Below are 48,656 nucleotides of genomic sequence, written 5' to 3'. Positions count from 1 at the left end.
GCAAGCCGTCAGGCGCAGCTCGGGGTGGGTTGTCGCAGAGACACGAGCTCCGTAGGGGCTCAACAGTTGACCTCCTACGGAGCTCATTATATAGACATTACTTCTACCCCGAGCTGCGCCTGACGGCTTGCACGGGGTTATCTAGGTTGAAGCCCTTCCGGGCTTTCTGCAAATCTTCCCCTTTTCTCCCATTTGAATCCCAGCAGCCTGTGCCAACCTCTCCTATTTGCTCTGCGCATTGCTTTTCCGCCACCCCGCCCTGCGGGTACTCCTTCTCAGGCAGGAGGGAAAACTTTGATTCCTTCCAAGCAATTCTCCTTATCCCAAGAAAAGAGATTTTGTGGCGCCATGTTGCCACTTTAATGTGTATATTTGTTGTCCGATAAGCGATAGGTGCATCGTCGTTTTGTTGAGAAAGACATAAGATTATGAGGAATACCATTACTGTTTTTATACTCTTTCTACTTCTTCCTATGGGGGGATTGGCACAGTCCGGAAAGCTCTTTTCCGCCGATAGCGAATTATCCAATAGCCTGATATATAACATGGCGCAAGACAAACATGGTATTGTTTGGATTGCAACGGAGGATGGGTTGAACAGCTACGACGGATCCAAATTTACGATCCACAAGCAAGACAAGAATGATCCTGCCTCACTGGGAAATAACTTCACCCGGGTGTTGTTCGAAGATAGCCGGGGAAACAATTACATTGGCCTTTTTCATGGGTTACAACTCTATGACTACGCGACAGATACCTTTACGGATATTCCTATGTACCTGAGCAACGGAGAAGAGGTTAAGCCACACATCACCTCCATCATAGAAAGAAAAAACGGAGATCTCCTGATTGGTACCACCGGGCAAGGCATCTACACCCTGGCAGCCAACGAGAAACCATTATGTGCCAAGCAGGTAAATGGGATCGCCCCCAGCATCTACATCACCACCCTGTATGAAGATAAACACCAGAACATCTGGGTATCGACAGAGGACAAAGGGCTCTATCAACTGAAAGAGGAGAATAAGCTGATAAGCTATTTCAGAAACAATGACTTGGTATTAAACAACATCTCCAGCATATGCGAAGACAAAGAAGGAAACCTATTGATCGGCAGTCTGTCGAATGGATTGTTTCGCTATGACGAGGAGCAAGATATCTTCCAGCCGATCCCCTACAAAGGAGAACAAAACCTATCGATTAAGATCTTCTATGTAGACAACGAGGATATACTCATCGGAACAGACGGACAGGGCCTAAAGGTGTACAAATCCCAAGAGGGGAAAATAGTCGAGAGCGACCTGGACGTCACAATTGTAGACTTTGACAACTCCAAGATCCACTCGATCTTGAAGGATAGCTATGGCAATATCTGGCTCGGCATTTACCGGAAAGGGGTGTTATTGATTCCGGCTCAAACGAATAAGTTCAACTACATCGGGCATAAATCGATTAAGAACAACATCATCGGTAATAGCAATATCACGGCCATCAGCCGTGACCACGACGGCACCTTCTGGGTGGGCACCGACAATGACGGGCTCTATCATATCACACTCGATGGCCGGCAACTGAACCATTTTCCCTATACCGGCCGCGAAAATTCGGTACCTGCCTCGATCATGTATCTGTTGGAGGACTCCAACGGAGAACTCTGGATTGGCTCCTACCTGCACGGCGTTGGGAAGGTGAATAAGAAAACAGGAACATGTCAGTATCTTCGCGACTTTGTCGATGAGAACGGCAGCCCGATACAGCGTATCTACTGCCTGGAAGAGGATGAAAACAAGCGCTTGTGGATTGGAACGATCGGCGCGGGACTGTATAGCCTTGATCTGCGCACAAACCAAATCACCAACCACAATCGACCCGTCGCGACCGATCAGGCAGGAGATGAAAACTACCTGATCAACTATTGGGTTTCAACCCTCCTGTTCTCCGAAGACAAGCTCTATATCGGCACATTCAACGGATTGGCCTGCCTCGATCTGAAAACCAACAATTACACCTCGACCTTTGGAAGTCACCGCCTGCTTTCGGAAATCGCCATATACGATCTGCACGATGATCAACAGGGGACGATATGGATAGGCACCTCCGAAGGACTCTTCTCCTACGACAAAGTGATGGGAACAATTCGAGAGTATGGCACCCACGAAGGATTGCCCAACAATGTGATCTGCGCCATCCAGGAAGACCGGGACAAGAACCTTTGGCTCAGCACCCACTATGGTCTCTCGCAGTTCAGCCTGAACCACAAGACCTTTATCAACTACTACGCCAACGACGGGCTGCAAGGCAATGAATTCTCGAAGCGGGCTGCCATTAACGACTATCAGGGGCAACTCTTTTTCTGTGGCATAAACGGCATTACCTACTTCAATCCGCGGGATATCGTCTACGAAAGAAAGAAGATGCAAATACGCATCACCGACTTCTATATCAACGACAAAGCGGTTAAGAAAGGCACCCAATCGGGAAAACATACCGTGATCGACACCTCTGTGATCGATGCCCATCAATTCAATCTCTCCTACCGGGACAACTCTTTCAGCCTGGAGTTCTCTGTGATGGAGTTCCACAATCCGGAACGCATCTCGTATATGTACAGCGTAAACGGGGAGAAATGGGTGAGTCTTCATCCCCGAAACAACCGCGTCACATTCAGTAATATGTCGCCGGGCAGATACCATTTCAAGATCCTTGCGAAAGACCATCAATCCTATTCGGACGAAAAAGAGATCACGGTTGTTATCTCTCCGCCTTGGTACCAGACGCTCTGGGCGCGCGTCGTTTATCTGTTTATTGGATTATTTATCATATTCTTGTTCATTCTGTATATCCGGCAGCGCTACCGCTCGCGTCAAAATATCCTGGAACACCAGCACGCCGAAGAGCTCAACGAAGCCAAGCTCCAGTTCTTTATCAATATCGCACATGAGATACGCACCCCGATGTCGTTGGTAATCAGTCCGCTCAAAAAACTAATTCTGACCGATCACGACAGCGAACGACAGAAGAGTTACCACACGATTCAGCGAAATGCCGTGCGCATCCTCAACCTGATCAACCAACTCATGGATATCCGTAAGATCGACAAAGGGCTTATGTCGATGAAGTTCCAGGAGGTGGAGATCATCGCATTCATCCATGATCTCTATACCTACTTTGAATATCCGGCTAAGGCAAAGAATGTCCGGTTCCATATCGAAACGGAGTTAAACGAGTTGCCCGTTTGGGTCGACCCGAAAAACTTCGATAAGATCATTATGAATGTACTCTCTAACGCCTTCAAATATACCCCGGATGGCGGAGAAATCATCATCAACATCCAAACGATCGAGGCCGACCGGGAACTAGATGGATGCGACAACTACCTCGAAATTGCTATTTCCGATACAGGTGTCGGCATCAAAGATGAGAATAAAGAGCGGGTGTTCGATCGCTTCTATCAGATAAGCGAGAATCAGAACAACGCCAATATGAGCGCAGGAGTCGGCCTACACCTAACCCGTTCGTTGGTAGAATTACACTATGGATACATATGGGTAGAAGACCATGCCCCGATGGGCTCCCGTTTTATCATCCGTATCCCACTGGGCAACAAGCACCTGCGGCCGGAGGAGATGGCAACCCATGCCGACATACGACCCGACAAGCCCTATTTCTTCGAGACCGCCACAGCCGCCTCATTCGTTGAGGAAGGCGTCAAAGCGAAGCCCAAAACCCGCCGCCGTGTGATGGTGGTCGACGACGACGATGAGATTCGCCATTACATCTGCCAGGAGCTGGGCGACGATTACCAGATGGAGGAATACCCCAATGGCAAGGAGGCGTTGAACGCGATCCTGAAAAAGGCTCCCGACTTGATTATCAGCGATGTGATGATGCCGGAAATGGATGGTATCACCCTCTGCCGGAAGGTGAAGCAAAACATCAACATCAATCATGTGCCGGTCATACTGCTAACAGCCAGATCCAATGAAGAGGACAACTTAGAGGGATTAACCATCGGAGCGGACGCGTTTATTCCCAAGCCCTTTAATATCGATATCCTGCGAAGCACGGTAGAGAATATCATCCGAAACCGCGATATCCTGCGCAACACCTTCAAAGGTAACCAGCAGCAGGAGGACAAGGTGCGTAAGATTACAATCAAATCGGCCGACGAGAAGCTGATGGAGAAGGTGATGAAGGTGGTGAACGACAATATGTCGAATCCGGACTTAAGTGTAGAGATGATTGCCGACCGCGTCGGCATCAGCCGGGTTCACCTCCACCGCAAACTGAAGGAGATCACCAACCAGACCACGCGCGACCTGATCCGCAACATACGGCTGAAGCAGGCGGCTGATCTGTTGGTCAACAATAACCTCTCCGTGTCGGAGGTGTCGGAAGCCACCGGGTTTACCAATCTGAGCTATTTCTCCAACGCCTTTAAGGAATTGTACGGCATGTCACCCAGCGCCTATGTGGAACAGCATGGTTTAAGTAGTCAGAGTAGTTAACTACTCCTTCTCCACAAACTCCTTGGGTGAGACGCCATAGAACTTCTTGAACGCGGCGGAAAAGAGCGAAGGGCTGGTGTATCCGACGGAATAGGCCACCTGCGAGATATTCACTTTCTTCGATTTCAATAGCGTAGCTGCCTGTTTCAGGCGTATATTGCGGATAAACTCCCCGGCGGGGATGCCGGTTATCTCTTTCAGTTTGCGATGCAGTTGCACGCGGCTGATTCCCGCGTTTTCCGCCAACTGCTCGACAGTGAACCCCGAATTATCGATATTCTCATTGATAACTGCCATCAGACGTTCCATCAGTTGCTCGTCGTTCGACTTCAGCTCGATCGGTTTCATCTTCTCCTCCTGATCCTGGAAACCGGCAAATTTACCTCGCAGGCGTGCCCGGCCGGCAATCAGGTTATTACAGATAAAGAATAACTCCTCCATGTTAAACGGTTTGGTCAGGATAGCATCCGCCCCTTTATCCCAACCCTTTATACGATTGTCGTATTCCGTACGTGAAGTCAATAGGATAACCGGTATATGACTGATATTCGCATTCGTTTTGATCCGCTTCAACAGTTCGAATCCGTCCATCTCAGGCATCACCACATCCGAGATGATCAGATCCGGAATGATCTCCAGCGCCGTTTGCAACGCCTTGGCACCCCGGTCGCAGGTGACGACCTTATAGAAAGGACTCAGCTCCTGCTGTAGGTAAAGGCAGATCTCTTCATTGTCGTCGACCACCAATACCTTCTGTCGGGTTTTATAATTCTTCTGCCTATTATTGGCCTCTTCCTGTAGTTCATACGAGATATCGCGCTCCAGAGCGAAGCGGGGCGTATCGTCTTGCTCCACCATCTCCTCCTTTTTCAGGTGGGCATTGCCCAACGGAATACGAATTCGAAAGCAGCTTCCCTGGCGATCGTCGCGGTTGAGCGCCGTGATCGTGCCATGGTGCAACTCGACCAGTGTCTTACACAGATTAAGTCCGATGCCACTTCCCGAAGCGGTGATAGACGATCCCTGGTAGAAACGCTCGAAGATCCGTTCCACCTTCTTCTCATCCAGCCCTATGCCCGTGTCCTGAATGCATATTTCCGCATATTTGATATTATCCTCTTTTTTCGCTTGCAGGGAGATCACAACATCACCCCCTGCCGGTGTAAATTTAAAGGCGTTATGCAACAGGTTTATCAATACCTTGTCGAAGTTATTCCGGTCGATCCATACGGGGAGCGAATCCGGTTCATGTTTGAATGTCAGGCTGATATTGCGCTTCTCAGCCTGGTATTCAAAATTACCAAGCAATTCGTTGATGAAACCAACCAGGTCGACCTCGCTGAAAGCCATTGTCATCTGCCCTTTGTCGATCCGGCGGATATCGAGTAGCTGGTTGAGCAAAGCCACGATCCGGTTGGCATTGCGATACATCGAGTTCAGGGCTTTGGTTGTCACCTCATCGTTCTCACGCTTCATCAGCATGGCCAGCGGGCTCACGATCAGTGTCATGGGCGAACGGATCTCGTGTGAGATGTTGATAAAGAACTTCAGTTTCTCTTCATTGATCTCCTCCTGCCGTTGTTTGCGGATGCGTTGTCGCAGATAATAGATAAAGACAGCTGCCAGTGCCAATAATAATAATCCGTAGAACACTTTCGCTACCTTCGTGGCATACCAGGGAGGGACGATGACAACCGACAGGCTTTTTACGGGCGAATAGATACCGTTTTCGCTCGACCGGACATGCAGGGTGTATTCTCCCGGCGGCAGGCGGTTGTAGGTGATGCGGTTGCTGCCCGGAGCCGTTTGCTGCCAGGCGTCATTGACGCTGCTCAGGCGGTATTCATAAAAGATATTGTCGGGTTCGCGGTAGTCCATCATTGAGAATTCGATGGAAAAGCTGTTATCCGTATGCCCCAGGCGGAAACCGGAGGCCTCGGTAAGCAACTGCTCTGCTATCGGTTTACCGGCTGAAACGGTATGCGCGCTTGCCGGCTGATTATTCAGGAACAGGCGGGTCAATACCGGCTGTCTGACGATCTCTTTGTATTGTATCGAACCCGGCAGGAAACAGGTGATCCCATAGATCCCGCCGAAATAGGCCTCTTCCCCTTTGTTCTGAAAATATACGCTGCGGGAATACTCCTTATCGAACAAGCCATAGCCCGAGAGATAGGCATGTACCACCCTGTCCTGATTCTGGATACGGCAAATCCCGCGGAAGGTGCTACACCAGATATTCCCCATCTCATCTTCCGCCAAGCCGCAGATCACATTATCGGGCAAGCCGTCTTCGATGGTGTAATGCACCAACTCCCCGCTCTCCTCCTCATAGCCGAACAGTCCGTTGTTGGTGCCGATCCAGATCATCCCCTGTCGGTCTTCCATCAGGGAATAACAAATCGTTGTCGACAGCGCCGAATCACACGATAGCGGAATAGGCGAATCCACCTCCGGATCAAAACAGTCAACGCCTCGGTAATGCCCCATCCATATCCGGCCTTTCGAGTCGCTCATCATCGTATTGATCCAGTTGTTGAAAACACCTCCTGCCGCTCTGCGCCTGAAAGGCATCCATGTTTTTTCTTTCAGGTTATAGCGCGTAAAGCCTTCCCCGAACAGGGCAACATAGACCTGTCCCTTTTGATCTTCCACGATTGCTTTGATATGTTTTCCCCTGAATGAGGGTATATCCCAATGTTTCCCGCTCTTCTTATCGAACTGCAACAGCCCACCCCAATTGGCACCGATCCAGAAGGTGTTTTCCGAATCTTCGTATAAAGCAGTCGCACTCCTCCACAGATTATAGGAGGCTTCGACCTGTCCGTTCGCGTTCAGTCGGAATAACTCCCCGTTTTCGGCGCCGGCCCATACCTGTCCCTCCCGGTCTTTGTATATGCTTGAGATGCAATCGCCCGACTCGAACTCCATCGTGCTGAAATCCCAGAAGTCGAAATGGGAGGACTCATCCGGAATCATCAATACCCCTTTCCGGAAACAACCGATCCACAGGTTCCCGTCTTTATCCTCTATCATCGATTCGACTTTGATCTTCTGCAGATTGAGATCCCGGTTGGTGATCTCTTCCAGCCGCCTGACCTGTTGGGATTCTACATCAATGTAGCTGATTCCCTGTCCGTTCGTGCCGATATAGATCCGTCCGTCTCTGCTGTGTAACAATTGGGGTTTTAAGAAATGACCTGCCTTGTTTTCCAACGGAATAAAAACACGATGCTCCGGATCCCAGCGGCTTACTCCGCTGGTGTAGGCCAGGTATAGCACGCCATTATCATCTTCCGCGAAAGCAGCTCCCGGAGCTTGGATCTTTTCAAAGCGGAGTTCTTCTTCCGGCAAAACGCGCAGTGCCTCCCCCGTACTACCTATCGGAATCCAGATCGCCTCGGATCGATCCTTGTAGGCACGATCCAATAAGAGGGTTCCGCAGGCTTCGTTTACCGGCTTGACCGATTCGGCCACCATCCGTTCCCGGTCGATCGCGTAAACGCCTCCTCCCGAGCTGATCGCCCAGAGCTCGCCGTTGTGGCGTTCGATCAGACATTCCACCGACGGCTGGTAGTTATCGGGGAAGAGTACCGAACGGAAAGTCTCTTCAGAAGGTAGAAAGCGCTGAAGTCCTTTGTTGGTCCCGACCCACATGGTTTCCTGCTGATCGACATAGAGAGAGAATACATAATTGCTTAACAGGGAGGTGGTATCTTTCTCGCTGTGGTAATAACGGGTAAAGTTCCACCCGTCGAACCGGTTCAGTCCGCTCGCGGTTCCTATCCAGATAAAACCATCTTTGTCCTGGCAGATATCCGTCACTAAGTTGCAGGAGAGCTCACCGTTGCCATAGAGACGCGTCTCCCGGGCAGCCAAAGGCCAGGACATCATCCAGCAAACAAATAGAAGTGGAATAAGGTGATTTTTCATATCGTATTAACGTAACAACCATACAAATATACTAACTCTGCCGGATCCATCATGCGCAAAAGGGTAAAGATTTGGCATTTGCTTACATAGAGCGTTTTCGTCCGATGAAATCGCTGTTTTCTGACAGTGGCAAAAGCCCTCGCATAAGGGGGTGAAACGCTAAACGATGAAAATGAAACAAATCCGATACCTGCCGTTACATATTCCCATCTTTACGAAACAGCGCATTCCATCTTTCGGAATACGAAACCCTACCTTTGCCTCAGCCAGTAATGAAAATCACTATCATAAAAATCACAACACATGAAAAAGAAAACATTTTTACTCTTCGCCATGCTATTCTGTGTAGCATGCGTTTTTGCGCAAAAGAATATTCGTGCGAAAGAAAATTTTGACTTCGACTGGAAGTTTATTCTGAACGAAGACAATCCGAAGTATGCCGAACCTCAACAGGCCGATGCCAACTGGCAAAGTGTGCAACTACCGCACGACTGGAGCATCGAACTCAATTTCGAACGGTCGGTTGGCGGATCTGCCGCTTTCCTCCCGGGAGGGATTGGCTGGTATCGCAAGACATTTCAGGTACCCAATATACAGAAAGGGAAGAATATCTCCATTCTGTTCGATGGGATTTTCCACCAAAGCGATGTGTACATCAACGGACACCACCTGGGACATCGCCCTTATGGGTTTTGCAGTATTGAATATGATCTGACTCCCTATCTGAAATACAATGAGGAGAATGTCATTGCCGTACGTGTCGACAGAACCGGTGGCAGCGCCCGTTGGTATGCCGGATCGGGCATCTATCGCCATGCCTGGCTGCAGGTGGTCAGTCCGGTACATATTCCCACCTACGGCACCTACGTAACCACTCCGACGGTCGAACCCGGTCAGGCAGAGGTCAAGGTAGTAACTACGGTAAATAACAATAGTCAGCGGGAGGAGACCATCACCGTGTCGCAACGTATCCTCAACGCCGCCGGTAAAGAGATGGCCAAGAGCAACCGCGAAAAGACAACGCTCAATGCCCAGGCATCGGTCGACGTCGAACAGTCTTTTTCGATAACAAATCCCCAGTTGTGGTCGGTCGAAGAGCCGGTGATGTACACGATGGAAACCACTGTGCGCGCAGGCAATAAAGTGGTGGATGTCTACACCACGCCATTTGGTATCCGCACCATCTGGTTCGATAAAGACAAAGGATTCTTCCTCAATGGCAAACACATGAAACTAAAAGGCTTGTGCCTGCATCAGGATGCTGGAAGCATGGGAGCCGCCGTGCCCGATCGCGCCGACGAACGCCGCCTGGAGATCCTGAAGGAGTATGGCTGTAACGCCATTCGCACGGCACACAACCAGTTCTCGCCCGAGTTTCTCGATATGTGCGACCGGATGGGATTTGTGGTGATTGCCGAAGCATTCGACAAATGGAAATCGGGCTATTACGAGAAACTTTTCGACGCGTGGTGGGAGCGTGACCTGGAAAATATGATCGTCCGCGACCGCAACCACCCTTCTATTATCCTGTGGAGCATCGGCAACGAGGTGCAGGAGGCGTGGGATGAGGATCAGACAGCAGCCGTTGCCCGCGCGAAGATGTTACAGGATTTTGTACACCGGATGGAACCGACACGTCCCGTCACCATGGCCGCGCAAAACAACCACCGCGTGGAAATCGCTGGCGTGACCGACGTGATAGGTTACAACTACCTCGAAGCGCGCATGGTGAGCGAAAAGCAGAAATACCCCGAACGCATTGTCCTGGTATCGGAAGAGCTGCCCTATTTCAGCGGGGAAGAGGGCAATATCCGCAGTTATACGCCGATCAACCCCTGGAATACGGTGGCAGAACACGACTTTATCGCCGGAGGTTTTATCTGGTCGGGAGTTGATTATATCGGTGAAGCGACCTGGCCAAGCAAAGGATGGCCCAATGGCTTGTTCGATATCTGTATGACCGAAAAACCACGCGCCGCCTACCACCGCGCCATGTGGAACGAGACCCCGCTGGTGAGTATTGCCGTAGTCGATGCCTCCCTCGATATTGACCATGGACGCGACCTTTGGCAATGGCCTAAGATGGCGTCGCATTGGAACTTCCCCAACAGCTATATCGGGCAGATGATGGAGGTGCGCACCATCACCAATTGCGAACGGGTGGAAATGTTTTTCAACGACCATTCCATGGGTGTATTGAAAACGGCTGACTTCACCAACAATACCATCGTATGGCATATGCCTTACCGCCCCGGCAAGCTCGAAGCGAAAGGATTCAATGGCGACCAGCATGTAGCTACCTATACGCTCGTTACCACCAAAGGCACCCATAAAGCTGTGTTGACCCCCGACGTGACCACAATCAAGGCCGACGGACAAGACCTCTCGCATATCATGATCCGTCTGGAGGATGAAAACGGAAACCTGGTGCAAACCGACAACCGCAAACTGACCGTTACGGTCGAAGGTGAAGGCCGCTTCCGGGCGCTCGACAGTGGCGAACTGCGCCGCGAAGGCAAATTCGGCGGAAACACACGGGATACCTATTTCGGCAAAGCCCTTGTCGTAGTGCAATCGACCCGCAAACCAGGTAAAATCAAGGTAAACGTGGCGGTGGAAGGGATCGCGACCCCCTACACGGTGGAGATAGAGAGCAAGTGAGGAATTAACCTCTTTTGAAATATAAAACCCCGGGAATCCATGAGACTCCCGGGGTTTTTATGGTTTTATACCGTTAGGTTGGCTGTTTATTGGGCAACAAGCGTAACGTGGTATGTTTTCAATACGCCGTTGTAGTTGAACTGAACAACAGCTGTTCCGTAAGGTGAGTCAGCTTGGGTAACGACCACTTTAACTGATGGATCGCTTGCGGTGGCGGTCACCATAACGCGTCTTCTGGGTGAAGGAGCACCGGTAGTTGCCGGAACCTTATGGAACGCTTCATACAATTCGTAACCCGTAATACCGTTCACATTGGTTGAGCGAACCGGCACAGCAGGCAATTCGATAGCCTGTCCGTTCACCGAAATAGTTACCGTAGGAGGAACTGGACGAACGATTGGTTTATCTACCGAGCTAAATCCAAGACCCATCAGGTCGAACAGTTCGTCAGAGCCACCTTCAGCCACCAGATAGATTGCATGTTTGCCATCCAATTTGTCTACAAAATTAGCCACATCGATCGTGAATTGGGTTGGTTCCTGTGCTGCATTGGCCGGAACTACGATCTCACCAATCTTTTTACCTTTCCAGGGCGCGTTCTTCCAAGGACCGTCCATCCAAACGTTTACCTTGAAGGTCTCGTTTGTTTTCGGGGTAAGGAAAAGGTTGAACGCGGTATGATTGCCCGGCTTGGTGCCTTCAAAAGGTTTCAATCCCTTCTGGGCTTTGTCTAATCCGCCGAAACCGAAATACTTATACCCGATGATCGTACCATTCTTTACCTTCGTAATAGGCATGTGGTTATCCCATACATCCCAGGAATCCTGCTGGATACCGATGTCCGACAGGTAACAGGCGTATCCGGCGGAGTAATATTGATAAGGATCCAATCCATAGAGGTGGAAACCTTCCGAGGTCACTTCGGCTCCGGTGTATTCGTTGCCTTTTTTGTCTTTCGCAGTCCATTTGCCATCTTTTGCATACGGGTCGTAAGCACGGATCGTTACCTTACCACCTTCTGCTACCGGTTTCTCGTCCCATTCGATGGTGACGGGCGCAACCATCGGCTGACGGGCGTTACCGAATCCTCTCGGCGGACGGTGATAGAAAGCATACCATTGGTCGTTGATCAACTCGATACTACCATGTGTGTTATGACCGGCATTGGTGGTCTCCAACGCAGAGCCATCCTTATTCACCACCGGTGCGCGGGAGTCAACCAATACACCACCACTTTTCCAGGGACCCAGCGGGGTATCACCATAGGCATAACGCAACGCTGAGTTGGTGCTGCTCAAGCCATAATCAGGACCTGAGTATCCGCTGTAGATCGTTACATATTTATTGCCAACCTTACGGATGGAAGAGGCTTCGAAGAAGTTGAAACGTCCAAGATCTTCTCCCGGATAGATATGCGGATAGGTGGTTCCTTCCGGATCACGAATTTCGCCATAACGAGTACTGGAGGGCATGAAATAGGGGATAATCTGGGTGCCGGGACGAACGGAATACATCGTATTCTGATCGAGCTGAGCCGCCAATGAACGTTGGAAGCCCCAGAAACCGTACGCTCTGAAGCCGATCTTATAATCGGGATCGTTCGGGTCGGTCACATATTCAATGTAGATAGAGGGGTCGAAGCCTAAGATACTTCCTTCAACCACGCCCGATCCGTCTTCTGTCATATTGATCGGTGTGAAAGGCCCATCCGGGCGGCTGCCTTTAGCCACCATCGGTTCACGGCCACGGCCGCGGCTGTGCGGGTAGAGATAATACTCTTTGGTACCGTCTTTACGTCTTACTTCAACCAGGTCGGGAGCGTACATCACATCCCATTGTCCTTCGATCGGATAGGTAAAGATAGGACCATCGTCGCGCCAGCTCGACAAGTCCTCAACAGGTGCCGACCAGGCCCGGATGTCCGGTCCGCAATAGCTACCGAAACGCACATCGTGTGATCCGATAATATAAGCGCGGTATTTGCCCGGATTGTCGGGATCTTCAAAAACGCGAGGTTCGCCATCAGGCACATGTTCCCACAAAGGCAGGTAGGGGTTCCCCGCTCCGTGGTGCACAAATTTCTTACTCTTTGGCCGATTGTCCTGGCCTTCTCCTTTCGATTCTGCTATGGAAAACAGAAAAAAGGCAGCAAATAATAGTAGTATTTGCCGTTTCTTGCATGCAAAATGGGTATTCATACTGGTTTTTACTATAAAAAAATTAATATCGCCGCCTAAATTACTAATCTATTTTGATTTGGCAATACGCAAGGCTTCTGTTGTTACATAATATTTGGCAATCATATTGGGTACTTCCCAATCCGGTAGTTTCCCATCGATCAGATATTGCAGATAACGCTCGGTTACTTCGCCGAAATGAGCTTCATGCCCAACGGCGTAGGAGTCAGGGATATTCACCTTCCATCCGCCTTCTGATTCTTCCACGGAAATACCGGGATAGGTAGCCAACAGGCTATTGATTGCCTTGTCCAGGTCGGCTTTCAGATTATTGTTATTATCATTTGCCGCTTCCACATAGAGCGTCGGTTTATAGTCCTGCTCGGCTCCCTGGCGGATGATCAGGTTGGCTTTCGTGCCACGCATGATAGAAAAATGAGTATCTCCGGTGCCGGGAGGCGCCTCGAAGTTCCAGATCACGGAGATCTTGGCATACAATCCTTTCAGTTTGTAGAGGATATCGCCATTGGAGTAGACATGCAACACGCCGTCTTTTACATCTTTCTGCAGGTAAGCGGGGTAGCTGTCCATCTGTGTCACCTGTTTGAACTGCGCCGGATCGACCGTTGTCGCCCATCGGTTCGCGTCGAGCATCTCCACATCTTTCGTATAGTCGATGATCTCTTCCGGGAAACAACCCCATTGGATGAGGTCGACCAGATGAGTGGTCACGTCCACAATGCCGTCGCCCTCCTGCTCCACATCGAAGAACCAGGCCGGACGAAGCAGATGCGCTCCGGATACGAGTTTCGAGAAATGGTGTACACTCTCTTTCACCACAGCCGGATTTTCCGGAGTCCCCGGCACAAACTCCCCGAACAGGGCGGGAATATGCGCCAATTCACGCTGCAATATGGAGGTGATCTCGTAGCGCTCCGTCATGATATCATAGAGCAACAGGTCGTTTTTCTCCGCCGTTTCGAAGCACGACTTCAACAGTTGGAAGTTTTCCGGATTGATAGCCATCGGTTTATCGGCCAATACATGAATGCCATGATCCAGCGCCTGCCTGATATATTCGGTCTTTTTCCGGTTGTTTCCGGCCACCACCATCACATTGCCTTTCTTCTCCGCGATCATCCGTTGCAGATAATCATCGCCTATATAGACAATCTCGTTCCAGGCGGTCGGCTCGTCCGCACGGGTATTGTACCCCCTGATCTTCTCCAGGTGCTGAACCACCTCGTCGCCCTTAGGCGCATACACATAGACCTCTTTGTTTACCTGCGGATAGGATGTCTTCTGAACCAGGGCGGCATGAAAATGGCCGGGAGCCAGGGTAAGGAGCTTCACCTCACCCGGAGCCCCGGTAAATGCGCCTGATTCCTCTTTTTTCTGGTTACATGACAACATAAGCGCCATGGTCATTAGAAACATAAGCGTCTTCTTCATTGATCTCTTTTTTCGTATTGATCTTGTTTATTTGATGGTTACCTTCACCGGTTTAGCAAAATCCTGCCAGATGGCTTCGGCCTTTTCCGGTGTGATGCTGCCGTCGAACATAAACATCCGGTAGCGCAAGCGGTAGCTCTCGCCTGCCTTCAGTTCCCAATCGACATTCTTGGTCGGGGCGAAGTTGATGAACGCATCCCCGCGTCCGCCATTGGCATTCTGATCCCATATGCGCAACGGCTCAGGGAAGTTCTGGTTCTCCGGATAGCCCATAAAGAGAATGCCCGAAGGGCCTTTGGGGCTCATGCCGGTGACATAGATCCAGCGGGCATTCGTGCCGTCGATCTCCGGGCGGCTTTTGCCTTCGGAGGTCATCATCACCACGTTCTCGTTGGTCCAGTCGGCCGTAGCGCGCCAGCCAAAACCGGCATAACGGTAGGCTTTCAATAAGACCGGCAGCTCGGTAGCCGGAATCAGATCGGACACAAAGTCCCAGAGATAACCCGGCTGTCCGCTGTTCCACACGCGCATATCGATGAATTCATCCATGATGTTGATCCTCTTTTTCGGGGTGATCTTCACGATCGACTCGATGGTATTGACCACCTGTTCCTTTTGTGGCTGGAAGATCAGGTGTTGATGTCCTACGACGATATCGGCAAACAGGTCACCGGTGCGGGTGGTATACAATGAATCAAAAAGTACAGTCCCTTTTTTGTCGCCAATATTCCATAAATCATAAATCGTCCCGTCGTACTCTACCATGGTCCACGGATTCCATATCCCGTAATGGTGCATATGGTCTGCCGCGTTGATATTTGTCAGAACATTTCCTGCCGGCGACCAGGCCGGATGGATATAGCCGTTGCGGCTGAAGACCGGATCGGCTCCGTGGGGCAATCGCGCCATCGCCACATTGTATTGCAACACCTTCTGCCCGTTCTGGGTCAGGATAAGGTTGCGCATGCGGTCACGCGTGATATTCATCACCAGATTCTTTTCGGCTTGTGCATTCTGTGTTTCAATGATGTATTCGCGGGTTTCGTTTGCCGCCAGAGCACCGTCGATACGCCAATAGAGCGTCGTGCCATCTATATCGCATTGTTCCAACTGGCTCAGGCAAACCGATTTGTCGGCTGCATTTACGACAACGATCTCTTTGCCCGCCGGCACTTCATACCCCGACAGATCCAGCGATGCAATGGTATTGTTGCGTTCAACACCTGCGGCATTTACCGTTACCCGCATCTTTTTCAGCGGTTTGGCCCAGCTACCTGGCAGGCATGTGCCTACACAGAGGGCAATCAATAACACTTTTGTTATATGTTTCATACTGTTAACCTATTACATTAAATTTGATAAGGAGCACGTTGTGGACGGGAGATCATCGCATTGGCTTCGTCGTCGTTCCGGAAGCGTTCGTTGCGCGGATCCCAATAGAGTTTACGTTTTAGGTGCATGGCCACCTGTTGCAACAGACAAGCCGAGCAGGAGCGGTGTGCCACCTCCGCCGGAGCGATGGTCGGTTTGCGCGTACGCATACAATCGATCCAGTTGCGTGTGTGATTTTCCGATTCATACAGATGCACATCGTCGTCGGTCAGTTCGCGCAGGATCTTCGGATCGGAAGCGCTTAACGGCCCTTTTTCCAATCCGCCTGAATCCACCTTGATCGGATCGCTGTCGGTCACCCTTTCGCCACCGCGCGAGGTGAATATCCAACCCTCTTCCCCGATAAACAGGATGCCGTTCGGTTTGGTCGGACCCTCTTCCATGCCTTTCACCACCACGCCATTGGCATAGAGCATCTGCGACTGATACGGCCCGTGTACATTCCAAAGCCCCGATCCTTCGGCCGGGAATACTGTACTCGCTTCGATCTCTATCGGACCGGAATATTCCATATCCATCGCCCAATGAGCAATATCAAAGTGGTGTGATCCCCATCCGGTGATCATACCGGCACCGAACTGCTCACAACGAAGCCATCCCGGACGCGAGAATACCGGTTTGCCATTGACGGCCTGCGGATGCACGCGGTCGATCGTATAAGGCACATAAGGTGTAGAGCCCAACCAGGCATCGTAATTGAAATAATCAGGGATAGGCATCGGTGTCGGATCGCCGCCCGGAGGATCGCCCGGTAGACGCACCTCAACGGTTTTCAGTTTCCCGATCCGCCCGCTACGCACCAGTTCGCAGGCACGGCGGAAGTGTTGGTTGGAACGCTGCTGACTGCCAATCTGGAAGATCCGTCCGGTCGCATTCATCGCGTTGCTCATCTGGCGTCCTTCCCATATCGTGAGCGAAGCGGGTTTTTCCAGATACATATCTTTTCCGGCATAAGCCGCGTCGATGGCCAGGCGAGCATGCTGGTGGTCGGGCGTAGCAATCAGTACCCCATCGATCTCTTTATCCAGAAGAAGTTCCTGGTAGTCTTCAAACATTTTCACCCCCTTATGCGGGGTCTGCAAGAATCGTTCAGTGGTCGTTTCCGTAAACTCTTTGGCATCTGCCATGCGGATCCTGTCCAGGTCGCAAACAGCTGTGATACGCACATCTGCCATCCGCATAAGCCCCATCATATCACCACGTCCCTGACGTCCTACACCGATCACACCGATATTGATGCGATTGGAAGGCGCATTGGGGCCAAAGACCGACGCTTTCACAATCGTGGGAGCCGTAAACGCCCCTGCGGTCAATAAAACACTTCGTTTTAAGAATTCTCGTTTGTTCATGATATTTTACTTAAAGTTTGAATTTGAAGGTCTTTTCATATATCTTACAAATATATAGAAACCATTTACTATTTCCATAGGGATCGCCTGTATTCTTGTGGGATAATCACAATAAAAAAACCCTGCTTTAGGGTAGAAGCAGGGTTTTCCGTAGTATATAAAAATGAGGGGGTTGTGTTCTTGAAAAAACAGTCCGGTATTTCACAAGAAAATCATTCCCGGTACTGATGCAAAGATAGGTCTCTCGAAGGTCGGGGTATATCCAAATCGTAAAAAGATTAACTCCAAATCGTGATAAATGATCTTTCAAAGCGTAAAAAGATATGAATTTGTTATATTTACCACAAATTTGAACAGCTTGGACCTTTCGACATTCATAGTAGTTACCAGTATATGGCTGGTTGTGATATGCTCTCTTGCCTGCGCAATCTATATGTTGCTGTTGCTTACGGAACGCTACAGCCCGTATGAACGCAGGATGCAAAAGGGAGCGTTGGTCTATTTCCTATTTTTTACCGGTATTTGCCTTTCCCGGCTATTTTACAAATGGTATCCGGAGCTGTTTGTTTATTTCGCACCCTTGCTCTATCTCTGTCATACCGGTTCGGGCGTTGCGTTCTATTATATTTGTTTCGCTTTTACCTCCCCCCGAAACGAAAAGCGCTTTCCGCTTATCCATTATCTATTGCCACCACTCATACCAGTTATTTTGGGCGTATGGATGCTATTCGTACCGTTCGATGTGCCGTTAGGTATCGTGAAAGGTTTTCGCGCGCTTAACCCGGAATGGCCCATTTTCTCGCGGGTGTTTGCCTCTTTTATTCCGGCACAGGTCCTGTTCATCGGTGTCTATCTCTTCTTATCCATGAAAAAGCTTCGTCACTACCGGAAATCATTGCCGGAAAAGAAATGGAAAGAGATCCATTACAGGCTTCGATCGATATACGCGATTATCGCCATTCTCTTTGTCGGATGGTTACATCCGCTATTGGTACTGTTTACCTCCATCGAGAATGCCTTTTTCGCTTATGGGGCGATCGTGCCGATAGCCCTCTCCATTCCTTTCGTTGAAATTGTCCTGGTAAACAATCTCCAACGCCACAATTACCCGCGGATTGAGATTATACCGGCTCCCAAGCCCAAGAGCCCTCCTTCAGAGAAGGTCTCCGAACCGGCTCCGATGGAGCCGGTTGCTACATCTCTTTTGACCAATAATACCAGCCTCAACCTATTGTCACGCAAGGACTTCGACAACTACTTCCGGCAGGAGAAGCCTTACCTGAATACCGAACTGCGACTCACCACCCTGGCAGATCAGCTGGGGGTTGGCCGCGAAGAGCTCTCGAAATTCATTAACCGTACATACGGGATGAATTTCAATAGTTTTGTGGGGCGCTGGCGGTTTCGTGAGATGGAGAGACTCCGCAAATTAGCCAAAAATAAAGAGGCAACAATCAAATCCCTGCTGCCACAAGCCGGATTTGCCAATTACAACAGCTATATGCGGGCACGACAGGAGGCGGAACGAAAAAAGAACGAGAAAGAGAAACCACCCCATCAAGACTAAACGATATGCAAACAGTAATAGTAGAAGATCTTATCACCATGCTGACGCCGATGTTCTCAGGCATCGTGTGTATCGTGTTGATCTTATTGGATTCACCCGTCTGGATCCGCCTGAAAGGCTCCGGGATAAGATGCACGCTTCTGACCTATTATCTATTGATTGTGTTCAACTGGGGGGTGATGATTACGTATGCCTTCTATCCGAACCGGTTCACCGATCTCTCCGCCTGGGTGGCTTTTACCATGTTGCTGGTACCGGTTACTCTCTATCGCTTTATTTTCATACTTACGCGTGCCAATAGCGCGGAACGCTTTTCCTGGCTTCATTACGTTCTTCCGACGGTCGTATTGGGCATCAATCTGGCTTGGCTGTTCCTGGCACCGGAGGGCGCTGCCGGACGAGTGTCGATCGAGAATATGCATACCACGCCCGGTTATGAAGGATTCTATCTGTTGGCATCCCTTCTGTTGGTGTTTCGATTATGCTTCGGCATCGGTTATACCCTCTTGGGCATACGGCGTTATCGATCCTACCGCCGGTTGATCATCAACTATTCTTCCGACCTCTACCTGAGTTCGCTTTATTGGTTGCGCCTGTTTCTCATATTGTCGGTCTGTTTTGTGATCATTCCTTTGCTTATCATGGCTGCACCGCTAAAAGACCTGTTGGGAACCTATCAGTTAGTTTTAGTGGCCCTTATCTTGTTTGTACAACACATTATACTATGTTTCAATGTGATACGAGGAAACTACATATTCATCACCGACCAACAAAACCTGCACGACGAGGCAATTCGGGCAGCCGAGAAAGAACAACAGTTGAAACAAGAGACCTTCTCCCGGTATATTGAGCAACAGAAACCCTACCTCGATCCCCATCTCACCATCGTAGATATGGCAGACGCGCTCTGTACCAACCGTACTTATCTGTCGGCATTTATCAACAACACCTACAAAATGAACTTCTCACAATTTGTCAATGAGTGCCGTCTGTATGAGCTCGACCGGATCATCGCCAACCCGCGCTGCCTTGAAAAGACCAATATCGAGAAGATCACCGCCGCCGGTTTCGGTAGCTACCAGTCCTACCACCGTGCCCACCGCATGCACGAAGAACGCAAGCGATTGAAAGTATCCGATTGAAACGGCGTGAGGGATCAGATCACCTCAACGCCCTTCTCTTTCAGGATCTGTAAACCGATATCTTTTAATTTGAATTTCTGAATCTTACCGCTGCCAGTCAGGGGGAATCCTTCGATGAAGAAGATGTATTTCGGTATCTTATGACGAGCGATCTTGCCACGGCAGAAGTCTTTGACCTCCTCTTCCGTCAGCGCCGCCCCCTCTTTCAGGATGATAAAGGCACCCACCTCTTCACCATATTTCTCGGAAGGAATACCGGCTACCTGAATATCCTGTACACCGTCCAGGTGATACAAGAACTCTTCGATCTCGCGGGGATAGATGTTTTCTCCCCCACGGATAATCATATCCTTGATACGTCCGGTGATGCGGAAATAGCCCTCTTCGTCTTTGACACCCAGGTCGCCGGAATGCAACCAGCCCTCTTTGTCGATGGCCTCAGCCGTAGCGCCCGGATTTTTGTAGTAGCCCTTCATCACCAGGTAGCCCCGGCAACACACTTCGCCCTGCACACCTGTCGGACATTCTTCGCCTGTCTCGGGATCGAATATCTTCACCTCCGTAAACGGATACTCTTTACCGACCGTCGTACAGCGGGTTTCAAACGAATCTTCCACCACCGAATGGGTCATGCCCGGCGAGGTCTCCGTCAGTCCATAGACACTGGTGATATGGGTAATATGCATTTTCTCCGTCACCGCGCGCATCAGCTCGATCGGACAAAGCGAGCCTGCCATAATGCCGGTGCGCAACGAGGTCAGATCGAACATATCGAACATCGGATGATTTAATTCGGCAATAAACATAGTCGGTACCCCATACAGCGCCGTACACCGCTCTTTGTGCACAGAGGCCAATACGGTAAGCGGATCGAACTTCTCGACCATCACCTGCGTAGCGCCGTGGGTCAACACATTCATGGAGGCGAGCGTAATGCCGAAACAGTGGAAAAGCGGCACACAACAGCAGAGCTTATCCTCAGCCGTGAAGTGCATGCCTTCGCCGGTAAAGAAGCCATTGTTGGCAATATTATGATGTGTCAACATCACCCCTTTCGGAAAACCGGTCGTCCCCGAGGTGTATTGCATATTCACGACATCGTAACAGGATACTTTCGCTTTGGCCTCTTCCAGGGTTTCGTCACTGATATTTTGTCCGAGCAACAGGATCTCAGGCGTATTATACATCCCACGATATTTCTCCTGCCCGATATAAACCACATTTTTCATCCGAGGGAAACGCTCGCTTTTCAGGTATCCGCGTTGCGATTCCTTCAATTCCGGAAGCATTTCATAGGTCATATCGACATAATTACCATCGAAAACTCCTTCCGTAATACATAAGGTATGGATATCGGCATTCTCAACCAGATATTCCACTTCGCTCTGTTTGTAATTGGTATTCACCGTCACCAACACAGCGCCTATCTTGGCACCGGCATAGACAAAGGTAAGCCAGTCGGGCACATTGGTAGCCCAGATGCCGACATGCGTGCCATGGGTCACCCCGATAGCCATCAGCCCTTTCGCCATATCGTCCACACGCTGATTGAACTGACGCCAGGTAAAGCGCAGATTCCTGTCGGAATAGACCAGATATTCCTTATCCGGCGTAACGGTTGCCCAATATTCCAGCCAATCGCCTAATGTTCTTTCTTGTAATTGATACTCCATGATGCCGACCGATTAATAAGGTGTATAGACTACACCCAGGATACGGGCGGTTTCGTTTGTCGCGGCATGCACGTGGTGGGCAATGATCGAATCGTAATAGATGCTATCGCCTGCCTCCAGGATATAGGTGTTTTTTCCGTAATTGATCTCGATAATGCCGTCGAGCACATAGATAAACTCCTCCCCTTCATGCGTGGAAAGGATGAAATCGACCCCCTCTTCCCGCGGTTCGACCTCGATCAGGAACGGTTCCATGTGGCGTCCCGACTTATCTTGCGACAGAGAATGATAGACCATATGCTTGCGTCCATCGGACTCATCGTTGGTGAAATTGATGCTGTTATGCTCGGTTGTTTCCTTTTTGCGGCTGACCACCGGACCCAGTTCGGCCTGATCGTCCAGAAAGGTACCCAGGCGAACCCCCAGTACGCGGGCAATCTTGATGAGTGGAGCGAGTGAGGGGAAATCCACATTCCCTTCAATCCGTTCGATTTGCTCTTTGTTTAAGCCGGAGCGCTCGGCTACTTCCTCTATACTCAGTTGTTTCGATTCACGGAGGCTCTTGATCTTCTCACCAATAATCTTATTATTCCCCATACTGATAAATTCCTCTTTTTTTTCTTATTTGACTTACAATTTGTTACAAAACCGTGCAAAATTACATTAATAATTCATATTTCAAGGGCTTTGTCGAGGAAAATCCGGGAAATAAACAAAAAAAGAGGCCATCCGCGCGGGATAGCCTCTCGTTCTCCTTATATCGTAAGGTGATTTTACTTTCTCAGTCCAAGTTCTTTTACGATAGCACGGTAACGTGTGATGTCTACCTTGATTAGATAATCCAACAGACGACGACGTTTACCTACCAACATTTTCAGGGAGCGAGCCGTGTTGTAATCTTTGCGATTTTTCTTCAGATGCTCAGTCAAATGAGCGATACGGAAAGAGAACAACGCGATTTGGCTTTCAGGAGAACCTGTGTCTACAGCTCCTTTGCCATACTTTTCAAATAATTCTTGTTTTTTTGCTGAATCTAAATACATGATTCTTCGATACTTTAATAAATTAATACTATGTTATTTAAGCGGCTGCAAATATAGGGATTAATTTTATACTGGCAATGTTTTTTTGTTTTTTTCTGCTCTCCCGGTTGGTAAGAGAATATATAAGGAAGCGAAATCGGAACGAAAAAGGAGTCTCTCTGCCAAAATGCCAAAATACAAAGTGTAAGCAAAATGGCCATTTTGCTTTACAATATGATACGTTAAAAAGTGTTACTCGCGGGACTAATTTTAAATACCCCTACGTTTTCGGAAAAAAAGTCGGTCGATTTTGACAATTTGTAAATCGCTTAGCGAAGCGTAAAGCAAAATGATAATTCGTCTTGAACCAGGAAACAACGTTCGCTTCCGAAGGGAGCAATACGCTGATTTTGGGATTTTCCGGATGTGATTGGCTTGATTAAAAAGATTGCACTGATGGATGCGGATATTCAAGTGGGAGAAAGGAGAAGGGAGAAGGGAGAAAGGAATTGGAGAGAGGGTGCGCAAACGCCGCTTGGCGGCTTTTGCCCCCAATCCAGCAAAAATATTTTTTTCGCTCCCCCCAATAGGGGTTTTTCCTCTTTCCCTTGTCTTAGGGGTAAATGTGAAATTCATAAAGATGAAAAAGATGAAAAAAGTATTGTTGTTTGTGTGGTTGATGGCCGGTTTTATGTCGGTGGAAGCCCAGAAGTTGTATGTGATGCCCGAGGTGGGAATGAGTGCGGTAAAGCACGAGTATAATCCGTATAAGGGATATAGTGGTGACTGGCGAAACCGTACCGCTTACGGCGATGATAGTTGGCGGGCGGCGCCTCGCGTGGGTGTGGGCGTGATGTTTCATCCGAAATCCGAGACGTTCGCCATTCAGTCGGGGGTCTATTATACCTCTCAGAGTCGCTCCTCACGTATGTTCTTCTGCAATTATGCCTATCGTGAAGACTATGAAACGGGCGAAAAGACCATAGTAGGTGAAAAAAGCTTTATTGTCGACGATAGCAACTCCACCCGGCATCTGTTGCAGGTGCCTTTGATGGCACGCTTTGCATGGCGCGTGACCGACGAGGTGAATATGTTTGCCGCTGTGGGAGGTTCTGTCGGGTTCGAGATAGGCAGCAGCGGCTCTCTCAAAGGAACACGTCTGGGATTCAGCGACGATGAGGTGCCGTATAATATGAGTTATGGGAGCTATGGAGACGGCTCTACCACAGACCCCTGGCTCTATCCCTACGATGTGTATGGCAATTATTACGGCATGGGCAATACGGTGAATCCTTACTCCAAAAGTCATATCCGGAAAATAACCTGGGGATTGTCCGCGCAAGTAGGGATTGAATACCATAAGATGGTGGTTACCGCTGGCTATGATCTGGACTTTGGGAAAGAATCTACCTATGACAGTTTCGGACTCCACTATCAGACACTGGCTATTTCTGTTGGGTATAAGTTTCGGTTGAAATAGAAAAAGAGAAGGATGAAAGGTATTACTATCAAAATTTCTCCTCCTTTGCTAAGGAGGAGAAATTTTGATACTATTTTTATGATAGTGAAACCTTCACTTCTTACATTTAAAAACAACTAATAAAAAAATGAACGATCAAGATAAAAAAATACGCTTTGTTACCCGGCGTTACCGGGAGAAGTCGCTTGATGCGGAGGCGGCCTGGGGGCGGTTCAGCCGTGAACAGGGCATACGCCGTGTGGCGCTGATGCGCAAGTATTGGGTGGGCGCTGCGGCGGTGTTACTGTTGTTGATAGGCATTGGCGGGCGTTACTGGATGGAACGGACCGGAGAGGAATGGGTGGCGATTGCCGCAGGTGTGGATGAGGTGAAGCAGGTGTGGCTGCCCGACAGTTCGATGGTGACTTTGGCGGCCAACAGTGAGATCCGTTACGACCGCAAACAATATGGAAAGGAGAGGCGCCAGGTGATGATGACCGGCAAGGCCTTCTATGAAGTGCAGCCCGATGGGGAGCGCCCTTTCTCCGTCCATACCAGCCGGACGACAACTACCGTACTCGGTACCTCCTTCCAGTTGGAAGAGAAGGAGGCTGCCACCGATCTCTATGTCAACACCGGGCGGGTTGCTTTCGAAGCCGACCGGGAGAAAGAGATCCTGACGGCAGGCATGAAGGCGACCTATCATGACGGTGAAGGCATCCGGCGGGAGGAAGAACCGGCCTCGCCTAACCAATTGGCCTGGAAGACACGCGAACTGCGCTTCCGTCAAACGCCGATGGAGGAGGTAGTACGGGATATCAACGAGGCCTATCAGGCTTCTATTGTCTTGCCGGACGAGGCGGCGCAGCTGAAGCTGACTGCCTATTTCGATCATCAGCCTTTGCCTGAAGTGATAGCCATTATAAATGAAACATTGGAAATCAATCTGACTATAAACCCTCTACCATAACAAAACGTAACGATGAAGTCTATTTATCTACTGATATTCGGGATATTCTTATGTCCCGCCTTCTCTCTTTTTGCGCAGGAGTCGGCCGACTCGCTGCAAACCGTCACGCTCGACCTGCACCAGAAACCGCTGGAGGAGATCCTCGCGGAGTTGGAAAAGCAAACAGGGCTTTATTTCTCGTACGAGGCAAGCCTTTTGAATGGCCTGCCGCGAGTGAATATAAAGGCAGAAAACGAATCGATCGATGTCTGCCTGAATCGCCTGTTGAGCCCGCTTTCGCTGATGTGGCAACAGCGTGGGAAGAGCATTATCCTGAAGAAGCGTCCCCGCCAGGTGGTGGTCAGCGGCTTTGTGCGCGACAAGGGTTCTTCCGAATCACTGATCGGCGCCTCCGTCTACCAGACAACGAGCCGGAAAGGAGCGGCTACCAATAGTTACGGTTTTTTCAGTCTCTCGCTCGAGCCGGGGGATATCCGTTTGCAGGTGTCCTACATTGGCTACAAGCCCCGGGTGATTGAATTCCCCTTTATGGAACGTGATACCCTGTTGACCATCGAACTGGAGGGCAGCGCGATGTTGGAAGAGGTGGTGGTAGTCGCCTCCGACCTCGACCGGCAACCGGTGATGACTACTCAGATGGGGAAGTTGGAGATCAACCAGCAAACTATACAGGCCACGCCGACGATGTTCGGCGAATCGGACATTATCAAGACCATCCAGCTCACCCCCGGCGTAGCAGCCGGAACAGAAGGCTTTGCCGGTATGTATGTGCGCGGCGGGAACCTGGACGAAAACCTTTTCCTGATCGACGGCAATCCGGTCTATCAGGTCAGCCACGTAGGGGGGATCTTCTCTGCTTTTAATACAGAGGCCATCCGGGGGATGGATTTTTTTAAAGCGGGCTTCCCGGCGCGTTATGGTGGGAGGCTCTCCTCGGTGGTCGATGTGCATACAAAAGAGGGGAATATGCGGGAGTATAAAGGAAGCGCTTCGCTGGGATTAATCTCGGCGAATCTCTCGCTGGAAGGCCCGATTATCAAAGACAAAACCTCGTTTATGGTGGCTATGCGGCATACCTGGCTGGATGCGATCACCGTTCCTGCCGTGGCAATTGTGAATAAGATGGAGAAAAAGAACGGCACCAAGATGAGTGGACGTTATGCGTTCTATGATATCAACATGAAACTGAACCATATATTCAACGACCGTAGCCGTATGTTTTTCAGCTTGTATCACGGGAAAGACGTGATGAAGGCCAGCCCGAAGGAGTTCAATAGCGAGCGAGAACAGGATGATCCTCCCTACCTGTTGGAGAACAAGGCATCGCTGACCTGGGGTAACCTGATGGCGACACTGGGTTGGACCTATGTGTTCAACAACAAACTGTTCGGACGTGTCTCCGGGGTGTTTACCCAATATAAGTCGACTCTGCGAAGTAGCAATGAATATACCTACAATACGCCCGATGCCGACGATTATGAATACACCTACAACGAGACCTCGAGCCGGAACGGGATTACCGATTTCGGATTTCGTTCCTCCTTCGACTACCTACCGGCGGCGGAGCATCATATTCGTTTCGGGGTAGATTATCTGGCACATCGCTTTCGTCCCGAATACAATCGCTACCGAGCGGAGAACAACCTTGGGCAGGAATCGGAGCAGATCAATACCACCTTTACCGACGATCTATTAGTGTCGCATGAGGCTTCAGCCTTTGTGGAAGACGACTGGACATTGTCCTCCCGCATCAAACTGAACGGTGGCTTGCGTGCCAGCGCTTTTGCTGTGCAAAATAAAACCTATTTCTCGCTCGAACCCCGCTTCTCAGCACGCTGGCTGATGCGTCAGGATCTGAGTATGAAAGCCTCATACGCCCGCATGAATCAGTTTGTGCATCTGTTGAGTGGTAGCTATATCAACCTGCCGACCGACTCGTGGATGCCGGTCACCAGCCATTTCAAGCCGCTGGTAAGCGATCAGGTTTCGCTGGGGCTCTACTATAATCTGAAGAACAATTATGACTTTTCGATCGAAGGGTATTATAAAAACCTGAACAATCTGTTGGACTACCGCGACGGCTATTCCTTCCTGCCTACCTTCTCGACCTGGGAAGAGAAGGTGACCGCGGGCAAAGGACGCGCCTATGGCGTCGAGTTTATGGCACGCAAGCAAACGGGAAAAACAACCGGATGGGTTGGATATACCCTTTCCTGGGCCGACCGGAAGTTTGAGGAGATAGACGGAGGCAAACGCTTCCCCAGCAAATACGACAACCGACATAAGATCAATATCGTCGTGATGCATAAATTGTCTAAGAAGGTGGATCTGTCGGCTGCCTGGACCTATTCTTCGGGCAACCGGCAGACGTTGTCATTGAATTCTTACGAAGTGGCGGAAGGATGGATGCCCGGTGAGTCGGATTCCGACACGAAGGTGCTCGACGCCTACACCGGAAGAAACAATTTCCAGTTACCTGCCTATCATCGGCTCGACCTGGGTATCAACGTCTATCGTCCCAAGAAGAGCGGAAACCTGGGTATTTGGAACATCAGCATCTATAATGTGTATAACCGCATGAACCCCTTTATGGTCTATAAGGCGCATAAGACTGTCAGGGAATGGCTTCCGCCCGGCCAGGATCCCAATGGACTGGGGGCTCATTATAAATCGGTGCCTGTATTCAAAAAGGTAGGTATTATTCCTATTATTCCAAGTATTTCTTACACTTATAAATTCTGACAAATGAAACAATATAGTATACTTCCATTGATTATTTGCCTGTATCTGTGTTTATCGGGTTGTTATTCGGATATCGACCTGGAAGACCTGCGTACACCACCTCAACTGGTATTGAACAGTATCGTCGTGGCGGGTGAACCTGTCAAGGCATTTGTGTCGCAGAGTTGGTTTCATACCGATGAGGATCAGCCCCGCGATTCCCTCTGGCAGGCGGAGGTCGAGCTCCATGTGAACGGACAACTGAAAGAGAAGATGCAGTGGCAACCAAGCGACGGAGAGAGCATCCGGCGGGGTTACTTTGGTGCCGGTTACAAACCCGCGTCAGGCGACTGGATAAAGATCACTGCCCGGGCAGAAGGATTTGAAGGGATCTCGGCCGAGTCGGTTGTGCCACGGGCTATTCCGGTCGATGCCTTCCGCATGACGCCCCTGGCTGTCGACGAAGAAGATACCTGGCGGGTAGGAGTGCCCTACCGTTTGTCGGTTACCTTTACCGATCCCGGCGGAGAAGATGATTTTTATTACATCCGGTTTATGGCCTACCATCCGGTGTGGGATCCCCATAGAAAGGAATACACCGATGAATACCGCTGGAAGGCGTTGTCGATCAACTATGACGACGAGCCTCTTTTTGCAAACGACCTGAGCGTGCTCGATAAACTGTTCGACTACGGCTACCTTAGTTCAAGGCAGGGTCGGGTGTTCAGCGACGAACTTTTCAACGGGAAAAGTTATACGATGCATGTGAAAACCGATCGCGTTTATAGTGCGTACAGTGATTATGGCGGGGATGGTCCCTGGTTTAACGACATCTTCCCCGAGACACCTCCGAAGGTCTATTTCTACGCTTTCCTGTACACCTTCTCTCGCGAGTATTATCATTATATGAAAGGATTGGTGGCCCTATCGGACGGCTCGTTTCAAAACGAATTGATCAACGCAGGCATATCCGAACCTATCCCCCTGTTCTGCAATGTCGAGAACGGGCTGGGCATCCTCGGCGCCTGTAGCCCGGATAGTGCCAGGGTGTTGCTGGAGGAGTAGTTTTGCCTAAACCTCTTTACGGAGCTGGCCTAAACATGATTTAAACACAGAGGCACGAAGAACTATTTGAAAGAAGGAGGTCACGGAGGGAGAAAGCGCAATAGCGCTTCTCTGTGTTCTCTGTATTCTGCCTTTTCCGTGTCTTTGTGTTATGTATTCATTATGTATGTTCCAGCCTTGGGTATTAAAACGCCGCCAGGTAGATATCGATATTGTTAGAAGGCAGGCCGAAGAAAGAGGATATGTAGTCGTTGACCGGCTTGCCTGTGTACATATAGACGCCCTGTTTGAACCCCTGATTGGCTTTGATCATGTTTTGCACGCTACCCATATCGCCCATATCGCGCAAGAGCGGTACGAAGATATTGCTTAATGCCATCGAGGTGGTGCGGGCGACATTGTTGCTGATGTTGGGCTTGCAATAATGGAGTACGCCGTATTGTTCGTATATCTGCGGCATCTGCGACGAAAGGTTGCAGGTGGTTTCGAAGCATCCGCCCTGGTTGATACGCAGGTCGATCACGAGGGCGCCCCGCTTCATGGTCTGGATCAGCTCTTCGGCTATAACGTACCGGTGAGAGGCATTGATATAGCGCATGGCACCGATCACCACATCCGCCGTACTGAAAGCATTCTGTAACACATTCGGATGGAAGGTGGAGGTGAAGAGTCCCTGTCCCAACGTCTTCTGGATTGCCCGCAATTTGTTGATATCATCGTCGAACACCTTCACGCTGGCACCCAGCGCCAGGGCTGCCCGTGCGGCAACGGTTCCGGCATTACCGGCACCAACGATCACGATTTCGGTGGGCGATACCCCCGGGATGCCTCCCAACAGAATGCCTTTTCCGCCTTGTGTGTTGCTCAATAGTTCGGCTGCAATGGTGATTGAGGCGGTGCCTTCGATCTCTGAAATGACATTTAATACCGGTAGGTGCCCCATATAGTCGCTGATCAGTTCCAGCCCGATAGCGGTAATGCGTTTAGTCATCATCAACAGAAAAGCCTCCGGGGCGAACATATGTTTGGGAGTCATGGAAAAAAGAGTGGTGCGCGGTCGCATCAGCGTGACCTCTTCGAGCGTAGGCGGCAGTATTTTCAACAGGATATCGGCCTGATAGACCTCCTGAGGCGTCGCCACAATCTCTGCTCCGGCTTCCGCGTAATGGTTGTCGCCGTAGTTGATGCCCAGGCCGGCTCCGGTCTCCACCATCACTCGATGGCCACAATCGGTCAACATATCGACAGCTTCGGGCGTAAGAACGACCCGGCGTTCTTCCTTCTCCCGCTCGCGGGGAATACCTATCAGGAGTTTATTTGCGCTTCTGGTCAGCTCTTTCAATAGTTCCTGTGGGCTGTACGCTCCTTGTGTTTTGTCATGTGTTGCTCCCATATCAATCGTTATATCAGTAGTTTCTTCAATTGACCGGCAATGGACTTCACGTCCTGCTCGGTCAGCATCACCTCAGCATCGAACAGCATCGTTGCCTGCGTGTAATAGGGTTCCCGCGTCGCCAGGCTTTCCCGGATAAATTGGATCAACTCTTCGCCAGTGCGTCCTTGCAAAACGGGGCGTGTCTGTTTGGCTACCGTCAGGCGGCTGGCCAGTTCTTCGACCGATACTTTCAGGTAGACCGTCGTCCCCATCTCGTTCATAAAGGTTATATTATCCGAAAAACAAGGCGCCCCTCCTCCGGTGGAGATAATCACATCTTCGAACATAGCCACTTCGTGCAACATCCTCCGCTCAATGTCCCGGAAACAGGCTTCTCCTTTCTCCTGAAAGATCTGCTTGACCGTGCGATGATAGCGTGCCTCGATATGACTGTCCAGGTCAATAAAGGAGAGACCGCTCGTCCTCGCCAGCTCTTTTCCGACAGTCGTCTTCCCCGCTCCCATATATCCGATCAAAAAGATACGTTTCATTTAGTCTCTTCAGTAGTTTATACAAATGTAAGAATTGTTTTTTGAAAGGCGGAGAGATGGATACAAAACATCGAAAAAGAAGCAAGGATCACCCCCGCAAGGTCATGAAGCGCCGTATAAATAGCAAGCCATAGATTACACGGATTACACGGATTTAGAAGTTTGGATTGGCAAGAATTATAACAATAGGAATGCTGAAAGGGTAAAATGGCCGAAGGCCACAGTGGGCCAGAAAGGCCGAGTTCCGGAGGAACGATGATTTAGCCCACGGGTAAGCAGCCTGAGCTGCGCCACCCTGGGTATCGTAACCGTATAATAACCGAGTTCTGAAGGAACGATAGAGATAAGGCGTTGAATATGTGAGGGAAGTGATCTTGGCCTTTAAGCCCCTCTCTCATAGATCAGGATTTTATTCCGTTCGACAGAGTCTTTGGCAAAGTCTTTGATCTGCCCCTCTTCTACCAAATCAATCTTTCTTTGAAGAAGTTTTTCCAGTTCATCCACCATCCCCGCATACTTGAATAGTGTTATGTTAGCATGGCTATCGAATCGCACCAGTATGTCAATATCGCTATCACCTGTTTCTTCATCACGTGAATACGAACCAAACACCCATGCCTTTTCAACAGGCTGATGCGTGAAGAAGGAATTCAGTTTATTAACGATACTTTGATTCATAATGCTCTCTTCTTAAAAGTAATAACAAAAATAATATTTTTTCTTCGCAAATCCAAGTTGGTACAAAACATGCACACACACAAGGAATCGTGCTCTACCCAAGATAAAAACGAACAAAAAAGGCAGCCACTTTGAAAGTAACTGCCTGATATTATGTGAGCCGAAAGCCGGACTCGAACCGGCGACCTATTCATTACGAATGAATTGCTCTACCAACTGAGCTATTTCGGCCATTGTTTTATTTTACGGGTGCAAAAGTAATTGTTCTAATCGAGATCAGAAAGCAGATCATCTAAAAATTTGTCTAAATCTGCATCCAAATCTTTTAATAGGGGGTCGTCCAGGCGGAAAAGATCGTCGTCCAGGAAGAGAAGCTCTTCTACGACGGTGAAATATTCATTGGTTAAGCTAACGGAGACCGGTTTGATAAACGGTGACTCTTCGAAGACCCCTTTGGTCGACAATACGGTGAGGACCGCCTTAAGCGTCGCGATCACGCGCTTGTGGAAAGCGTCGATATCGTTGCCTTTGTTGATCCAGTCGAAGATAACCACCTTATCCAACAAGGCTTCATTCTCATCATAGATCTGCAACTCTCCATTTTCAGGGTCTGCCTGAACATATAGATCGCTCACAAAACTTCCGTTTCCATCCCTTTTCAGGTTCTCGATAGCGGAAATAAACGTTGTCTCAATAATTGCCTGGACTTTGGTGGTGTTTGTATTCATTTTTTTGTCTTCCGAATAATTGGATTCAAAGTTACGAATTTATTGTCGAATCAAATCTTATTTTTCACCAAATTGGACATTCAGCTTCGCATTGGCCGTGATTCGTTCCGATAAAGCCTGCTTATAGGCCTTCAACAGCTCCGTTTCATGCGCCTCTTCTCCTTTATGGGCTACAAACAGATCATACGCAAGAACCGACCACTCGTGTGCTTTTTGGAACTCTCCTTTCATTTCTTCATAAAAGGCCATGTTGGAGGCTGCTTTCGCTTTTGCTTTGCCACTGCTTTTCTGGTAGATAATCGTCCAAAGAGCAGCTGCCTGTTCCCAGTTTTGTGTATTGGCGTAAGCCGTTGCCTCCTTCCAGCGCGAGCCGTTTCCCTTAAAATACCAACGGGGTTCTTCCTGCCAGTAGGGCACGAAAAGAGGGGAGGAGTTCTGTCCAATCACACTTCCGGCAAGCGACAGCATATCATCGGGCGAAGGCATGATCTCATTTAGCTGTTTTAAGTCATCGGCCATCTCAAAAACAGTCAGGCTATCGCTCACCATCGCCGTCGTCAGCGAAGCGCTTCGGCTGGGGATGTAAACGCGTAGGACACCGGAGGCATTTACTTTCGCCTCGCCGGCCACAAAACCCTCCACATAGCCGATCACATTCTTTTTCATCTGAAACAATAAGCGATCAAACGAGATCACCGCGTCGGTGCCTGTCTCGGCGCATAATCGGCGGACTTGGCTTTGGCTGAGTTTCTCGTCGGCGAGATAGAGATCATCGGTGCGGGTAGGGGAGTTGTATAACAAGACATCTTCGAAATAATTCGCTTCCACGATGGCATTGCCCAACGATTTGCAGGCATAATATAAAGCACTATCGGCCAAGGCCCGGCAGGTGTCTTGCTCCACGCCATAGATCTTCAATTCATAACCCACGTCCGGTGTTTGCGCCACGGCGTTGTTGACAACAAGAATCTTCTTCACCTGTTCCGGGAAGGTGATTGTTGCCGGGTTATAGGTCTCTATATGGAGGTAAGTAATGCTGCTGCATGCCGACAACAACAGACTAACAACAGCCAGAAGGGCTGTCAGCTTTATTATACTATATCGCATACTGCTTTAAAATAACCGATCGATTCAGCGATTCCCAGGAATGGATCTTTCATGTCTTTCTCATATTCCAGGCTACACATGCCTTGGTAGTTCACCTCCCGCAATGCCTTCACGAAGGCCGGGAAATCGATCTTGCCGCGTCCTAACTCAATGCCTCTACCGGCTTTTGTCGAATCGGTCACATCCTTGATATGCACGTCGAACACACGGGTGTGGTATTTTTTCAGATCGGCCACCGGGTCTTTGCCATTGCGCAGATCGTGCCCTATATCCAGGCACATTCCGATTCTGGGGTCGAGATCTTTGGTGTTTTCCCACACATCATCGGCGTCCGGATACAAAGGCATATCAGGGCCATGCAGATGAATGGCATAGGAGAAGTCATATTCTTTTACCTTTTTATCAACATAGGGCAATAGATCGTAATTGGGGACACCCACAATCAGCTTTACACCTACCCGTTTGGCGTATTCAAACGCCCGGTCGATCTCCGCTTCGCTGCGCATATAGATCGGTCCCACGGCATAGCCTACCACGTTTTGGGCAGCGCAGGTCTCATGAAAAGCCTTGATCTGCTCCTCGTTGCTATCCAAGGGCAAATGGAAATCTTTTATACAAAGATAGTGCATGTCCAGTCGACGCATGGTTTTAAGCGTCGTATCCAGGTCGAAATTAACAAAGGTATAACCCGCCATGCCCAAATGAAAAGGGTTGGCAGATTTTGCTGTTTTCGGTTGAGCCAACGGCGCCGCTTGTGCATGAAGGATTGGAGAAGCACCCATCAAGAGCGTTCCCGCCAAACTTTGCTTTAAGAATTTGCGTCTTGAGTTTTTCATATATATTATTCTTTAACCTCTTCGTAGTCTACGTATTCCCCCTCGTCTTTGGCGAATATTTTCTTTCGCTGCGTTGGCGGTTCAGGTTCTTGTCGTCTTTGTTGTGCCGACGGCTCTGTCGGACGACGACGCTGATTGCTTGCGGCTCTCTTTTGAGAATTGCCAAAAAAGATCTCCTTGAGGGTTCTGAAAACGGAGAAACCCATCAGAAACATCAGGATAGCAAAAAAGGAAACACATATTATAAGGAATCGAAACATAATCTAAACATCATAAGTTCTTAGGCAAATGTACATATAATAGTTGAAAACACACCAGTGTCAGCCTGGTGTTAAGATAATTAAACATCCCTTATCGCTTGATGAGCGACAAAATGATATAAAGCAGAATGGTGCCTGCCAAGCCAAGAAATCCCCAGACAACGACAAACAGGATAGCGCATACGGCGAGTATGTAGCGCAATTCGTTTCCTTTCCAGGCCAGCGACTTGATCTTAAGCGAAAACATCGGCACCTCTGACACCAGCAACAGCGAGGTGAGTAGGGCTACTGCCAGCGATACGGCCGTGAATAACGCGGGGTATTGCCCAACAAGCGGCTGCACGGAATAGCCGATCGAAGCCCAGAACAAGGCATGTGCCGGCACCGGCAAGCCAAGAAAAGAGGAGGTCTGTCGCTCGTCGACATTGAATTTAGCCAGGCGTAACCCCGAAAAGACCGGAATCACAAAGGCGAGATAAGGAACAAACAGATTCAAATCACCTAACGGCAGCAGCGGCGCCGCCTGGGTGAGTAGAGAATAGAGGATCATGCCCGGCGCCACACCAAAGCTAACGACATCCGACAACGAGTCCAGCTCTTTCCCAATGGCTGAATAGGCCTTGAGTATACGGGCGGCAAAGCCATCCATAAAATCGAAAACAGCCGCTATGATAATCCAAAGCGCCGTCCAAAACAGATTCCCCTGTAAAGCCATCACGATGGAGATACAACCGGAAAAGAGGTTCAAACAGGTAATGAAATTGGGAATATGCTTTTTTAATGACATGGTGTTGGTTGGTTTAATCGCCCGATCGGTGTCTGGTTGCCTGTCACTTTCTGATCCATTTCCACCAGAATCTCCGTGTCGAGTGGGAGGTAGAGGTCTACACGCGACCCGAACTTAATAAATCCCATATGTTCGTCCACATGGCATTTCTCGCCGGCTTTCGCATAGGTGACGATGCGACGTGCCATCGCACCCGCTATCTGACGCGCCAGGATGTCGACGCCGTTTCGGGTGGTGACCACAACGGCTGAGCGTTCGTTCTCCGTGCTGCTTTTCGGCAGATAGGCCGCCATGAAACGTCCCTTCTGGTGTGAGATATGTTTAATGGTGCCATTCACCGGAAACCAATTGGCATGCACATTGAAAATGGACATAAAAATCGAAACCTGTATCCTTCTCTCATGCAATATCTCATTTTCCATCACCTCCTCGATAGCCACAATCGTGCCGTCGGCCGGCGCAATCACCAGCCCTTCCGAGTCGTACGGAAAGCGCCGAAAAGGGCTACGGAAGAAATTCAATATCAAGAGGAAAAGGACAGCTGTCGCTGTCAACACGGAGTAAAACAGCCAATTACGACCGGCTACATAGAATATAGTGACATCCACTATAAAAAATACAGTGAATACAGTCAGCAATAGGCCTGTCCCCTCTTTATGTACCTTCATTTGTCGTTTCTTAATAATGTGTGTTGTTAACTCAGCACAAAAATATTCTTTTTTACCGAATAATAAAACCTTCCGCTAAAATACCACTTTTTCTATTTCTCCCAATTCAACGTACCAGATATAGCCTTCCACCTCTTGGTAGCCCATTTCGGCAATCAATTGCATATAACTTTTTACCTGTTTTTGGTAGGTTTTTTCTTGCACCTCTCCGAATTTATAATCCACCACAATGGCCTTTCCGTCATGCAGCATCACGCGGTCGGGGCGGCGGCTTTCGCCCTCTCCGAAAAGGATCTCTACCTCGTTCAATACCTGTGTGGGTGCCGTGTACCAGCTTTTTACCCGCTCATCGCTTAACAGGCGGTTTAGCCGGTCGATCAACTCCGTGACCTCTTCCCGGTCGATCAATCCTTCCAGGTGATAGCTGTTTACCGAAGATTCGATATCTTCCCGGCTGCGGATGCGACTCAACAGCTCATGCATCAAGACGCCCCGTTTCCTCTCTTTGTTATCGAAGAAAAAACCTTTTCCCTGAAGGCGCAGATGCAGTCGATCGTCGAAAGAGACCGATTCCAATCGTCGGATGGCGATTTCTTCTTTTTCTTTGGTCTTCTCTTTTCTTTGGGGCTTCCACCAGGTGCCCGACTCATACACATTCTCCTCGATGTCCGGCTCCAGTGCCGCCCACAACAAGGCGGCGATCGTTGGTTTCTTTTTGGCGCTACCGTCCTTTTTCGGTTTCACCTTCGGCGCAAAAACAATCATCTCCTCTTTGGCACGTGTCATGGCGACATAGAGGGTGTTCAGGCTATCGATATAGGCATACATTTTCTCGTTGAAATAATCGACGGCAAAATGGCTTTTTGCCAGCGTATCATTATAGCGTACCGGTACCATATATAATTGATCGAAAGGTGGTTGCTGTGGTTTACACCAGAGAATAACCGGTTTTGTGTGATCGATATCCCAGTCGCCAAAAGGCAGAATCACCACCGGCATGCCCAGCCCTTTGGCCTTATGGATGGTCATAATGCGAACGGCATCCTGTCCGTCCGGTGAGGCGATGGTCTTTCTGACGCCGCTCTCTTCCCACCACTTCAGGAAACGTCGCGCGTCGGCATTTTCCTGCCGGGTGTATTCCGCCACCAGATCGAGAAACGCCTGCAGGAACGCCTGTTCGTTGTCCGGAAAATGATCGCTATAGAGACGGCAGAGTCCTTCGGTCATCTCATAGAGTGATAATGGGATAAGCGCCAATAGCTTCCTCTTCTCTTCCTCCGGGAAAAAGGGGACTATCGCCTCGTCGATCCCCTTCATGGCATACCAGGAGAAGCGTGCCATTTGCTCATAGGTCTTCTCTTCGGGATGTGCCAGATAGCCCAACAGGGCAATGACAAAACGCACTGCCGGGGAGCTCCCGACAAAAAGCGCGTCATCCGAGATGATATCATAGCGGTAGCCATTGCCGGCCCGCTCTGCCTGACAGGTCAACAGTGTATCGGCCACCGTCGCCCCTTCGAAGTTTGTCCGCGTCAAAATGGCGATATCACTCAGTCGGTATCCGTTATCCTGCAAACGCTCCAAGAGCGAAGGCAGGCGTTCCATCACCTCCTCCTTCCATCCCTTTTTTTCATCATCATTCTCTTCCTCTTCAATAAACTCAATCCGCACATGCCCCTCTTTTTCTTTAAAAGGGGGAGCCACCTCCTGGCTGTTCTCTTTATAGGCCGAGAGTATCTTGGTGGCGAAAAGGCTTTTCTCCGCTTCGTTCAACGATGACTGCATCAGTGCCTCATTATACTTCGCCTGCAAAATCTCCGGAGCCGTGACAAAAAACGAATTGTTGAATTCGACCACCTTCCGACAGCTTCGCCAGTTCTCGGCCAAGGTCTGTTCGCGAATCAGCTCCGGACGGAAGTCATGCGCGACCTCTTCGTCCAACAGTTTCCAATCCGAATTACGAAAGCGGTAGATACTCTGTTTCACATCCCCCACAATCAGGTTATCGTGCATGGCTGCCAGACTCTCATGCAGGAGCGGACGGAAATTATGCCATTGCATATGGCTGGTGTCCTGAAACTCATCAATCATATAATGATCGATCCGGGTGCCTGTCTTTTCATAGATGAAAGGCGCCTCGCTTCCGTCGATCACCTTACTGAGCAGTTCGGTCGTATCGGCAATCAGCATCACATTTTTCTCTTCCCTGTATTCAGCGATCTTTCGGGATATATCATTCAATATGCCCAAGGTATAGCAATGATGGATAATCCCCTTCGCGGTATAATAAGAGGTCAGGTTCTCAAAGAAAGCGATGACCGACTTCACCAGGTCGTTCATGCCTGCGTCAAACAGGCGAATGATAGCGATGCCTTTCTGCGGGTCGGCTGTTTTGGTGTACCAGTTATTCACATCGTCCGGCAGTCCGAGAAAGCGGGCTCCCGGCTCTTTCATCTCGCCGGCCGCTAATTTCTCAAAAAGGGCAGGACCTGAGGTTTTTCCATATTTAAAGTCCGACGGCTGCAACCCTGCTTCTCGCATCATCTCCATTCCCTTCTCGCCCAGCTGTTTGGCTTCGGACTCTTTGGCTTGGATCAATGCTTGCAGGGTCTTTTGGTAGCTTTCCAAGGCACCTTTATCGGCTATGTTTTGGCTGATTTTGTCGCTCGACTGCTTAAACGATTCTTTAAATACCTCGCTGCTCAAGGTCATAATATCCTTTCGCAGCTCCCATTTGCCACTCTCTTCGATCTTATCTTCCGCAAAGCGCAAGAGCCATTTCAACAACTCTTTGTTTTCTTTTTTGTCCAGATCGGCCAGGGTGTTGTCGACGGCCTCTGCTAACACCAACTGATCGTCCATCTCCAGGCCGTACCCGCCCCGCAATCCGATCTCCCGTGTAAAGGCACGCATGGTTTGTTGAAAAAAGCGATCGATCGTGCTGATCTGAAAAGCCGAGTAATCGTGCAGGATCATCACCAATACACGGCGTGCCTCCTCGCGCAACTTCGTCTCATTCCATAGGGTCTTCTCCATCAAATCCTTCAGGTGATCAGATTTTTTGTTCGACGCCAATAGATGAAGCTCTTCGATGATACGTGTTTTCATCTCATCGGTAGCCTTATTCGTAAAGGTAACCGCCAGGATCCGGCGATAGCCTCCCGGATGAAGAAACAGCAACCGCAGGTAATCGCCCGTCAACCGGTGTGTCTTTCCGGCACCGGCCGAAGCTCTGTATATTGTTAGCATAGCTTGAGGAAATTATTATACCATTTTTGTCTTTGTATACCCTTCCTTTTGTAATATTTCTACAATTTTCGGTCGGAAATCACCCTGGATGATGATCTCTCCCTCTTTTACCGAACCGCCTACGCCGCATTTCCCTTTCAGAAACTTGCCTAACGCTTCCAGATCTTCCGTTGTGCCACGGAATCCGGTGACCAGCGTTACCTTCTTTCCGCCCCGGTTGCGTTTGTCTAAAGAGACACGTAATTGTTGCTTTTCTTTGTCGATCGTCTCCTCTTCCTCCTCTTCTCCCGTGTTATAGTTGAAGTCGGGATTGGTGGAGTACATCACCCCCAGGCGATCTTTCCAGTCATTCTTTTTCATATGATTACTCGTATAATAGGCAAACGTATACAAAAACGAGGAAAAAAACGCATTTTCGGCAGGTTTATTTCCGGCGAATATCGGAGCCAAACAGAAGTGAAGAGGAAAAATCCAAAAATACAAAGTGTAAGCAAAAAGTCGATTTTGCTTTACAATATGATACGTTAAAAAGTGTTACTCGCGGGACTGATTTTAAATACCCCTACGTTTTCGGAAAAAAAGTCGGGCGATTTTGACAAAATGTCAGGTCGGGAGTCTTCGAATTTTGGAAGATTTGAAGGGAGAAAGGAGAAAGGAGAAGGGAGAAAGGGAGAAGGGGAGAAAGGGAGGGAGCGCTGCAAGCGTGATTCAATCCAGCCCATGGTGACCGCAGGGAACCCTGGGTATCAGCGTATAATAACAATGGAGTTCTGAAGGAACGACCAGATATACGCAAATAGCCTACTAGTCACTCCTTCAGAGTTCCATCTTTTTGCTCCGAAATAACCCAGGGTTCCCTACGGTCACCCATGGGCTGGATTGAATCACGCTTGCAGCGCTCCCTTCCTTCCTCCTTTCTCCTTTCTCCTTTCTCCCTTCTCCTTCCACATCCTCCCCCTTGAATCCAAGTGTATCCATAGCTGTTACGCCGCTATTGCCTATATCCGTAAAATTATTACTTTTGTAGGAGTAGAGTTGTTTGAAAGGAGGCGTTGTTATGAAAAAGATTTTCTTGATATTTACCTTTTGCGGAATAGTCGGGCAGCTATTCGGGCAATCTGATTTTCAGTATTTCTTTGATAAGGAGGGTAAAATGTTTGTTTTGCCTCGCCTGAAAAACTATGAATTAAAGATCCCTGAGATTAAAATGGAGTCGTATATGCCGGCATCTACCCTACGTCTGGACGTACAGCTCAATAATTTCATGCCGGAATACACGCAAACCCTGTTCGACGAACGCCCCATGGACATGCAGATCCTGTCGGAGGCTTACCGACCTTTCTTCAATGTCTATGCCCCTATGTTGCGCAAGGTGTCACCGATGGCTTTCGATTTTCATGAAACGACAGTGGTGCCGCTGACCGATCATTCGACCTTCCTTATCAGCGGTCATCAATACACCTGGCCTGGAGCCGGTGGATTCACCTCGATCGTGCCTGCTTATGCCTGGCAAAGTGGTAACTGGACGCTTACCGGAGGCGGTTTTGCCGGACGCTTCTTTACCCCGTTCAATGCCAGTCCCGCCTATAATGCCGGGGCAAACGTCGGCGCCCGCTTTGAGATAAACGACCGCATGGCTATCCGTGGCTGGGGACAATACACCCATTACTTCGGCGAAGAGAAGAATAATCCGCACATGCTGATGAATCCCTTCTTCTATCATACCGGAGCGGGAGGGGCTTTCGAGTTTAAATTCAATGATGATTTCGGCATAGGCGTAGGGGTCAATTACGAATATAACCCCCGCCGTCGCCGTATGGAACCACAATATCTGATCTATCCGGTCTTTAACTCAAAGACCATACAGATACGGGTAAATTAATCGTTGAACTGCATCATCTTGCTCAGATACTTGCCAACGATATCAAATTCAAGATTGACCACTGTTCCGGCCTGAATATCGCCGAAATTGGTCATGTCGTGGGTAAACGGAATGATAGCCACCTGAAAGCTGTTTGTTCCGGAGTTACAAACCGTCAGGCTGACTCCGTTGACACAGACCGAACCCTTTTCCACCGTCATATATCCCTGGCGCGCCATGGCTTTATCGAAGGTGTATTCGAAGGTGTAATACCAGCTACCGTCCGCCTCGCGTACCTCGGTGCAAACCGCTGTCTGGTCGACATGTCCCTGCACGATATGCCCGTCCAGACGTCCGTTCATAATCATGCTACGTTCCAGATTCACCCGGTCGCCCACCTGCAATAATCCCAGGTTCGAACGATCGAGGGTTTCCTGAATGGCTGTCACCGTATAGGTGTCTTCCGTCAGGCTCACCACCGTTAAACATACCCCGTTATGCGCCACGCTTTGGTCGATTTTCAATTCGTTCACGAACGAACATTGCATGGTCAGATGCACATTGCCTTTGTCTTTCTCGATACCCACTACCCGGGCTGCTTCTTCTACTATTCCTGAAAACATACGACTATCTCCTTTATTATTTACGTTGAACAAAGGTACAAATTTATTTCAGTTCTTTCAGTATCTCTTCAATCGCCCGGTCGAGTTGCGGATCGTCGCCGTTGAGGCGATCCACAAAGGTGTTTTTTACATAAATATCCGGTGCAACGCCGGTTAGTTCCATATCTTTTCCATCCAGACTATAACAGCCCCACGAAGGCAAACGACAGTAGGAACCATCGACCAGTGTAGCCCCTGAGGTAAAGATGATCCAACGATAGGTTTCCGTTCCAATCAACTTGCCGATCCCCAACGATTGGATGCCGTTGGAAGTCACTTCCGCATCACTCAGGCTCCGCTCATTGATCAGGACAACGATGGGTTTATTGCCCGGCGTCACGTTCGGGTGCGTATTGCTTTGTTTGTCGCGGTATTTCCAGGTGAAATGTTGCTTCCGACTCAGATACTCAAGCACTTCATCATGCACATTGCCGCCATTATTATAGCGCAGGTCAAGAATCAAAGCCTCTTTATGCACCGCATCCGTATGCATATCGATGTAGAATTTATCCAGCGATCCATCTCCCATGTCACGCATATGATGGTAAGCCACCCGTCCGTTGCTCTTTTTATTCACCCGCTCCCGGCAGTTGTCTTCCCACTCTGTATAGAATATTTGTGAATAGGGCGTCGATGAGGTATGCAACGTCACATCGTAAGCGGTCTCTCCCCGTTTAAATTGGAGAGTTATTTCCGGCATATTGACAGAAGAGGCAAAATAATACTCCCGGTTCACAGCAGGATCGATCGGTTTGCCATTGACGGCTGCCAATATATCTCCCGGTTTGATTAGCTGATCGACCGTATGAGCCGGCGTCCCTTTCAGAATGGAAGCGACCCGATAGGGTGAATGATTATCGAACATCAAGCCGGTCTTCATGGTGCGCATAGCGGTTGCCTTACGCTCTTCATTGCCTTGAGAGGTGAAACCAAGATGCGATGAGTTCAACTCGCCTAACATATCATTGATCATCGACTGCAGATCCCTGCGTGATTTCACATAAGGGAGGAAGCCGGCGTAATAGCTTTGTTTCGCCTTCCAATCGACACCATGGTAAGAGGGATCGTAGAAGTTTGCCGCCAACAGCGCCCATACCTCATAATACATCTGTTCGAACTCATTGCGATTGTTTTGCGAGAAATTATATTTCAGTTCCACCTTTTTAGACGATGCTCCGGCAAGATCCACCGAATAAAGACTTCCCCGCTGAAGGGCATAGAGATTTTTTCCGTTATATGTCAAGCCGGAAAGACCGGTCAACCCGTTGATCTTCTTCGCCGGTTGCTGATCGAAATCTTTCAATTCCTGCACGTACACCGCCCAGGCTCCTTCATGGTTTGAGGTATACAGGAGATACTCTTTATCCGCGTTTTTCAGGATCTGTACCGATGACTGGCTTCCGGAATAGACAACCTGCTCCCAGCGACGTTGTATATCTTCCATATTAATATGGATCGGCGGGGTTACTTTCTTCGTGGTGTCGGTGGTGAATAGTTGATCGTAGGCTTCCCGGATATAGGGTTTGTCATTATGATCGAGCCGTATGCGATAGAGGTTACCGCTGGCGCCACGAGGAAACGAAGTCTTATGTCGGTTGGCGGTCAGGTAAAGGTGTTTGCCGTCGACCGACCAGGCCGGGCTATTCTCTACCGATGCGCTGTGGGTAAGGTTTGTCACCTTCTTTGCCTTCAGGTCGTACACGAATATATCGCGTTCGAAGAGGTTCATAGCCGTGTAAGCCATGAATTTATCATCGTGAGAGAAGGTTATATTGTATGTCTGGAAAGACCAGAACTCATTGTCGGATACTTTCTCTACCCGGTCGTTGTCAGTATAGAGCAATTCGATTTTATCGCTTCCGGTCACGAAGGCGATCATGGAGCGGTCGTGACTCATGGTCAATCCTTTTAGTGCCTGGTCAGGGGCGTAGACCTTTTTTTCATCGGCTGGTTTATCGGCCGATATCTTATACAGGTTAAGCCATCCTTTCCGGGTCCGGGTATAATAGATTGTTTTATTGTCTTTCGCCCAGGCCACTTCGGCCACCCGTTCTTTTTGATCGGTAGGTATCGATTGGATAAACAACCCTTTGACGTCGCTGACAAACAAACGCCCGCGAGAGACAAACGCCATTTTTTTGCCGTCGGGCGAGATATCTATGGCGCTGAGGTTTCCATCCGTACTGTAAGAGACAGCGATATCCGGCCGGTTGTTTTCAAACACCTTTATCTTGGGAACGGTGGTTGTTCCGGTTTTTACATCATAGAGATGGATCGTATAGTCTTTGGTAAAGGCCACCTTACTGCCGTCATAGCTCACCTGGGGCTGATGGATAGCTGTTTTATAATTGGTCAGGATGTGAGGCTTTCCGTTTCTGAGGGTAGCCAGATTATATTCATCATTCTTTTCATCGGTCGCCCAGAACAGATTCCCCTGCTTATCGATCGAAGGCCAAAGGTCTTTCCCTATATAGGTGGTAACAGGGGTAAATTCTTTCTTTTTCGGATCCCAGGAATGGATATCCGGATTGTTCGCTCCTTTGTATCGCTTCCGCGTTGCGTAGTTAAACCCTTCACTGGCTTCATTGAAATAGAAAACACCATTGGCCGGGTTTTCTATCAGCGAGGTCACTGTATTGAAATAACCCGGAAACAATCGCTCCGGCGTTCCTCCCTGAAGATTCACTCGGTAGGTGGTCGTTCCATTGTATCGATTGGATTCGAAATAAATATATTTGGAGTCGGCCGACCAGGAGCTGACCATATCATTGGATTCGTGGAATGTCAACTGACGGATCGCTCCCCCTTCGACAGGCATCACATAGACATTCTGATTGCCTTGTTCGTCTGCCGAAAAAGCCAGCCACTTCCCATCGGGCGACACCTTCGGATGCGACTGATATCCGGTCATCGCTGTTACCCGGGCGGCTGTTCCTCCGTTTGCCGGCACTTGCCAGATGCCCCCGTCATAACAGAAATAGAGCTGTTTCGCATCGGGAGACAAGGTGGGTTGGGAGGCAAAATACAATGAACCTTGTGCATAGGAAAGGAGAGGTATCAAAAAGAGAGCGAAAAGAAGTGTTTTTCTCATGGCAACATGATATTAATTAATAAATGAGAGAGCAATAGAAAAACTATTGCTCTCATGTTTCAAAGATAGCTGTTCTTTGGATTATTCGTATTTATATCCCGGATTTTGTTGTTGAAGCTCCTTCATTTTCGGATTTGTCAGGAACTCAGAATAGGGGATACCGAATATAGACAGATAGAAGTCCCAGTTGATCGGTGCCTCTGTCTGCAACGCCGGCGGATAATGATAGCCGTTGCTTTCGCGAATAACTGTCCGTCCATTGCGCAACAGGTCAAAATAACGATGCCCTTCGGCAAAGAGCTCTTTCCGTCGCTCTTCCAACACACGGTCCAGGGTGTACTCATCGTCTGATACCGATTTGGCTGGATTGGCTCGTTTCACAATGGCATTCAGGTATTCCAACCCTTTTGCTTTCGAGCCGCCTCCTTTGACAGCCGCCTCTGCCGCAATCAGATAGGTTTCCGAAAGGCGTAAGATGGGGTAGTTATTATCGAAGGCCGCTTCTCCGGTTTCTTTGCCCGGGTATTTATTCACATAAGGAATTTTATCCGAACTGGTCGGCACCAAGAGCAATAACCCATTACGGATATCGTCGGGATCCGACTGGATCAAATCCCGATAGGCTCTGGTAGCCATATAGGCGGAATATCCATTTCGGTGATACATATACCCCAACCCATCTCTACCCGGATTATCCGTAGGTGTATTGAAGCATTCCATAAACGATTCGGGATTAAAATTGGTTCCTTCCGCATTATAGGCAAACGCGTTCAGGTATTCATCACGGGTAAACAACCGGTATGCGTTTCCGGATTTCAGCTCCTCAATCAGACTGCTGGCTGTTTCATACGCTTTGTCATTCTTATCCCAATAGAGATAGGCCCTTGCCAGTAATGATTTCGCACCATAGGCGTTCATCAGGTTATAGGGATGCTTCTCTTTCTTCATCATAGGGATCGCCTTTTCCAATTCGCTGGTGATAAAACGGAAGGTCTCATCTACCGTGCTGCGCACCGGCAATTCATCCGCTTCCAATACATGGTCGATAATAATGGCACCCCAGGATTTGCCCTGGTCTTTGGCAAATGGAGGAGCATACAACTTAACCTGGTCAAAGTGCGCCATGGCTCTCAAAGCAATAGCTTGCCCTTTGATATGATTCAGCTCTTCGGCCGTTGCGTCGATCTTCCCTTTGTCGATGGCCTCAATAATACGTGAGGCATTCCGACTGATCTTCATAGGCCAGGACCACATAGCCGACCCCGGACTGTTTGCATGGTTAAACACATAATAATTATAGGCTCCATTATTGCTGTTATCCGATTGGATATCATCGGCACGGATATCACCGTAGATCATCAGATAATGGTTGTATCCACTCGTGCTTTGATAATAGGTATAGATTCCGTAGATGGCACTTTCAGCATCCTTGATTGTCTCTATCGCCTTGTCCGCGGGAATATTTGTCGGTGGATAGGTGTCTAAAAAATCATTACAGGAGGTGAACAAGAATAAGAGTCCTGCGCATATTGATAGGATATATCTTTTCATGATGTTACGTATATAAAAGTTTTACTTTAGAAAGAGACTTCAATACCCAGAGAGTAGGATTTCAACGGAGGAAGTCCTATTCCGTGCTGTCCCCAGAGTTCAGGGTCATACAGGTCCAAAGAGGTAAAGGTCAATAGATTCTCGCCCGAGAAAAAGATACGGGCGGAGTTAATACCCAGTTTATCGTTCCATTGCTTCGGTGACCGGAAGCCAACAGTAAGGTTTTTCACCCGTAAATGATCCGTGCTATGCACCGAACGGGTCGAGGTATACCAACCACCATTTCTCCGATAGGCTTTGTACTTGGGAATGTCTGTAACGTCTCCCGGGTTTTGCCATCTGCGACGCAATTCGATACTCTTATTCATATTCGGGCTGTACCCGTCGTCCTGCAGGTTCCATTGACTATCATCTACCGTCCAACCACCTAACGTGTAGGAAAGATGGAGAGAGAGGTCGATGAATTTGTAATTAAACGTATTGGTCAAGCCACCCCGGAAGGTCGGTTCCGCATTTTTCCAGCATACCCGCATTGCTTTGGAAGGATCGTTCACGATATCCCTTGAAAAAGACTCTGCACCTGTTTCAGGATCTACAATCTCTTCATTTGTATAATACTGCGGTTCGCCTGTTTCCGGATCAACACCGGCATATTCAATCACGTAGATCGTACTCCAGGGTTCTCCTTCTTTACGGATCAGGCGGCCACTATAAATCGGTGTTCCGTCGCTACCCAATTTGATGATCTTGTTGTTATTATTATAAACATGGAAGCTTGTCCGCCATTGGAAATCCTTGTTTTGGATATTGACCGAGTTGATATCCAGTTCAAACCCGCTGTTTCGCAGGTGACCGATATTGTCCATTACCGAGTTGAAACCCGTGGCCAGGAAAAGAGGACGTTGGAATAATAGATCCTTGGAGTCGCGACGATAATAGTTCAGTTCCAGATTAATACGATTGAACAAGGTAGCGTCGATTCCGACATTCAGGTTATAATTACTTTCCCAGGTCAACTTATTATTCCCCAGATTGGATTCATACATAGCGGGATATTGGCCATATTGCGCAGAGGCGTTATAGGTGCTATGCCAGGCAAACCAGTTGGTTGGCAGATTCCCATTCACCCCATAAGAGGCTTTCAGTTTCAGATCGGACAGCCAGTGAGAGGAGGATTCCATAAAGGATTCTTTGGTTACCCGCCAGGATCCCGACAGCGACCAGAAATTACCCCATCGAGCATCCGTAGCCAAGCGAGACGAAGCATCCCGGCGATACGAGAGGGTCAGGTAATACAAATCGTCGTAATCATAATTCAATAAACCAACCAAAGATACCATCCGGTCTATCTCATCATATTGAGCAGTCTCTACCGGATTGGTCGCGTTGTTCATCGCCGGATTACCCCAATAACCATAGTTTTCAGAGCGAGCATAGAAATAACTATAGGTATAATTGGTCACCTCAAAGGTTGCTCGGGGGTTGATATGGTGTTTTCCAAACCGATCATCGTAGACCAAGTTGGTCTTTGACTGATAGCGGAACGATTGGGGTGTATGCAATTGTCCGGCACCATTGGCCGTTTTACCATCTTTCGCATCGGGACTCCAGAAACGGAACTGACGGGTATTGTTATACTCCAGGTCAAAAGAGGTAGCGATCTTCAATGGGTCAATGATCCGATATCCGATACCTACTCCACCGATCAAACGTCCCAGTTTATTATAGGAGATCGTATTAGCATTTTCATGCAGCGGATTGTATCCTCCGTTGGTCCGGTAGTCCTGGGCATACGTACCGTCTTTATTATAGATCGGTTCGGAGGGGGTCAGATTCACCACCGCGGGCGTAATGGCTCCGGCATAATAGCCCCCTTCGGGTGTCGGCTTGGCATTGGTATAGGTAAACATCATATTCATATTGTAATCAAATTTATTATGAATATGATTCAGGTTTATGCGCGCGCTATATCTTTCGAAATGAGAAGAAAGGGAGAGGCCTTTGTTGGTCAGGTAGCCTAAGGAAGCTGCAAATCTTGTGTTCTTTGATCCACCGTTGATGGAGATGTCGTATTGTTGTTGTTTCTCATTCTGAAAGAGAGCATCACGCCAGTCAGAGTATCCTCCTTCGGGCATGGCGGCATATGTCTCTGTTAAGCGAT

Annotated in this window: 32 protein-coding genes and 1 tRNA gene (1 of these 33 running past the window's edge); 9 read left to right on the top strand and 24 right to left on the bottom strand. The window is 49.1% G+C overall.

Annotated features, from left to right (window positions below; genetic code table 11):
- The first annotated feature begins 428 nt into the window (after positions 1 to 428).
- Positions 429 to 4,508, top strand: coding sequence for a two-component regulator propeller domain-containing protein (locus M2134_RS03595; protein ID WP_280751904.1), 4,080 nt, complete (start codon positions 429 to 431; stop codon positions 4,506 to 4,508).
- Here the strand turns inward: M2134_RS03595 and M2134_RS03590 are convergent, their stop codons facing one another.
- A complete protein-coding gene (locus M2134_RS03590) occupies positions 4,509 to 8,441 on the bottom strand; it encodes a hybrid sensor histidine kinase/response regulator transcription factor (protein WP_280751905.1) in 3,933 nt (1,310 codons plus the stop codon).
- 303 nt (positions 8,442 to 8,744) lie between these two features.
- Here M2134_RS03590 and M2134_RS03585 point away from each other — a divergent pair, with 303 nt between their 5' ends.
- Positions 8,745 to 11,102: a glycoside hydrolase family 2 TIM barrel-domain containing protein gene (locus tag M2134_RS03585; protein ID WP_280751906.1), complete on the top strand. Its 2,358-nt coding sequence runs from the start codon at positions 8,745 to 8,747 to the stop codon at positions 11,100 to 11,102.
- An 86-nt stretch (positions 11,103 to 11,188) separates the two neighbouring features.
- On the opposite strand, the gene M2134_RS03580 is transcribed toward M2134_RS03585, so the two are convergent.
- From M2134_RS03580 to M2134_RS03565, 4 genes are read right to left on the bottom strand one after another with little or no spacing between them, the layout of a single operon-like run.
- Complete coding sequence (locus M2134_RS03580) at positions 11,189 to 13,300, bottom strand: hypothetical protein (protein WP_280751907.1); 2,112 nt, start codon at positions 13,298 to 13,300, stop codon at positions 11,189 to 11,191.
- A 48-nt stretch (positions 13,301 to 13,348) separates the two neighbouring features.
- On the bottom strand, positions 13,349 to 14,731 hold the full coding sequence (locus tag M2134_RS03575; protein ID WP_280751908.1) for a putative oxidoreductase C-terminal domain-containing protein: 1,383 nt from the start codon (positions 14,729 to 14,731) through the stop codon (positions 13,349 to 13,351).
- Between the two features lie 27 nt (positions 14,732 to 14,758).
- On the bottom strand, positions 14,759 to 16,063 hold the full coding sequence (locus M2134_RS03570) for a PmoA family protein (RefSeq protein ID WP_280751909.1): 1,305 nt from the start codon (positions 16,061 to 16,063) through the stop codon (positions 14,759 to 14,761).
- A 17-nt stretch (positions 16,064 to 16,080) separates the two neighbouring features.
- The gene (locus tag M2134_RS03565) at positions 16,081 to 17,472 is read right to left on the bottom strand and encodes a Gfo/Idh/MocA family oxidoreductase (RefSeq protein WP_280751910.1); all 1,392 of its coding nucleotides are present in this window, start codon (positions 17,470 to 17,472) and stop codon (positions 16,081 to 16,083) included.
- Positions 17,473 to 17,905: 433 nt separating this feature from the next.
- Between M2134_RS03565 and M2134_RS03560 the strand changes: the two genes are divergently transcribed.
- Positions 17,906 to 19,039, top strand: a complete 1,134-nt coding sequence (locus M2134_RS03560) for a hypothetical protein (RefSeq protein ID WP_280751911.1) — start codon at positions 17,906 to 17,908, stop codon at positions 19,037 to 19,039.
- A gap of 5 nt (positions 19,040 to 19,044) precedes the next feature.
- Entirely contained in the window at positions 19,045 to 20,181 is a 1,137-nt protein-coding gene (locus tag M2134_RS03555) for a hypothetical protein (protein WP_280751912.1), read from the top strand.
- 14 nt (positions 20,182 to 20,195) lie between these two features.
- Here the strand turns inward: M2134_RS03555 and M2134_RS03550 are convergent, their stop codons facing one another.
- The 3 genes from M2134_RS03550 to rpsO all read right to left on the bottom strand — a co-directional run bounded on the left by M2134_RS03550 (position 20,196) and on the right by rpsO (position 22,897).
- Entirely contained in the window at positions 20,196 to 21,854 is a 1,659-nt protein-coding gene (locus M2134_RS03550; protein WP_280751913.1) for an AMP-binding protein, read from the bottom strand.
- 12 nt (positions 21,855 to 21,866) lie between these two features.
- Positions 21,867 to 22,451 (bottom strand): XRE family transcriptional regulator, encoded by a 585-nt coding sequence (locus M2134_RS03545; RefSeq protein WP_280751914.1) that lies wholly within the window; start codon positions 22,449 to 22,451, stop codon positions 21,867 to 21,869.
- 176 nt (positions 22,452 to 22,627) lie between these two features.
- Positions 22,628 to 22,897, bottom strand: coding sequence for a 30S ribosomal protein S15 (rpsO, locus tag M2134_RS03540; protein ID WP_280751915.1), 270 nt, complete (start codon positions 22,895 to 22,897; stop codon positions 22,628 to 22,630).
- A 628-nt stretch (positions 22,898 to 23,525) separates the two neighbouring features.
- On the opposite strand from rpsO, the gene M2134_RS03535 reads away from it, so the two are divergent.
- The 4 genes from M2134_RS03535 (at position 23,526) to M2134_RS03520 (ending at position 29,091) form a co-directional block, all read left to right on the top strand.
- On the top strand, positions 23,526 to 24,356 hold the full coding sequence (locus M2134_RS03535) for an outer membrane beta-barrel protein (RefSeq protein ID WP_280751916.1): 831 nt from the start codon (positions 23,526 to 23,528) through the stop codon (positions 24,354 to 24,356).
- A 127-nt stretch (positions 24,357 to 24,483) separates the two neighbouring features.
- Positions 24,484 to 25,305: a FecR domain-containing protein gene (locus M2134_RS03530; RefSeq protein WP_280751917.1), complete on the top strand. Its 822-nt coding sequence runs from the start codon at positions 24,484 to 24,486 to the stop codon at positions 25,303 to 25,305.
- A gap of 12 nt (positions 25,306 to 25,317) precedes the next feature.
- Positions 25,318 to 28,047: a TonB-dependent receptor gene (locus tag M2134_RS03525; protein ID WP_280751918.1), complete on the top strand. Its 2,730-nt coding sequence runs from the start codon at positions 25,318 to 25,320 to the stop codon at positions 28,045 to 28,047.
- 3 nt (positions 28,048 to 28,050) lie between these two features.
- Positions 28,051 to 29,091 carry a DUF4249 domain-containing protein gene (locus M2134_RS03520; RefSeq protein ID WP_280751919.1) on the top strand — a complete coding sequence of 347 codons (1,041 nt, stop codon included), beginning with the start codon at positions 28,051 to 28,053 and terminating at the stop codon, positions 29,089 to 29,091.
- Positions 29,092 to 29,275: 184 nt separating this feature from the next.
- On the opposite strand, the gene M2134_RS03515 is transcribed toward M2134_RS03520, so the two are convergent.
- From M2134_RS03515 to M2134_RS03460, 12 genes are all read right to left on the bottom strand, one after another.
- On the bottom strand, positions 29,276 to 30,484 hold the full coding sequence (locus M2134_RS03515) for an NAD(P)-dependent oxidoreductase (RefSeq protein ID WP_280751920.1): 1,209 nt from the start codon (positions 30,482 to 30,484) through the stop codon (positions 29,276 to 29,278).
- A gap of 8 nt (positions 30,485 to 30,492) precedes the next feature.
- The gene (locus M2134_RS03510; protein ID WP_280751921.1) at positions 30,493 to 31,017 is read right to left on the bottom strand and encodes a shikimate kinase; all 525 of its coding nucleotides are present in this window, start codon (positions 31,015 to 31,017) and stop codon (positions 30,493 to 30,495) included.
- A 381-nt stretch (positions 31,018 to 31,398) separates the two neighbouring features.
- Positions 31,399 to 31,695 (bottom strand): nucleotidyltransferase family protein, encoded by a 297-nt coding sequence (locus M2134_RS03505; protein ID WP_280751922.1) that lies wholly within the window; start codon positions 31,693 to 31,695, stop codon positions 31,399 to 31,401.
- A 158-nt stretch (positions 31,696 to 31,853) separates the two neighbouring features.
- Positions 31,854 to 31,926, bottom strand: a tRNA-Thr gene (locus M2134_RS03500).
- A gap of 35 nt (positions 31,927 to 31,961) precedes the next feature.
- Entirely contained in the window at positions 31,962 to 32,423 is a 462-nt protein-coding gene (locus tag M2134_RS03495) for a hypothetical protein (RefSeq protein ID WP_280751923.1), read from the bottom strand.
- A 57-nt stretch (positions 32,424 to 32,480) separates the two neighbouring features.
- Positions 32,481 to 33,530, bottom strand: coding sequence for a DUF6340 family protein (locus M2134_RS03490; RefSeq protein ID WP_280751924.1), 1,050 nt, complete (start codon positions 33,528 to 33,530; stop codon positions 32,481 to 32,483).
- Positions 33,515 to 34,366 carry a sugar phosphate isomerase/epimerase family protein gene (locus M2134_RS03485; RefSeq protein ID WP_280751925.1) on the bottom strand — a complete coding sequence of 284 codons (852 nt, stop codon included), beginning with the start codon at positions 34,364 to 34,366 and terminating at the stop codon, positions 33,515 to 33,517. Before M2134_RS03485 ends, M2134_RS03490 begins: the two co-directional genes overlap by 16 nt.
- Before the next feature lie 5 nt (positions 34,367 to 34,371).
- Positions 34,372 to 34,626 carry a DUF4834 family protein gene (locus M2134_RS03480; RefSeq protein WP_280751926.1) on the bottom strand — a complete coding sequence of 85 codons (255 nt, stop codon included), beginning with the start codon at positions 34,624 to 34,626 and terminating at the stop codon, positions 34,372 to 34,374.
- 91 nt (positions 34,627 to 34,717) lie between these two features.
- Positions 34,718 to 35,413 (bottom strand): CDP-diacylglycerol--serine O-phosphatidyltransferase, encoded by a 696-nt coding sequence (gene pssA / locus M2134_RS03475; protein ID WP_280751927.1) that lies wholly within the window; start codon positions 35,411 to 35,413, stop codon positions 34,718 to 34,720.
- Positions 35,404 to 36,081 carry a phosphatidylserine decarboxylase family protein gene (locus tag M2134_RS03470; RefSeq protein ID WP_280751928.1) on the bottom strand — a complete coding sequence of 226 codons (678 nt, stop codon included), beginning with the start codon at positions 36,079 to 36,081 and terminating at the stop codon, positions 35,404 to 35,406. The genes pssA and M2134_RS03470 overlap by 10 nt, the downstream gene beginning before the upstream one ends.
- A gap of 75 nt (positions 36,082 to 36,156) precedes the next feature.
- Positions 36,157 to 39,330, bottom strand: a complete 3,174-nt coding sequence (locus M2134_RS03465; RefSeq protein WP_280751929.1) for a UvrD-helicase domain-containing protein — start codon at positions 39,328 to 39,330, stop codon at positions 36,157 to 36,159.
- A gap of 15 nt (positions 39,331 to 39,345) precedes the next feature.
- The gene (locus M2134_RS03460; protein WP_280751930.1) at positions 39,346 to 39,690 is read right to left on the bottom strand and encodes a translation initiation factor; all 345 of its coding nucleotides are present in this window, start codon (positions 39,688 to 39,690) and stop codon (positions 39,346 to 39,348) included.
- 697 nt (positions 39,691 to 40,387) lie between these two features.
- Here M2134_RS03460 and M2134_RS03455 point away from each other — a divergent pair.
- The gene (locus tag M2134_RS03455; protein WP_280751931.1) at positions 40,388 to 41,212 is read left to right on the top strand and encodes a hypothetical protein; all 825 of its coding nucleotides are present in this window, start codon (positions 40,388 to 40,390) and stop codon (positions 41,210 to 41,212) included.
- On the opposite strand, the gene M2134_RS03450 is transcribed toward M2134_RS03455, so the two are convergent.
- The 4 genes from M2134_RS03450 to M2134_RS03435 all read right to left on the bottom strand — a co-directional run.
- The gene (locus M2134_RS03450) at positions 41,209 to 41,814 is read right to left on the bottom strand and encodes a riboflavin synthase (protein WP_280751932.1); all 606 of its coding nucleotides are present in this window, start codon (positions 41,812 to 41,814) and stop codon (positions 41,209 to 41,211) included. The genes M2134_RS03455 and M2134_RS03450 overlap by 4 nt on opposite strands.
- A gap of 43 nt (positions 41,815 to 41,857) precedes the next feature.
- Positions 41,858 to 44,944, bottom strand: coding sequence for a S41 family peptidase (locus M2134_RS03445; protein WP_280751933.1), 3,087 nt, complete (start codon positions 44,942 to 44,944; stop codon positions 41,858 to 41,860).
- Between the two features lie 81 nt (positions 44,945 to 45,025).
- Positions 45,026 to 46,495, bottom strand: a complete 1,470-nt coding sequence (locus tag M2134_RS03440) for a RagB/SusD family nutrient uptake outer membrane protein (RefSeq protein ID WP_280751934.1) — start codon at positions 46,493 to 46,495, stop codon at positions 45,026 to 45,028.
- A 26-nt stretch (positions 46,496 to 46,521) separates the two neighbouring features.
- Positions 46,522 to 48,656, bottom strand: partial view of a TonB-dependent receptor gene (locus tag M2134_RS03435; RefSeq protein ID WP_280751935.1) — the 3' portion only. 1,183 nt of this gene lie beyond the right edge of the window; 2,135 of the gene's 3,318 nt are visible here — the last part of the coding sequence; its start codon lies off the right edge, out of view; it ends in the stop codon at positions 46,522 to 46,524.

Origin of the sequence: Parabacteroides sp. PM6-13, from assembly GCF_029892605.1 — a bacterium.
GTDB lineage: Bacteria > Bacteroidota > Bacteroidia > Bacteroidales > Tannerellaceae > QVMG01.
Note: the sequence above shows the minus strand (reverse complement) of the source record. Positions and strands in the feature narration are given on the sequence as shown.

What these genes read in the sequence shown, in the direction of transcription:
- M2134_RS03595 (WP_280751904.1), top strand. Translation starts at nt 429, where the DNA reads ATGAGGAATACCATTACTGTTTTTATACTCTTTCTACTTCTTCCTATG.
- M2134_RS03520 (WP_280751919.1), top strand. Translation starts at nt 28,051, where the DNA reads ATGAAACAATATAGTATACTTCCATTGATTATTTGCCTGTATCTGTGT.
- M2134_RS03460 (WP_280751930.1), bottom strand. Translation starts at nt 39,690, where the DNA reads ATGAAAAAGAATGACTGGAAAGATCGCCTGGGGGTGATGTACTCCACC.
- M2134_RS03555 (WP_280751912.1), top strand. Translation starts at nt 19,045, where the DNA reads ATGCAAACAGTAATAGTAGAAGATCTTATCACCATGCTGACGCCGATG.
- M2134_RS03560 (WP_280751911.1), top strand. Translation starts at nt 17,906, where the DNA reads ATGTTGCTGTTGCTTACGGAACGCTACAGCCCGTATGAACGCAGGATG.
- M2134_RS03495 (WP_280751923.1), bottom strand. Translation starts at nt 32,423, where the DNA reads ATGAATACAAACACCACCAAAGTCCAGGCAATTATTGAGACAACGTTT.
- M2134_RS03590 (WP_280751905.1), bottom strand. Translation starts at nt 8,441, where the DNA reads ATGAAAAATCACCTTATTCCACTTCTATTTGTTTGCTGGATGATGTCC.
- M2134_RS03485 (WP_280751925.1), bottom strand. Translation starts at nt 34,366, where the DNA reads ATGAAAAACTCAAGACGCAAATTCTTAAAGCAAAGTTTGGCGGGAACG.
- M2134_RS03515 (WP_280751920.1), bottom strand. Translation starts at nt 30,484, where the DNA reads ATGGGAGCAACACATGACAAAACACAAGGAGCGTACAGCCCACAGGAA.
- M2134_RS03545 (WP_280751914.1), bottom strand. Translation starts at nt 22,451, where the DNA reads ATGGGGAATAATAAGATTATTGGTGAGAAGATCAAGAGCCTCCGTGAA.
- M2134_RS03510 (WP_280751921.1), bottom strand. Translation starts at nt 31,017, where the DNA reads ATGAAACGTATCTTTTTGATCGGATATATGGGAGCGGGGAAGACGACT.
- M2134_RS03470 (WP_280751928.1), bottom strand. Translation starts at nt 36,081, where the DNA reads ATGAAGGTACATAAAGAGGGGACAGGCCTATTGCTGACTGTATTCACT.
- M2134_RS03535 (WP_280751916.1), top strand. Translation starts at nt 23,526, where the DNA reads ATGAAAAAAGTATTGTTGTTTGTGTGGTTGATGGCCGGTTTTATGTCG.
- M2134_RS03440 (WP_280751934.1), bottom strand. Translation starts at nt 46,495, where the DNA reads ATGAAAAGATATATCCTATCAATATGCGCAGGACTCTTATTCTTGTTC.
- M2134_RS03525 (WP_280751918.1), top strand. Translation starts at nt 25,318, where the DNA reads ATGAAGTCTATTTATCTACTGATATTCGGGATATTCTTATGTCCCGCC.
- M2134_RS03585 (WP_280751906.1), top strand. Translation starts at nt 8,745, where the DNA reads ATGAAAAAGAAAACATTTTTACTCTTCGCCATGCTATTCTGTGTAGCA.
- M2134_RS03550 (WP_280751913.1), bottom strand. Translation starts at nt 21,854, where the DNA reads ATGGAGTATCAATTACAAGAAAGAACATTAGGCGATTGGCTGGAATAT.
- M2134_RS03575 (WP_280751908.1), bottom strand. Translation starts at nt 14,731, where the DNA reads ATGAAGAAGACGCTTATGTTTCTAATGACCATGGCGCTTATGTTGTCA.
- M2134_RS03480 (WP_280751926.1), bottom strand. Translation starts at nt 34,626, where the DNA reads ATGTTTCGATTCCTTATAATATGTGTTTCCTTTTTTGCTATCCTGATG.
- rpsO (WP_280751915.1), bottom strand. Translation starts at nt 22,897, where the DNA reads ATGTATTTAGATTCAGCAAAAAAACAAGAATTATTTGAAAAGTATGGC.
- M2134_RS03530 (WP_280751917.1), top strand. Translation starts at nt 24,484, where the DNA reads ATGAACGATCAAGATAAAAAAATACGCTTTGTTACCCGGCGTTACCGG.
- M2134_RS03490 (WP_280751924.1), bottom strand. Translation starts at nt 33,530, where the DNA reads ATGCGATATAGTATAATAAAGCTGACAGCCCTTCTGGCTGTTGTTAGT.
- M2134_RS03465 (WP_280751929.1), bottom strand. Translation starts at nt 39,330, where the DNA reads ATGCTAACAATATACAGAGCTTCGGCCGGTGCCGGAAAGACACACCGG.
- M2134_RS03580 (WP_280751907.1), bottom strand. Translation starts at nt 13,300, where the DNA reads ATGAATACCCATTTTGCATGCAAGAAACGGCAAATACTACTATTATTT.
- pssA (WP_280751927.1), bottom strand. Translation starts at nt 35,413, where the DNA reads ATGTCATTAAAAAAGCATATTCCCAATTTCATTACCTGTTTGAACCTC.
- M2134_RS03450 (WP_280751932.1), bottom strand. Translation starts at nt 41,814, where the DNA reads ATGTTTTCAGGAATAGTAGAAGAAGCAGCCCGGGTAGTGGGTATCGAG.
- M2134_RS03445 (WP_280751933.1), bottom strand. Translation starts at nt 44,944, where the DNA reads ATGAGAAAAACACTTCTTTTCGCTCTCTTTTTGATACCTCTCCTTTCC.
- M2134_RS03570 (WP_280751909.1), bottom strand. Translation starts at nt 16,063, where the DNA reads ATGAAACATATAACAAAAGTGTTATTGATTGCCCTCTGTGTAGGCACA.
- M2134_RS03505 (WP_280751922.1), bottom strand. Translation starts at nt 31,695, where the DNA reads ATGAATCAAAGTATCGTTAATAAACTGAATTCCTTCTTCACGCATCAG.
- M2134_RS03565 (WP_280751910.1), bottom strand. Translation starts at nt 17,472, where the DNA reads ATGAACAAACGAGAATTCTTAAAACGAAGTGTTTTATTGACCGCAGGG.
- M2134_RS03455 (WP_280751931.1), top strand. Translation starts at nt 40,388, where the DNA reads ATGAAAAAGATTTTCTTGATATTTACCTTTTGCGGAATAGTCGGGCAG.